A 57,048-nucleotide genomic window follows, 5' to 3' on the forward strand; every position below is an offset into this window, starting at 1 on the left:
GGAGATACCGCCCACGCCGGAGTACACCAGCTGAACCTTGATCTCGTCGGTGGACAGCTTGAGCAGCGAGGCTGCCAGAGCTTCCTGCGAGCCTTGCATGTCGGCCTTGATGATGATGGGCAGGGTCTGCACATCGCCAGCGGACATTTCGGCGAACATGTTTTCCAGCTTCGCAGCCTGCTGCTTGGCCAGCTTGGTGTTGCGGAACTTGCCGGCGCGGTAGGTCGCGATTTCACGGGCACGGCGTTCGTCGCTCAGCACCATGAAGTCGTCACCCGCCTGGGGCACTTCGTTCAGACCCTGAATCTCTACAGGGATGGAAGGACCGGCTTCCTTGGTCTGCTTACCGTCTTCGTCGAGCATGGCTCGCACGCGACCATAGGTCTGGCCCGCCAGCACCACGTCGCCGACCTTCAGCGTACCGGACTGCACCAGCACCGTAGCCACGGTACCGCGACCCTTGTCCAGCTGGGCTTCGATCACGATACCCTTGGCTGCGGCGTCCACGGGCGCCTTGAGTTCCAGCACTTCGGCCTGCAGCAGCACTTGCTCCAGCAGCTCGTCGATGCCCTGACCGGTCTTGGAGGACACGGCCACGAAGGGAGAGTCGCCGCCGTATTCTTCGGGCAGCACCTCTTCCACGACCAGCTCCTGCTTGACGCGATCGGGGTTGGCTTCGGGCTTGTCGGCCTTGGTGATGGCCACCACGATGGGAACACCAGCCGCCTTGGCGTGCTTGATGGCTTCCTTGGTCTGGGGCATGACGCCGTCGTCGGCAGCGGCCACCAGAATCACGATGTCGGTGGACTTGGCACCGCGAGCACGCATGGCCGTGAAGGCCTCGTGACCGGGAGTGTCCAGGAAGGTGATGATGCCGCGAGGCGTCTTCACATGGTAGGCACCGATGTGCTGAGTGATGCCGCCGGCTTCGCCCGACGCCACCTTGGTGCGACGGATGTAGTCCAGCAGCGAGGTCTTGCCGTGGTCCACGTGACCCATGACGGTCACCACGGGAGCGCGCGGCAGTTGCTCGGCTTCGGAGTTGGAGACTTCCTCGGCGGTGAAGGCCTCGGGATCGTCCAGTGCTGCCACCTTGGCGGTGTGACCCATTTCTTCCACCACGATCATGGCGGTGTCCTGGTCCAGCGGCTGGTTGATGGTGACCATCTGGCCCATCTTCATCAGAACCTTGATGACCTCGGATGCCTTGATGGCCATCTTGTGAGCCAGTTCGGCCACGGTGATGGTCTCGGGCACCGAAATCTCCAGCTGACGGAACTCGGGAGCCTGCTGCTGTTGCTGCTCGTGACGATCATTGCCACGACGGCCGCCCTTGGGACCACCGCGCCAGTTGGAACGGCCAGCCACGCCGCCGGAGCTGTCGCCACGGGTCTTGATTTCCTTCTTCTTGCCGGCGTCGTTGGACCAGCTCGAAGACAGCTTGGCGGACTTAACTTCCTTGCCTGGACGGGCGCCGCCGCCGGCATTGGCCGCGCCAGCGCTGCCTGCAGGCTTGTTGCCATCCTTGGCAGCAACAGGCTTCTTGGCATCGGCGGCAACCGGAGCAGCCTTCTTGGGCTCCTCGGGCTTCTTGGCGACCAGCACCTTCTTGGGTGCAGCCATCATGGCGCGGATGGCTTCCGCTTCGGCCAGGGCCTTGCGGCGGCGCTCATCCAGATCCTTGGCGCGGCTGGCTTCTTCAGCAGCCTTGGCCTGGGATTCGGCTTCCGCCTTGGCGCGTGCCTCGGCCTGGGCCGCAGCACGTGCGGCAGCGCCTGCGGCGTGCTCGCGCTTTTCTTCTTCCTTTGCCGCCTTGGCTTCAGCCACCTTGGCGACTTCGGCGGCTGCATAGGCTGCAGCACGTTCCTCGGCTTCGCGCTCGCGGCGCTCGCGCTCTTCGCGCTCTTGACGTTCCTTGGCCAATTGTTCTTCCTGATGGCTCAACAGCTCGGCCTCGCGGCGAGCATCTTCTTCACGGCGTACCAGCTCTTGACTAGCGGCACGCTCCTGCACAGCCTTAGCCATGCTTTCCGCATTGGCCTGAGCCTCGGCGGGAGTGTCTTCCCGCTTCACGAAAGTGCGCTTCTTGCGCACTTCCACCTGAATCGTACGGGCACGGCCCGATGAATCCGCCTGCTTGATTTCGCTGGTGGACTTCTTGGTCAGCGTGATCTTCTTGGCACCGCTGCCATGGCTTGCCTGCAGGTGAGACAGCAAGCGCTGCTTGTCACCTTCGGTCAGCGCGTCAGCCGCATTGGCCTTGTCAACCCCGGCGGCCTTGAGCTGCTGCAGCAAGGTATCAGGGGTCGTGTTGCGCTCTTTCGCAAATTCTGCAACCGTATTACTCGACATAAATGCTCTGTACCTCCCTGACCTTACTCTTGCCCATCGGTAAACCAGTGCTCACGCGCCTTCATGATCAAGGCCTTGGCTTCTTCGGCAGTCTGACCGGTGATTTCGGTCAGCTCGTCGATCGCCAGGTCGGCCAGATCGTCACGGGTGTGCACATCAGCTTGCGCCAGCTTGTCCAGCAGCTCGGCAGTCATGCCGTCCAGAGACACCAGATCCTCGGATGCCTTGCTCACATTTTCTTCGCGAGCAATTTCCTGACTCAGCAGTGCATCCTTGGCGCGGCTACGCAGCTCGTTCACCGTCTCTTCGTCGAAGGATTCGATCTCGAGCATTTCCTGCAGCGGCACATAGGCCACTTCTTCCAGGGTCTCGAAACCTTCTTCGATCAGGATGTTGGCGATTTCCTCGTCCACATCCAGCTTTTCCATGAACAGCTTGCGCGAGACAGCCGACTCGTCGGCCTGCTTCTGGGCAGACTCTGCAGCGTCCATGATGTTGATCTTCCAGCCTGTCAGCTCGGAGGCCAGACGCACGTTCTGACCGCCGCGACCGATGGCGATGGCCAGATTTTCCTCGTCCACCACCACGTCCATGGCGTGCTTTTCCTCATCCACAACGATGGAAGAGACATTGGCAGGAGCCAGGGCACCGATCACGAACTGGGCGGGGTCTTCGGACCACAGCACGATATCCACACGCTCGCCGGCCAGTTCGTTGGTCACGGCATTCACGCGGGTGCCGCGCACGCCGACACAGGTGCCGATGGGGTCCACGCGCTTGTCGTGGCTGAGCACGGCGATCTTGGCACGAGAGCCGGCGTCACGGGCGCAGCTCTTGATCTCCAGCAGGCCTTGCTCGATCTCGGGCACTTCATTGCGGAACAATTCCACCATGAATTCGGGAGCCGAGCGCGACAGCAGGATGGGAGCACCGCGCAGGGTGGCATCGACTTCCATGATCATGGCGCGCACACGGTCGCCATTGCGCAGATTTTCCTTGGGGATCATCTCGCCGCGCTTGAGTCGGCCTTCCACACGGCCGGATTCGACAATGATGTCGCCCTTGTCCATGCGCTTGACGGTACCGGTGAAAATCTTCTCGCCACGGGCCAGGAATTCGTTGAGCAGCATTTCGCGCTCGGCGTCGCGAATCTTCTGCAGGATGACCTGCTTGGCAGCCATGGCACCGATACGGCCGATGGGCAGCGACTCGATCTGCTCTTCAATGAACTCACCAATTTGAATGCCGGGCACGCGGTCTTCCGCATCCATCAGCATTTCTTCGGCGTCGGGGTTCTGCAGACCGGCATCGTCAGACACCACCACCCAGCGGCGAAAGGTGTCGTAGTCGCCGCTTTCGCGATCGATGGACACGCGGATGTCTACTTCACCTTGGTACAGCTTCTTGGTGGCCTGTGCCAGTGCGGATTCCACGGCACCAAAAACCACATCGCGTTCCACGTTCTTTTCACGCGAAATGGCTTCAACCAACATCAACAGTTCGCGATTCATGCGACGACTCTCCTATTTCAATCACACAAAGAGGATTTGCATGCGACCTCTTTGCCCCAAAAGATTCAAACGCTTCAGCTGCCTCATTCGGGCTTGGCTGCGCGTCCTTTGAAATTCACAATCGGTGCCAGACGAGCTTCGCGCAACTCGTCAAGCGTAAAGCCCATCGCGTTCAACGGCGCTGGCTCACGCTTCTTGCTGACGCGCACGCCCGGCTTGGGAGGCGGCTCATCGCTCCAGACGATCTGCCAGCCACCTTCTTCAGTCCGCTCCAGCGTGCCACGAAATTTTTTGCGGTTTGCATTGATCTTGTCGCCACCCGCAGCCCCGATGGGAGCCTTGAGCGTCAGATCCACCTCCGAGCCTTTAAAGCGGATGAAGTCCTGCTCATGGCGCAGCAAACGATCAATGCCTGGAGAAGAGACCTCCAGGCGGGCGTAGTCCGCACCATCGACTTCCAGCGCAAACTGAAGCTGGCGCGTGACCTTTTCGCAGTCTTCCACTGTCACGAACTGCTCGGGCAGCTCAGGCGCACCTTCCTCCGGCGCCTGCCAAGGCAAATCAATCGTGATGCGCAGCAGGCCGCCGGCCGAGCGCTCGATTTCAACCAGGTCATAGCCCAGACCTGTGACGGTTTGTTCAACGATTTGCTGTAGTGCCACGTGTATTCAGTTCAATCCCGAAAAATCTGTCAAATCATGGACTTAGCTCTGCCAAAAACAGGTTTCGCCATGAATTGCCCAAAAAAAACGGGCGGTATGTACCCGCCCGTTTGGTCGTGAAGCCGTGATTGTAGCCGCAAACCACTGTTTTCGCAAAAAGTGTCTCGCATAAAACAGCGATCAACGCAAGACTTCCTGCAGGTCATCAGCGCGCAACAATCGCTGCAGCAAATCCTGGGCCTCCTGCACATCGGCGGGCCTCGCCGCCGCATCTTCGGACAGGGATTGCAGCATCCGCGCCAGCACCCCCGTCTGCGGAAGCACAGGCCCCAGAAATCTGGCCTGCTCACCCTGCGCCACCAAAATGGACGGAAAGGTTTCTATGTCCAGATCGCCAGCGACATCCTCACGGTCTTCCACATCGAGCCAGACAAAACGCATCTGTGGAAACTGGGCAGCAAGAGCCTCGAAGGGCTGCCGGTACTGTTTACAGGTACCGCACCAGTCAGCACAGAGGCAGACAACCAGCCATGCGTCTGTTTTTGTAATTTCTTGTTTCATTTCACGAACTCTGGGCAGGCCTTCGCACACGCCCCTGCATTGATCCCGGCAATGGTAGCGCCAGATGCACCCAAGGACTCAAACCCCGGTCATCACCCCACCAGCGCGCATTGAGACCCTTGAAGCTGCCGCACTCTATCCCTATTATTTTCCTGAATGCGGGCGCAGCAATGGCAGCAGCCAAGGCAACAGTCTTGCGCCCATCTTTTGACAAGAAGATTGGTGACTCCATGGATTACAAGGACTATTACAAGATACTTGGCGTGGACAAAAAGGCCTCCACCGAGGACATCAAAAAGGCCTATCGCAAACTCGCCCGCAAATACCACCCCGACATCAGCAAGGAAAAAGACGCGGCTGCTCGCATGGCCGAGGTCAACGAAGCCAACACCGTGCTCTCCGACCCCGAAAAGCGCGCCGCCTACGACGCCATGGGCGACGAGATGCAGTTTGCTCAAAATGCCAGAGCTCAGGGCAAGGGAGGCTTTCGCCCGCCGCCCGACTGGGATCAGCAGGACTTTCACTTCAGCAGCCAGGGCGATGCCGGCAGCGACGCCGATTTCAGCGACTTCTTCTCGCAGATGTTCGGCCAGGCCGCTCGTGCACGGCGCCATCAGGGCCAGCAAGGCGCGCGCAGCACCCCAGACATGCGCGGCCAGGACCAGCATGCCAGCATAGAGCTGGATCTGCAGGACAGCTATAGCGGCGCCGTGCGCTCGCTGCATCTGCGCAGCACCGTGCTCGACGAGCAGGGCATCCCCACCCACAAGGACAAGGAGCTGCAGGTCACCATTCCCAAGGGCGTGCGCGAGGGCCAGATGATTCGCCTTGCCGGTCAGGGCAACCCGGGTCTGGGCAAGGGTGCTCCAGGCGATCTGCTGCTGGAGGTGCACTTCCGTAGCGATCCGCGCTGGTGGTCCGAAGGCAAGGATGTCTACCAGCGAGTGCCGCTCGCGCCCTGGGAAGCCGAGCTCGGTGGCCCCGTCCCCTTCAAGACGCTGGCCGGGGAACTGGAAGTCACCGTGCCCGCCGGCTATCGCTCGGGTCGCAAGCTGCGCCTCAAGGGCAAGGGCCTGCCCGCCGCCACGCCGGGTGATCTGTACCTGGTGCTGGATGTGGTCTTCCCACCCGCGGCGACACCCGCGCAAAAGCAGGCTTATGCCGACTTTGCCAGGGCCTTCCCGCAGTTCGATGCCCGCAGCCTGAGTTGAAAGGTTTTCCCATGAGCCCCTCCCACTACCCTTTCTACGAGCCTGCCGAGCTGCTGGAACAGGCCGTGCTCGATCTGCACGAGCTGGCGCGCCATTGCTGCACCAGCCCGCAATGGGTGATCGAGCATGTGCAGACAGGCGTCATCAGCTACGACAACGAAGGTCAGCTGCGCGAGATCAGCCACGAGCAATGGCGCTTCAGCAGCCAGACGCTGGTGCGTGCACGCCGCATTGCCCAGCTGGAACACAGCTTCGACGCCGACCCTCAGCTCGCCGCCCTGACCACCGATCTCATCGAGGAAGTGCAGCAGCTGCGCCGCAAGCTGAAAAATCTTCAGGGATGAGCAAACCAACGCTCTGAAGCCGTGAAAAGCAAAAAGCCCTCGCACCGAAGTGACGAGGGCTTTTTTGCGGGCCGCACACCAGGGCGCAGCCTGCCGCAGGAATTAGCCGTGGCGCTTGCCGGGCTGCTTCTTGCTGCGAGTGTGCGAACCACGCTCCAGGCTCACGCGCTGGCCACGGCCGGGAGTGGGCAGGGTCACGCCATTGGGTGCCTGGGGACGGGGAGTGGCCTTGCGGTCTGCTTCGGTAACGATCTTATTGCCCATGTCGAATTCTCAATTGGGAGGTTGAAAAGGATCAATTAGGCCACAGCCAGAGAATTCGCGCCAAATAAATACAAACTTTCGAGTGCGGATTCAGTGTTTTTCAGCGAATGCCTGCCTCGCGAATCAGTGAACCGACAGCAATTGCAGGCATTCAAAGCCTCAAACCTTTGAAGGGAAGGCACTGCTCGCCATCACATTCAGACCGCCGGAGGCTCGGCAACGACCCCGGCGGCCTCGACCAACTGGCGCGTGTATGCCTGCCTCGGCGCAGTCAGCACCGCCTGCACATCGCCCTGCTCCACGATCTGCCCGTCCTTCATGACCAGCACCTCATGGGCCATGGCGCGAATCACATCCACATCGTGGGTGATGAGCAGATAGGCCAGGCCACGCTCCTTCTGCAGCCGCTGCAACAGGGCCAGCACCTGCTGCTGAATGGTGACGTCGAGTGCACTCGTGGGCTCGTCAAGCACCAGGACCTCGGGCTCCATGATGAGCGCGCGTGAAATCGCCAGGCGCTGCCGCTGCCCGCCCGAGAATTCATGCGGATAGCGCTGCAGCAGGCCGGGGAACTGGGCCTCGGTCAAGCCCACCTCTTCGAGCATCTTGAGCACGCGCTCGCGCCGCGGCCCGGCAGCGAGCTCAGGGGCATGGATCTGCAGGCCTTCGCCGACGATCTCCTCCACCGTCATGCGCGGCGACAGCGAGGAAAACGGATCCTGGAACACCACCTGAATCTTGCGCCGCAGCGCCAGATTGGCGGCGCTGTTGCGGATTGCCGGCTGCTGCCATTGCCTGCCGGCCACCTGCAGCTCCCCGGCCGCAGGCAACAACCCCAGCACGGCCTGGGCCAGCGTGGATTTACCGGAGCCCGATTCACCGATCACGCCCAGGGTACGACCGGGCCGCAACAGCATATCCGCGCCCTTGACCGCGACGAACGCGCCCTTTTTGAACCAGCCGCGAATGCCGGGCAAGGGCGTGGCATAGCTCACCTGCAAGGCCTGGGTCTGCACCACGGCAGCCTCACCGGCCGGCACGGTCTCATCCGCCACATTGCGCACCGGCCGGCTGGCCAGCAACTTGCGGGTATAGGCATGCTGCGGGTTCCGCATCAGCTCGGCCACCGCGCCCTGCTCCACGAGACGGCCTTTTTCCATGACGGCCACGCGGTCGGCAAAGCGGCGCACCAGGTTCAGGTCATGCGTGATCATCAGCACGGCCATGCCGGTCTGCCGCTGCAGATCGGCCAGCAAATCCAGGATCTGGCCACGCAGCGTCACATCCAGCGCCGTTGTCGGCTCGTCGGCCAGCAGCAGCCGGGGACGGCTGGCCAGGGCCATGGCGATCATGGCGCGCTGACGCTGGCCACCGCTGAGCTGGTGCGGAAAGCTCTGCGCGCGACGCTCTGGCTCAGGGATGCCGGTAGTGGCCAGCAGCTCGACGGCCTGCTTCAAGGCCTGCGCCCGGCTCAAGGCCTGCTTGAGCTGCAGCACCTCCGCCACCTGCGCGCCGACGGTCATCAGCGGGTTCAGCGCCGTCATCGGCTCCTGAAAGATCATGGCGATATCGCCGCCGCGTATGCCCTGCATCTCGCGCTCCGAAAGCCCCAGCAGATCGCGCCCGTCCAGCAGGGCCCGGCCACCCAGCTGTGCATCGCCCACCAGACGCAGCAGCGACAGCGCCGTGACCGACTTGCCCGAGCCGGACTCCCCCACCAGCGCCAGCTTTTCACCGGCAGCCATCTCGAAGCTCACGCCCTGCACCACGGGCTTGCCCGCAAAAGACACACTCAGATCGTGCACGCTCAGCAACTGGCTGCGGCTCTCAATCCCATACTTTTCCTGGCTCATGGCTTGCCTCCTGCGCGCTTTGCAGCCTCGGTACGTGCCTGCTTGCGCGGGTCCAGCGCATCGCGCAGGGCGTCGCCCATAAAGGTCAGCAGCAGCAGCGTGATGACCAGCACGCCAAAGGTGGACAGGGAAATCCACCAGGCATCGATATTGTTCTTGCCCTGGCTCAGCAGCTCGCCCAGGCTTGGCGTGCCTGGCGGGACGCCCAGACCCAGAAAATCGAGCGAGGTCAGCGCCAGGATGGCCCCGCTCATGCGAAACGGCAAAAAGGTGATCACCGGCGTCATGCTGTTGGGCAGAATGTGGCGAAAGATGATGGAACGATTGCTGGCACCCAGGGCCTGGGCGGATTTCACATAGTCGAGCTGGCGATTGCGCAGAAACTCGGCTCTCACATAGTCGGCCAGACCCATCCAGCCGAACAGGCTCAGCAGGATCAGCAGCAGCGAGACACTGGGCGCAAACAGCGCGCTGAAGATGATGAGCAGGTAGAGCTCGGGCATGGAGCCCCAGATTTCCGTCAGGCGCTGGAAGGCCAGATCCGTCTTGCCGCCAAAAAAGCCCTGCACCGCCCCCGCCAGCACGCCCAGCAGCACGCCCACGGCCGTCAGCGCCAGGCCGAACAGCACGCTGACACGAAAACCGTAGATGAGCTGCGCCAGCAGATCGCGCCCCCGGTCGTCGGTGCCCAGCCAGTTGTCGGCCGACGGCGCAGAAGGATTGGGCGACTTGGCAAAGTAGTTGATGGTGGACTTGCCATAGCGGTTGATTGGGAAGATCGCCCAGTTGTCGCCCTCGCCGAGCCTTTGCCGGATGAAGGGATCGAGGTAATCGGTCGGCGTATGGAAATCGCCGCCAAACGTGGTTTCCGGGTAATCGTGCAGCAGCGGCAGATAGGTCTGCCCCTCGTAGCGCACGATGAGCGGTTTGTCGTTGGACAGCAGTTCGGCAAACAGGCTGAGCAACACCAGCACCGAGAAGATCAGCAGGCTGACAAAGCCCAGTCGATTGCCTTTGAAGCGCCGCCAGGCCCGGCGCCCCGGGGATTCGGACTTGGCAGCAGGCGTCGCTGGCACACGCTCCACTCCTGTATTCATAGCTTCTTGCGCTTGCAGGGCAATGGTTTGAGGCTTATCTTGCATAAATCAGTCAAACTTGACCCGGGGGTCCACCCAGACATAGCAAAGATCGCTGATGAGCTTGGTCACCAGGCCGATCAGCGTGAACAGATACAGCGTGCCCAGCACCACGGGAAAGTCGCGCCGGATCACGCTTTCATAGCTGAGCAGACCCAGGCCGTCGAGCGAGAACAGGGTCTCGATCAGCAGCGCGCCGGCAAAGAAGGCACCGATGAAAGCCGAGGGAAAGCCCGTGACGATGGGAATCAGCGCATTGCGAAACACATGCTTGTAGAGCACCTGGCGCTCGGACAGGCCCTTGGCGCGGGCCGTCAGCACATACTGCTTGCGGATCTCTTCGAGAAACGAGTTCTTGGTCAGCATGGCCGTCACGGCAAAGCTGCCGGCCACCATGGCGGTCACGGGCAGCGCGATATGCCAGAGATAGTCCGCCACCTTGCCCATGGTGCTGAGTTCGTCGAAATTGGCCGATGTCAGCCCGCGCAGCGGAAACCACTGCAGCTGCCCGCCAAAGACGACCAGCAGCGCCACGCCCAGCACAAAGCCCGGGATGGCATAGCCGATGAGAATCACGATTGTGGTCGCCAGATCGAAGCGCGAGCCGGCCCGCACGGCCTTGGCCACGCCAAGGGGCACAGCCACCAGATAGCTGATGAAAAACGTCCACAGCCCCAGGCTGATGGAGACCGGCAGTTTTTCCTTGACCAGCGCCCAGACGCTTTTGTTCTGAAAAAAGCTGGTGCCCAGATCGAAGCGCGCGAACTGACCCAGCATCTGCACAAAGCGTTCTACCGGCGGCTTGTCAAAGCCGTACAGCGCCTTGATCTCTTCAAGCCGCTTGGGGTCCACGCCCTGGCCGCCCCGGTAGCTCATGGCAGCACCTTCGGCGCCGTGTCCGGCACCGGCCTTGGCCTCGGCCAGATACTGCTCCACCGGGCCACCGGGCACGAACTGGATGACCACAAAGGTCAGCAGCAGCACGCCCAGCAGCGTGGGGATCATCAGCAAAATGCGTTTGAGAATATAGGCAAACATCTTCGATCAACCCTTGTTTTCAGCCGCGGCGGCGATGGCCACAGCGCCGGGCCGCCCCAAGCAGGGCCAGCCCCCTCGGGGGCAGCAACCCGTGCAACGGTGGAGCGTGGGGGCCACTTTACCTGGGCCTCCGCGCCGGGCCGCCCCAAGCAAGGCCAGCCCCCTCGGGGGGCAGCGACCCGTGCAACGGTGGAGCGTGGGGGCCACCTTACTTGGCCCACCAGGCATAGACGGCCCATAGCTCGCCTGGAGAATAGGCCGGAATCTGCCCCGGCAGCGCCAACTTCCAGGCGTCATAGACCATGCGATGCGTGCCCGAGTAATACTGGGGGATCAGGTAATGGCCGTGGACGATGATGCGCTCCAGCGCGTGGCAGGCGGGCAGCATCTGCTGCTCGGACTTGGCCGCAGCCATCTGGGCGATGATGGCATCCACGGCCTTGCTCTTGAGACCGACATAGTTCGAGGCCCCCTCCACATCGGCGGCAGCGCTGCCGAACAGCTCGGCATATTCCTGGCCCGGATTGTGCGTGCCGGGCACGTTGAGCGTCACGATGTCGAAATCGTATTTGTCCATGCGCTGCTGATAGAGCGCGTAGTCCACATTGCGCACCTTGAGCGTGATGCCCAGCTTTTCCAGATTGCGCATCCAGCTGCTGACGATCTTGACACCGCTCTCGCTGCTGTCCAGATATTCCAGCACCATGGGCTCGCCCCCGGCATTGCGCAAGGCTCCATCCCTGACCGTCCAGCCGGCATCGGCCAGCAGCTTCTGCGCACGCCGCAGATTGCCGCGCAGGCCGTCAGGCCCATCGGTGCGTGGCGGCTGGGCCATCTGCCCCAGCGTGCCTGGCGGCAGACTGCTCTCATAGGGCTTGAGCAGGGCCAACTCGGCATCGCTGGGATCGCCCGTGGTTTCGCAAGCGGTGTTGCCAAACAATCCATGCACGCGCTGATATGCGCCATAGAACATCTGACGGCTCATCCACTCAAAGTCATAAGCCAGGCCCAAGGCCTCGCGCACACGCACATCCTTGAGCAGCTCACGCCGCGTATTCAGGAAAAAACTCTGAAAGCCCGAGGGCAGCTTGTTCTCGAACGCGCCCTTGACCAGTTCGCCCGAGGCGAAGCGACGCCCCGTCAGACGCCTGGCCCAGTCGCCCGCGCTGTTGATGCGCATGAGATCGAACTCACCGGCCTTGAGTGCCTCCAGCCGCGCCGTGTTGTCCTTGTAGATCTTGATGGTGATTCGGTCAAAATTGGCCAAACCGACACGCACCGGCAAGGCTGCCCCCCAATACTTAGGGTCGCGAACATAGCTGATGTCCTTGCCAAACTTGACCGGCCCTATCTTGTAGGGCCCGCTGCCGATGGGCGTGTCCATCACCACCTGATCGAAGGCCTTGGGCTTGCCATCCGCGCCCAGCCCCCAGTCACGGCTGAACACCGGCAACAGAGCGCCCACGGTCAGCGGCAGGTCGCGGTTGGGCTTTTTGAAGCGAAAGCGCACCGTGCGCTCGTCGAGCACATCACAGGCAGCCACCTCGGCAAACAGCGTCTTGTAGCCGGGCGAGACATATTTGCTCAGCAGTGTCTCGTAGCTGTGCTTCACATCCTGGGCCAGCACGGGCTTTCCGTTGTGAAAGCGCGCCTGCTTGCGCAATTTGAATGTCGCGGACAGGCCGTCGGCCGCCACCTCCACATCCTCGGCCAGCAGGCCGTAGCCCGTGGCCGTCTCGTCGAGACTGGGGGTCAACAGGGTCTCGAACAGCATGTCCGCCAGGTAGGCAGGCGGCGAGCCCTTGATGGTGAAGGGGTTGTACTTGTCGAAGGTCGAATAGCGCAGATTGCTGACCATGCGCAACTCGCCGCCCTTGGGCGCTTGAGGATTCACATAGTCAAAGTGCCTGAAGTCGGCCGCGTACCTGGGCTGACCCCAGAGCGCATAGCCATGTGCTGCCAGGGCAGGTGTGGCAACTTGGCTGCTGACAATCAGGGCTGAGCAAATCATCCAATGGCGCATGCGACAATTCTGCCCTACCCCGACTGATTCGCACCCAGTTCGAACAGATACGTTTTCAAAGATGGCGCGTCTGCCACAGATGCAGCCATCGTCTCTTTCAATTTTCTTTGGAGAACAACAATGGGTTTTCTCGCCGGTAAAAAGCTGCTGATCACGGGCGTTCTGTCCAACCGTTCCATTGCCTACGGCATTGCCAAGGCCTGCCATGAGCAAGGCGCAGAACTGGCTTTCAGCTATGTGGGCGAACGCTTCAAGGACCGCATCACCGAATTTGCTGCCGACTTCGACTCCAAGCTGGTGTTCGACTGCGACGTGGGCGACGACGCCCAGATCGAAAAGCTGTTCGCCGACCTGGGTGCCACCTGGGGCAAGTTCGACGGCTTTGTGCACTCCATCGGTTTTGCCCCCCGTGAAGCCATTGCCGGCAACTTCCTCGACGGCCTGAGCCGCGAGAACTTCAAGATCGCCCACGATATCAGCGCCTACAGCTTCCCTGCCATGGCCAAGGCAGCCCTGCCTTACCTGAACGACAAGTCCTCGCTGCTGACCCTGTCCTACCTGGGTGCTCTGCGCTCCATCCCCAACTACAACACCATGGGCCTGGCCAAGGCATCGCTGGAAGCATCCGTGCGTTACCTGGCAGAAGCCGTGGGCCGCACTGCCGACGGCCGCGCCATTCGTGCCAACGGCATCTCCGCCGGCCCCATCAAGACTCTGGCAGCCTCCGGCATCAAGGACTTCGGCAAGCTGCTGGGCCGCGTGGCCGACGCCGCTCCTCTGCGCCGCAACGTGACCATTGAAGACGTGGGCAATGTCGCGGCTTTCCTGCTGTCCGACCTGGCCTCCGGCGTGACCGCCGAGATCACCTATGTGGACGGCGGCTTCAGCCAGACTGCAGGCCTGTCTGCCGATCAGGTCTGAGCCCCAGGCTTTTGACGACACCAGCCCCGCAGGCCTCAGCAGCCTGCGGGGCTTTGTTTTTTGGGGCCGTGCCCGACATCTTGGCCCTTGCCCTACAAGCGCGGCAAAGCACTGACGCTATGGTTCACAGTGTTTTCTCTATGGTTCTGACGAATATTCAAGAGGAGCTTACATGCCATATCGTTTTCTCGTCCTGGCCGCATCCGCTGCTGCCCTGACGGCCTGCAGCACTCCCGAGCCCCAGCCCGCCCAGGCCATCGCCAGGCTGCAGGCCACTTCGGGCAGCAAGGTCGGCGGCGATGTGAAATTCACCCAGAAGACCGGCCAGCATGTGGTGGTCAATGCCGTGATTCACGGCCTCAAGCCCAATTCCGAGCATGGCTTTCACATCCACGACAAGGGCGACTGCGGCGACAACGGCAATGCCGCTGCCGGCCACTTCAACCCGCTGGGCAATCCGCATGGCAAATATGACTCGACCCAGCACCATATGGGCGACCTGCCCAGCCTGAAGGCCGACTCCAACGGCGTGGCCACCGTCAACGTACAGTCGGCGGACATCACCTTGCTGGCCGGCCCTGGCAATGTCATAGGCCGGGCGGTCATCGTCCATGCACAGCCCGACGACTACACCACCCAGCCCACGGGCAATGCCGGCGCGCGCATCGCCTGCGCCGTTATCAGCCGCGACTGAAGGTCTTGCCCCTTTGACAAAAGCCGCTGCCTGGCTGCAGCGGCTTTTTCATTGAAATCGCCGTAATTACTGATGGATAAGCCGCTGATAGCCATGTTTTTTGATATGGGTTCGTACCCGCATCGACAGCATAGGCTCCGCGCTCTAGCATGAGCTGCCTCTTTACCGGGAGATAGCCATGCCTGAGCCACGGCATCGCCCCCTGCGGGAATGCATTCTCTGGCTGGTCTGTGCCTGTCTCTGCATGGGCTTTGTTGCCGTGCGAGCCCAGACCACGACACAGCCGCCTTCACTGATGCTGGCCCAGGTCTGGCGCAGCGGCCTGCCGCTGCAGGACTATTGGGTCAGCGAGAAACTGGATGGCGTACGCGGCTACTGGAACGGCCACCAGCTCGTCAGCCGTGGCGGGCAGCGGATCGCGACGCCAGAGTGGTTTGTCCGGGACTGGCCGGCCACCCCCATGGATGGCGAGCTCTGGGCCGGACGCGGCCGGTTTGCCCATGCCCAGTCCACCACGGCACAGGCCATCCCGGACGACAAGGCCTGGCACCAGATGAAATTCATGGTGTTTGATCTGCCCGCAGCTCCGGGCAGCTTTGACCAGCGCCTGCCGCTGCTGCAGCGCACCGTCGGGGCCATTGCCCAGGACTGGGTGCAGATGGTGGAGCAGCGCAAGCTGGGCTCGGAAGCCGAATTGCGGCAATGGCTGCACACAGTCGTCAAAGGCGGCGGCGAGGGCTTGATGCTGCACAAAGGCAGCGCCCCCTATCGCCCGGGCCGCAGCGACGATCTGCTCAAGCTCAAGCCTTTCGATGATGCCGAAGCCCGGGTCATAGGCTACAAAAGCGGACGCGGACAATGGCAGGGCATGACGGGTGCGCTGCTGGTGCAGACCCCGGACGGCAAGCAGTTTTCACTGGGCTCCGGACTGACGGCGCAGATGCGCAAAAGCCCGCCCGCGCTCGGCAGCTGGGTCACCTACCGCTACCAGGGCCTGCACGAAAAAAGCGGGCTGCCGCGCTTTGCCCGCTTTTTGCGCGTGCGCAGCGAGCCGGGCTTTCAGCCCGAGCCGGCAGGCCCCTGACTCGGGCTTCATCGCTGCCTGCGACTGCCGGTCCTGCGTCTCAAGCCCACGGCGCCCAAACCTACGGCAGTTGCGCCCCCAGGTCGCGTGCAGCCTGCAACACGTTTTTGACATAGCGTTCGTCATAGCGATGCGCGGGCATGGTCAGCGTCAGGGCAGCGGCCAGCTCCCCGCTGCGGCGAAAAACCGGGGCCGAGATGCCGGCGATCTCGCTATGCCTGTCGCCCACCAGGGCTTCGTAGCCATCGGCCCGCACACGCGCATAGTGGCTGCGATTCCTCTTCACCCAGTCGCTCAGCTCCGGATCGAAAGCGACCAGCACACGCCCGCCAGCTCCCTTATCCAGGGGGAGCAGATCGCCGGCACGCGCATGATCGCGTACCGGGTGCGGCGAATCCACGCGGTACAGACACAGGCGTTCACGCCCCTGGCGCACATGGTAGGCAGCGCTCTCGCCTGTGGCCTGAACCAGTGCGCGCAGCACCGGCATGACCAGCTTGTCCAGCGAGAAGCTCTGCTCGTAAACCGCATGCAGCCTAGCCACGGCCGAGCCCACCGCATAGCGCCCGTCATCCTGGCGCTGAACCCAGCCGCCATGCTCCAAAGAGGCCAGCAATCGCAGCACCGTGCTCTTGTAAAGGCGCGTGCGCTCGGCCAGCTCGGCCAGGCTCAGCGCGGCATCTCCATCCTGGAATGCACTCAGCACGCTGAGGGCGCGGTCCACTGCGGCCACACCGCCAGGCGCGGCATTCTCGTCGGCTACGGATTCATTCAGGGATTTACGCGGCATAAAAACTCCTGCCCCTCAGCTTGACAGGGCATCAGTACGCAAGGCAATATTTCAATAGAAAGAATTAAGTTCTATTAGATAGAACAACATTAAAGCATTGTGCCAGCTGCAATGCAAGTATGAAATCCAAGTGAGGCAACCATGTCATTCCCCCAGCGTTTCGATCTCCTGATCAGCGAAGTCGGCCCCCGCGACGGCCTGCAGTCGGTCTCGGCCACCATGAGCACGGCCCATAAATACGCCTGGATCGATGCTCTGGTGGCAGCGGGCGTGCAGGAGATCGAGGTCGGCTCCTTTGTCTCGCCCAAACTGCTGCCGCAGATGGCCGATGCCGCCGAGGTCGTGCGCCACGCCGTCACCCATCCCGGCGTCACCATCATGGCCCTGGTGCCCAATCTCAAGGGCGCCGAAGCCGCCATGCGCGCCGGCGCGCACAAGATCACGCTGCCCGTATCGGCCAGCCCCGCGCACTCCATGGCCAATGTGCGCAAGACTCCGGCGCAGATGGTGGAAGAAGTGCGTGCCATCGCCAGGCTGCGCGACGAAATGGTCCCAGCCGTACATATAGAAGCCGGCATCTCCACCGCCTTCGGCTGTACCTTGCAGGGCCTGGTGCCCGAGGACGAGGTGATTGCTCTGGCTGCAGCCTGTGTGGCCGCCGGCGCCGACGAATCGGGGCTGTCGGACACCACGGGCATGGCCAACCCGGCCCAGGTCAAGCGCCTGTTCACGCGCCTGCGCAGCGAACTCGGCGACAAGGCTGGCGCCGCACATATGCACAACACCCGAGGCCTGGGCCTGGCCAACTGCCTGGCCGCCTATGAGGCGGGCGTGCGCACTTTCGACGCCTCCCAGGCCGGACTGGGCGGCTGCCCCTATGCCCCCGGCGCCTCGGGCAATGTGGTGACCGAAGATCTGGTCTTCATGTTCGAAGCCATGGGGCTGCGCACCGGCATTGACATTGAACGATTGCTTGCAGCGCGAGAAACGCTGGCCGCCGGCCTGCCGGGCGAGGCACTCTACGGCATGCTGCCACCCGCAGGCCTGCCCAAGGGCTTTGTGCCTCAGCGCTACTGATCACACAGCGGCTCGCCCATGAGCCGAAGACAAGAAGAGATGAATATGCACGCCTCAACCGAAACCGCCGAGACTTCCTCCCCCCTGCCCTATAGCGGCATCCGCGTGGTGGAGTTCACCCATATGGTCATGGGCCCCAGCTGCGGCCTGATGCTGGCCGACCTGGGCGCCGAAGTCATCAAGGTCGAGCCCGTGGGCCACGGCCGCAATGGCGATGCCACGCGCAAGCTGCTGGGCTCGGGCTCGGGCTTTTTCCCGTTGTTCAACCGCAACAAGAAAAGCCTGACGCTGGATCTGCAGACCCCCGAAGGCAAGGAGGCCGCGCTCAAGCTGATCGCCACGGCCGATGTGGTGACCGAGAACTTCAAGCCCGGCACCATGAAGAAGCTGGGCCTGGACTATGAAAGTCTCAAGCAACAATTCCCACGCCTCATCTATGTGAGTCACAAGGGCTTTCTGCCCGGCCCCTACGAACACCGCACGGCCCTCGACGAGGTGGTGCAGATGATGGGCGGCCTGGCCTATATGACGGGCCGGCCCGGCGACCCGCTGCGCGCGGGCACCAGTGTCAACGACATCATGGGCGGCATGTTCGGTGCCATGGGAGCCATGGCCGCCCTGGCCCAGCGCGAGAAGACCGGCAAGGGCCAGGAAGTGCAGAGCGCTCTGTTCGAGAACAATGTGTTTCTGATCGCCCAGCACATGATGCAGTACGCGGTGACCGGCAAGCCTGCAGCACCCATGCCCGCACGCATTTCGGCCTGGGCGATCTACGACGTGTTCGAGGTCCAGGGCGGCGAGCAGATCTTTCTGGCCGTGGTCAGCGACGGAGCATGGCGCGAGTTCTGCAACGCCTTTGGCCTGGAGCAGCTGCGTGACGATCCGCACCTTGGCAGCAACAACGACCGCGTGCAGGCCCGCAGCTGGCTGATGCCGCTGCTGCGCGAAACCATGGCCGGCTACAGCGCCGCACATATCGCCAACGTCTTCGAGGACAAGGGCCTGCCGTTCGCGCCCATCGCCCGCCCGCACGATCTGCTCGAGGACCCGCACCTGAACGCCACCGGTGCGCTGGCACCCATCACCTTGCCCGACGGCCGCGACAGCAAGACCGTGCTGCTGCCGCTGACCCTGGACGGCAAGCATCTGCAGGTGCGCCTCTCGCCGCCCAAGCTCGGCGAGCACAGCCTGGAGATTCTGACAGCGCTGGGCTATAGCCAGGCCCAGGCCCAGGCGCTGGCACAGGGCCAGCCCGACTGAGCGGCCCTGCGGGGCCATCGCCCCGCACGACTCACCCACCCCAGAACAGGGCGCCCACGCGCGCCCTGCGGGGATTCTTTCGCCCCATTTCCATCATTCAGGAGACAAAACCATGCCGTACAGCCCCTCTTCCCGACACCCGAACCGCCGCCTGGCGATGGCAGCATGCGCGCTGACGGCCATGACGCTGGCCGCCGGCAGTGCTGCGGCCCAGCCCGGCGAATGGCCTGCCAAGTCGATCCGCATGGTCGTGCCCTTCACGCCTGGCGGCGGCACCGACACGGTGACGCGCCAGATCAGCGAACGCATGGCGACCGCGAATCGCTGGGTCATCGTGGTGGACAACAAGCCCGGCGCAGGCGGCAATATCGGCCTCGATGCCGTCGCCAAGGCGCCGGCCGACGGCTATACCTTCGGCATGGGGCAGACCGCCAATCTGGCCATCAATCCCTCGCTGCTGCCCAGCATGCCGTTCAACGCCAAGACCGATCTGCTTCCCGTGGCGCTGGTGGCCTCGCAGCCCGTGGTGCTGGTCGTGCCCACCGATTCGCCCTGGAAATCACTGCAGGATCTGATCGCCGCGGCCAAGGCCCAGCCTGGAGCCATCAAGCAAGGCCTGGCGTCCACGGGCACCGTCGGCCATCTGGCGGGGGAAATGCTTTCCTACAAGGCCAAGATCGATGTGCTCAACGTACCCTACAAAGGCGCCGCGCCGGCCGTGACCGACCTGCTGGGCAGGCAGACCCACTATATGTTCGGCACGCCTCAGGCGGTCTACCCCATGATCAAGGGCCAGCGCCTGCGCGCACTGGCCGTGACCTCGGCCAAGCGTCTTGCCATCCTGCCCCAGGTCCCCACCGTGGCCGAGTCCGGCTTTCCGGGCTTTGAAGCCGTGGACTGGAAGCTGATCGTGGCCCCCAGAAACACGCCCGCCGCGCTGGCGCAGAAGATCAACGCCGCAGTGAACACCGGCCTGCAGGACCCTGCCGTGCTCAAGCAGCTGCAATCCGAAGGCAGCACAGCCATGGGCGGCAGCCTTCAGGATGCCCAGGCCTATCTGCAAAAGGAGCAGGCCAGTTGGGCCGCGCTGATCCGCGATGCGAAGATCACGCTGGAATAGTCATCAAAAGCAGGAGCAGCTTGCGCAATAACCACCTATGTCTCAAATAGGTTCATGCCTATACACAATTCAGGTCAAGCGCAAGCAGCTACTATTTTTGCTTCATGCAGCGCAGCCCCTTAATGAACAGCACGGCCAGGCTCGCGCCCGCGGCATTGGCCAGCGCATCCAGCCACTCGGCTGACCGCGTGGTGGAGAAGCCGGCCTGCAGCAGCTCGATCACGCCGCCATAGCCGATACAGACCAGCACCACGGCCAGTGCTTGCCCGGCGGTCCAGCGCAAGCCCGTAGCATGCGCACGGGCCAGCCCCGCGCAGCAGAGCAAACCCGCCAGCACCGTATGCAGGCCGGCATGCACCAGCTTGTCCGTGTGCGCGAAGCCACTCAGAAACGGGAACAGCCTGAGAATCAGCCCACCGCTGCTGCCTGTCTCATTGAGGCAGCCCCAGAGCATGAACAAGGCCCAGCCCAGGCTGGCTGCCGCCAACAGCTTCCACAGAGGCACGGCGCCAGCCGGTTGCAGGAATGAATGCATGGCAGGGATATGAAAAAGCCCGAAGTGCAGGCACTCCGGGCTGATGTGCAAAAAGGCCGGGATCGCCCCGACCTTGCACAAGCCAAGGCTTATGCAGCCTTCCTTGCCGTTTTGGCCGCAGCCTTCACCGCAGGCTTTGCGACGGACTTGGCTGCCGCCTTTTTTGCCGGCTTTTTGGCGGGTGTCTTGGCAACTGTCGTGGCTCCGGGCGCCGCAGCCGTCTTCTTGGCAGCGGGCTTCTTCACCGCAGCAGTCTTCTTCGCTGCCACAGGCTTGGCGCTTTCCTCGGCCACGCAGTCCGCGTAGTAGCGGATTTCGCCGTTTTCGTCTTCCAGCTCGACCAGACCGTGGATATCGGTCTCGAAGCCCGGGCACTCCTTGGCGAATTCGCGCGCGAACACCAGGTAGTCCACGATCTTCTTGTTGAAGACTTCACCGGGGATCAGCAGCGGAATTCCGGGTGGGTAAGGCGTGACCAGACCCACGGTGGTGCGGCCGACCAGATGGTCGATTTCCACGCGCTCGGTCTTGCGCTGCGCGATATGCGCGTAGGCATCCGAGGGCTTCATCGTGGGCTTGAGATCCGACAGATACATCTCGGTCGTCAGGCGTGCGATGTCGTACTTGGCATACAGCTCGTGCACATGCTGGCACAGATCACGCAGGCCCATGCGCTCGTAGCGGCGGTGCTGCTGGCAGAACTCGGGCAGGATGCGCGCCAGCGGCTGATTGCGGTCGTAGTCGTCCTTGAACTGCTGCAGCGCAGTCAGCATGGTGTTCCAGCGGCCCTTGGTAATGCCGATGGTGAACATGATGAAGAAGGAATACAGGCCGGTCTTCTCGACCACCACGCCATGCTCGGCCAGGTACTTGGTGACGATGGACGCGGGAATGCCGGTGTCGGCAAAGTCGCCGTCCAGGTCCAGGCCGGGCGTGACGATCGTGGACTTGATCGGGTCCAGCATGTTGAAGCCGTCGGCCAGATCGCCAAAGCCGTGCCAGTTGTCGAACTCCTTGCCGTTCTTCTTGGAGCGGGTCTTGGTCGATGCGTCCGTGCCGCGGATGATCCAGTCCTGGGCCGTGCCCACGCCTTCCTCGGCCAGAGCTTCAGGCCCCCAGACCTCGAACCACCAGTCGTCGTCGCCGAACTCGTCCTCCACCTTGCGCATGGCACGGCGGAAGTCCAGCGCCTCGACAATCGACTCTTCCACCAGCGCCGTGCCGCCGGGCGGCTCCATCATGGCGGCAGCCACGTCGCAGCTGGCGATGATGCTGTACTGGGGGCTGGTCGAGGTGTGCATCAGATACGCCTCGTTGAACAGAGGGTGATCCAGCTTCTCGGTCTGGCTGTCCTGCACCAGCACATGCGAGGCCTGGCTGATGCCAGCGAGCAGCTTGTGGATGGACTGGGTGGCATAGACCACCGAGTGCATCGGGCGCTTGCGCTTCTTGCCCATGGCGTGATAGCTGCCATAGAAGGGATGGAAGGCAGCGTGGGGCAGCCAAGCTTCATCGAAGTGCAGATTGGCCACATAGCCGTCCAGCATGCCCTTGATGGTCTCGGTGTTGTAGAGCACGCCGTCGTAGGTGGACTGCGTCAGCGTCAGCACGCGGGGCTTGACGGCCTTGGCATCCACGCCCTTGAGCAGCGGGTTGGCGGCAATCTTGGCCTGAATCGACTCCACGCTGAATTCGCTTTGCGGAATCGGGCCGATGATGCCGAAGTGGTTGCGCGTGGGCTTGAGGAACACCGGAATCGCACCCGTCATGATGATGGAGTGCAGGATGGACTTGTGGCAGTTGCGATCCACCACCACCACATCGCCAGGTGCCACGGTGTGGTGCCAGACGATCTTGTTGGAGGTCGATGTGCCATTGGTCACAAAGTAGCAGTGATCGGCATTGAAGATGCGTGCCGCATTGCGCTCGGACTCGCCGATGGCGCCGTTGTGGTCCAGCAGCTGGCCCAGTTCCTCCACGGCATTGCAGACGTCTGCGCGCAGCATGTTCTCACCGTAGAACTGGTGATACATCTGGCCCACGGGGCTCTTCAGAAAGGCCACGCCACCCGAGTGACCGGGGCAGTGCCAGCTGTAGGAGCCGTCTTCGGCATAGTCCAGCAGCGCCTTGAAGAACGGGGGCTGCACGCTCTCCAGATAGCTCTTGGCTTCGCGGATGATGTGCTTGGCCACGAACTCGGGCGTGTCCTCGAACATGTGAATGAAGCCATGCAGCTCACGCAGGATGTCGTTGGGCAGGTGGCGGCTGGTCTTGGTCTCGCCGTAGATATAGATGGGCACCTCCTCATTCTTGCGGCGCACTTCACCAATGAAGTCGCGCAGGCTGTGAATGATGGGGTCCTTGTCGCCGCCGAGCTGGAATTCCTCGTCGTCGATCGACAAGATAAAGGCACTGGCCCGGCTTTGCTGCTGGGCGAACTGCGACAGATCGCCATAGCTGGTCACGCCCAGGACTTCAAAGCCCTCTTCTTCAATGGCTTGAGCCAGGGCGCGGATGCCCAGTCCCGAGGTGTTCTCGGAACGATAGTCCTCGTCGATGATGACGATGGGAAAGCGAAACTTCATGAACAGCCTCCGTACCAATCAGGCCTAAAAAACGAAACAGCCGCGAAGTGTAAGGAATATCCTTATTGCGGCTTTGAAACAGGCTGTTTTTAACCCAGAATGTGGTGCACTAAATACAGGCCTTAACAGGAGCTCAGGTATGGATCACTCCACCGCGTGGTGGTTGCTTGTCGGTTTGCTGGTCATTGCGGAGCTGTTGACCGGCACTTTCTATCTCCTCATGCTGGCTCTGGGTGCCATTGCCGGAGCGCTTTGCGCTCATTTCGGCCTGGGCACCAGCAGCCAGATCGTCGCTGCCGCCCTGCTGGGCTCCGGTGCCGTCCTCGTCTGCTATCTGCTGCGCAAGCGCAGCCCGCGCAGACAGCCCGCGTCCAGCAATCGCGATGTCAACCTGGATGTGGGCGAAACCGTGGTCATCGAACAGTGGAACACCGACGGCACGGCCCAGGTCCGCTATCGCGGCGCCACCTGGACTGTCATGGGACGCCAGGGCGCGCTGCCCATCCCGGGCCCGCATCGCGTGGCCGAAGTCATTGGCAACCGCCTGCTGGTTGACAAGATCTGATCATCGACCGTCCCCGGCATGGTTATGCTGGACGCCGGAGCGCTTCGCTCTCTTTCTTCACACCAACGCCCCACAAGGGCTGGAGACAATATGGATTACGCAGTCCCTCTCGCCATCGCCATCATTGCCGTCATCTTCATCGTCCGCTCGATCAAGGTGGTTCCCCAGCAGCATGCATGGGTCAAGGAGCGTCTGGGCAAATACGCAGGCACGCTCACACCCGGCCTGAACTTTCTGATCCCGTTCGTGGACCGCATCGCCTACAAGCACAGTCTCAAGGAAATTCCCCTGGACGTGCCCAGCCAGGTCTGCATCACGCGCGACAACACGCAACTGACCGTGGACGGCATTCTCTACTTCCAGGTTACCGACCCCATGCGCGCCAGCTATGGCTCATCCAACTACATCATGGCCGTGACCCAGCTCGCCCAGACCTCGCTGCGCAGCGTGATCGGCAAGCTGGAGCTGGACAAGACCTTTGAAGAGCGCGACATGATCAACGCCCAGGTCGTCAATGCCATCGACGAGGCCGCGCTGAACTGGGGCGTTAAGGTGCTGCGCTACGAAATCAAGGACCTGACACCGCCCGCTGAAATCCTGCGTGCCATGCAGGCCCAGATCACGGCAGAACGCGAAAAGCGTGCCTTGATCGCAGCTTCCGAAGGTCGACGCCAGGAACAGATCAACATCGCCACCGGCGAGCGCGAAGCTTTCATCGCCCGCTCCGAAGGCGAGAAGCAAGCCGCCATCAACAAGGCGCAAGGTGAAGCTGCCGCCATCACCACCGTGGCCGAAGCCACCGGACAGGCGCTGGAGCGCGTGGCCACGGCCATTCGCCAGCCCGGTGGCGAGCAGGCCGTTCAGCTCAAAGTGGCTGAGAGCGCCGTGGAGGCTTACAGCAAGGTGGCAGCGGACTCCAACACCACCCTGGTCATTCCTGCGAACATGACGGAAGTCTCCGGCCTGATTGCCTCTGCCATGAAGATGGTTCAGGTGGGCAAGAGCGCCTGAGCCTGCTCGCTTCAGGCTGCGTGCAGAAAAGAACTTTCTGCACTTTCATTTTGAGGTCGAAATTTCTGGTTAGAATAGCGGCTTCATCACACGGAGCGGTGGATGAGTGGTTTAAGTCGCACGCCTGGAAAGCGTGTGTGGGTTAATAGCCCACCGCGGGTTCGAATCCCGCCTGCTCCGCCAGATTTTAAAATCAAGTCGACCACACTTGGTTTTTTACTTCAGCAATGAAGTATTTTTGGAATCGCTGTGGAGCGGTGGATGAGTGGTTTAAGTCGCACGCCTGGAAAGCGTGTGTGGGTTAATAGCCCACCGCGGGTTCGAATCCCGCCTGCTCCGCCAAATGACAAAAGGCCTTGAAGAAATTCAAGGCCTTTTTTCTTTTTGGCGTATTCGACCGTGAATGCGATTTGAATTCACTGTACGGCAATAGCCTCTTGCATATCCTGCCCGGCACCGGCCGATGCCAGGGGCCCGAATCGTAAAAGTCGAGCCCGGCCATTTTCGGGCCGGCCTGAAAAAACGCAGCGCACGATCTGCCTGCCAGCAATGCCCCGAGCACCGGACTGCGTCCCGGGCTCTCGCGCCCGCATTGGCGGGCTTTCACGGGCCAGGGCATCTGCAGGCCGGATCCAGGGTTCGCCTTGAACCAGGCGCTCAGAACCTGCCGCGCAGCGTCAGCATCACATTGCGCGGCTCGCCATAGTAGTTGGAGCCATAAGCCGCCCAGACACGCTGGTAATACACCTTGTCAAAGACATTGTTGACGGTCAGCGTTGTATCCAGATTTTTGTTGAAGCGATAGCCGATCTGCAATGCAGCCGTAGTCACCGGACCCTGAGAGAACTTCACGTCACCATTGAGGCGGTACATCCGGCTGACGCTGCGCAGACCACCACCCACACTGAAGCCTTCCAGAGGCCCCGAACCGAACTGGTATCGTGTCCACAGGTTGAAGCTGTGGCGCGGAGCGATGAAGGTATAGAGCTGAGCCTTCTCGTCCGGTGTTCCTTCCAGCGTTTTGGTCTGTGTGTACGCGTATCCGACAGCAAGATTCCAGCCCGGAGCAATGCGTCCGTTGATTTCTGCCTCCACACCCTGACTGCGCATCTTGCCTGCGGCGAGGGAGAACAGCGGATTGGCCGGATCGGTCATTGCACGATTGCTGTCTTCCATGCGGAAAACAGCCGCACGGGCATTGAGCTGTTTGTTCAGCCACTCGCCCTTCAGGCCTGCCTCGTACTGCTGACCCACTCGTGGGCGCAATGTCATGCCCTCAGCGTCGCTGGCAGTCTGTGGCGCGAAAATGCGGGTGTAGCTTGCATAGGCAGACAACTGCTCGCTCAGGTCGAACACGACTCCCGCATACGGAGTGAACTTGCCGCTGATGCGCGTATCGGTTTCGGAGAACTGGTTGAAGTAGGCGTTGCGGTTCAGGGCATGGTTGTCCCACCAGGTCATGCGCCCTCCCATGCTGAGCAACACGCCGCTGGCCGGGCGCAGATTGATTCGTCCATAGAGCCCGTACTGCTCGGTTCGGTTGTCGTTGCCGTTGGAGAAGCTGTAATTCGCAGGCTTGGGAACGTTGTTGTCGGGATCGAAGATATTGATGGGAGCACCGTCTCCGCCACCGTATTTGAAGCTCTTGTGCACCTTGCGATAGTCTGCTCCCAGCGTCAGCTCATTATTGGAGGAGCCCAGCGCGGCAAACGGCGTGGTGATGAAGCCGTCCAGACCATGCGTCTTCCAGTGGCTGCGGTAAGCCCAGCTGATGAGGCAGCTGTCGCCGGTAGCAGGGTCGGCCGCGCAGTCCGACCAGCCGAACAGGCGAGAGGGTTCATCCTGCTCCCGGTAGGTCGCATTGAGCTTGATCTGCCCGCCATTGTCCAGGCGATGCTGAAATTCTGCGAAGTACTCGGTGCTGCGTTCAGTGATGTGATTCCAGATGGGATCCAGATAGCTGGAGCGCGGAATATCCAGCAAGCGGCCATCCGGATAGGCAGGCAGGCCGAAGGCGGGACGCCCCTTGTATTGCTGATGGCTGGCTCCGGCGGTAAGCGTGCTCGAGGGAGTAAGGTCGGCTTCCAGCACGCCGTAGATCAACGGCTTCCTGGAGTACACATGATCCACAAAAGAGCCGTGATCCTGATAGGCGGTGACAAGACGCCCGCGTATGCGTCCATCACTGCTCAGAGGCCCGCTCATGTCCGCCTCGGCGTAATAGCGATTCCAAGAGCCGGCCGATAGTTGCGTGCTGAACTCCCGCTGCGCCTTGGGGCGCTTGCGCACAAGATTGATGGAGCCGCCAGGGTCGCCGGCCCCCTGGAACAGTCCTGCAGGGCCGCGCAGAACCTCAATACGGTCATACATGGCCATGCCGAATCCGCTGGAAAGATCATTGCCGGTGCTCGCAGGAGTGTTGACACCGTCGATCTGCACGGTATCTACCGCGTAGCCGCGCAGGTAGAAATTTCCATGATTGCCCCCTGTGCTGCCTGGCTCCACAGTGACGCCAGGCACTGTGCGCATGGCGTCATCGAGACTCTGGATATTCTGGTCCTCGAGCATCTGGCGCGTCACCACCGACACCGACTGCGGAATTTCTCGCAGACTCTGTGCACTCTTGCCGATCGTGACGAGCTGTGCAGCATAGGAACCCGTGCCTTCCGAGAAGGTCGATGCTTCGGCCGCAGCAGTCACCAGCACTTCCGCCAGACTGGGGGCTGCACCCGCCGCCACAGGGGCCTGAGTGCTTTTGCGCAGAATGAAAATACCGGGCTGGGTTTGCGCGACCTCAAGCCCGGTACCACGCAGCAGCTGCGCAAAGCCCTCAGCGACTGCAAATCTGCCATTCAAACCAGCCGTCTGGAGCTCCCCGGTCAGCGCAGAGTCCGCGGATAGCGTCACTCCCGACTCCCCTGCAAAGCGCGCCAGCGCCTGGCTCAATAGTCCCCTGGGGAGGCTGTACTCTCTCGCTTGCGGGCTGCTGGCGGAGCCCTGACTCGACTGGGCTTGGACGCTGCCGGCACCTGCCATCCCGAGCAGCAGGATCAGCGCAGCTTGAACTGCGTTCTGTTTGAGGCTCAGGCTCCCGACGGACACAGAGGAGGATGGGGGCACTGAAATTTGCCCGGAAATATGCTGCGCCAAGACCATGGAGTAACCCTTTTTGAAAAAGCCGATAAATGTGTTGCCTTTCTTGTATGACCGGCGTCCTGGCAAAAAGGGGACATGGAAGGTGAAGAAATCGAGCGTTTCAGCGCGACACGATAGTCACCCAGTAACGCGAGCGCTGCAAGATTCTGATGGGCAGGGAAGCAGCCAGCGCCGCCAGCGCCTGATCCGTATCGCGCAGTTGAAAGGCTCCGCTCACAGGCAGCGCAGCAACAGCCGGATCGCATCGCACGATGCCCGGGCGATAGCGCGAAAGCTCGGCAGCAAAAATCCCCAGCGGTGTCTTTTCCGCATAGAGCACCCCGTGAGTCCAGCCATCGGAGGCCAGGCCGGCTGCTTCGGGTACGCCAACATTCCCCGCGCTCATCTGTGCCTGCTTTCCCGCATCGATGCGCACGCTTGTGTCGTCGTTGACGGGACTCAACTCCACCGCTCCTTGTTGAACCGCAATGAGACAGCTGTGTTCCGTTCGCGCAAAGGGCGGAGCGATGCGCACGGTAAAACGCGTCCCCAATGCCCGGACCGTTCCTTGCGCTGTCTGAACCAGAAAAGGCCGCAGCGCGGCATCGGCAGCGGTCTGCACCCAGATGGCGCCCGCGCGCAGGATCAGGCGACGCTCCGATGATGTGAACGCCATGTCGACGGCGCTGCCGGTATCCAGCTGGATTCTGCTGCCGTCGGCCAGCGTCGATTCACGGCTCTCGCCCGTGTCGGTACGCATGTCCGCCGACCATTCATGCCAGGGCGCAAGACGCCAGACCCCATAGCCGAGCGGCCCCGCCACAATCGCTGTCGCCAGCAGCCGCACGACGGCACGCCGCTGCGAGCGATTCGCCTCGCGCAGCGCCGCAGCGCTCAGGCCACCCAGCGTATTGCCTGCTTCGGCACTGTTGCCGGCCCGGGTTGCATTCAGTTTGCCAAGAACCAGTTCAGCGCGTTGCCAGGCCATTTCATGACTCGGATCCGAGTTGCGCCAGCGCATGAGTTCGGCATGCACTGTCATGTCGGCATCGCCGGCATGCAGCCGCACAAGCCACTGTGCAGCCTGCCGTGCTGCGCTCGGATCGATATCCAGAGCCGAAGGAGGTACAACGACCATGACTCAAATCACCAGCAAAATGCACTGCTCGAATGCCTGGGCCATATAGCGCTTGACGGTACGAGACGTGACTCCCAAGCGCTCTGCCACCTGTGCATAGCTCAGACCATCGAGTTGGGATAGTAGAAACGCCTCGCGCACCTTGGGTGGCAAGCCGTTGAGCATGGCATCGACCTGATGCAATGACTCCAGCACCAGCAACTGCTGCTCGGGCGAAGGCGCCAGAGGCTCCGGCAACTGGGCCATCGCGTCCAGCCATGCCTTCTCCAGCGACAGCCGCTGCACATGATTGATGAGCAGATTGCGCGCCACCGTGGTCAGATAGGCACGCGGTTCGCGCAACACCAGCGCGCGCTGCTCCGCCTGGGCAGCCAGCACTCTCACAAAGGTATCTTGCGCAAGATCCGCGGCATGATCAGCCCCGCCGAGCTTGCGCCTCAGCCAGCCCAAAAGCCAGGGGTGATGCTCTCCATAAATCTTGGCCACGTCGGTCAAGGAGCGGAATGGGTATGACAAGATACGATGCGTTACTCATTTTTGATAATGAGAATTATTATCGATCAAAGTCAAAAATGAAATAGATGTGGTTTTTGGGGCATTGTGGCTCGGCCTGTGCTTCGCCCGCCGACTATCCCCTCATCGCCAACAAATTCACCAGCACCCTGCAAACCGCACGGCTTTCGACGACCGGCTCGGTTCCTTGATTTCAGAGGCCAAGCAAGACTCGGCCCATCCGTCCAATCTGGCTGAGTCTCATGAGCGTTGGAGCGGCTTCATAGGCCACACCAATGCTCCTCTCATGCAGCGAACGGGTTGGGCGCACTCAACCTTGGGCTCCAGGACTGGCCTGCCAGCCACCACCCAAGGCCTTGAACAGCGTGGCCAGGGCCATCTGCCGCTGCGCGCTGACCTCGATCAGTGCCATCTGCTGCGCATAGTCCGTGCGCTGAGCATCCAGATAGCGCAGATGACTGTCCACCCCCGCGCGATAGCGCAGCTCGGCAAGCTTGAGCGTATTCGCGCTGGTCTGCACCAGGCGCTGGCGCGCAAGCTCCTCGCGCCTCAGCGTCTCCACGGAGGCCAGTGCATCACTGACTTCACGAAACGCCGTCTGAATGCTGCGCTCGTAGCTGGCAACCGCCATGTCCTTGCGTAGCTGCGCGATTTCCAGATTGGCGCGGTTGCGCCCGCCATCAAAAATCGGCAGGCTGAGCTGCGGCATGAAGGACCAGGAGCGCTGGCCGCCGGCAAACAGATCGCCAAGCTCGGCACTGGCCGAGCCGTAGGAGCCCGTGAGCGAAATGCGTGGAAAGAATGCAGCCCGCGCAGCGCCAATGCTTGCATTGCGCGCGCGCAGCTGATATTCGGCGGCGCGGATATCGGGGCGCAGCACCAGCAGATCTGAGGGCAGACCCGGGCCTATCTCCTGCACCAGGGGCGTGGCGCTCAGATCTGCTGCCGGCTGGACCCTGCCATCACCCACCAGCCAGTCCAGAGCATTGCCGGCCTGGCGCAGCTCGCGCTCGAAGCGCTCGACTTCGGCGCGCGCCTGCTCGAGCTGGCCTTGAGCCTCCTGCTCGTCAAGGCGGCTGGCCATGCCGGTCTTGCGACGCTCGCTCATCAGCTGCAATTCCTTCTCGCGCGCCTGCAGGGTGCGCAGCGCCAGGGCCTGGCGCTGCCGCGCGCTGTCCTGCGCCAGCGAAGCCTGGATCACTTCGGCAACCAGACTGATCTGCACGCTGCGCGCGGCCTCTTCGGTGGCCAGGTATTCCATCAGCGCAGCCTCGGACAGCGAGCTCACGCGGCCGAAGAGATCAAGCTCGAAAGCCATCAGCCCGGCGCCTGCCTGATAGTTGCTCTGCACCCTGGCCGCTCCTGTGCCGCTCAGGTCGGCAGGCAGGCGCTGGCGGTTACCACTGGCTTGCGCTTCCAGACCGGGCAGTTGGTCCGCACGCTGCACGCGATAGGCCGCTCGTGCTGTCTGCACATTGAGCAGCGTCTGGCGCAGATCGCGGTTGTTGGCCAGCGCCGTTTCGATACGCGAGCGCAGGCGCTCATCGATCACGAAATCCTTCCAGTGCAAGCTCTGCATCGATGCAGCCGAGGCCGATGATGCCGCGCTCCAGTTGCCGGGAATGGGCGCAGCAGGTCTTTCATAGGTCGGTGCAAAAGAGCAGCCGGCAAGCATCGCGGCAATCAGCGTCAGCGTCGCGGTACGCATGGTGTTTCGCCCGTTCATACGGGTTCTCCTTCGGAGTCTGTGTTTTTTTCCTCCGGCACTGCGGGGCGCTTGCGCCGCAGCGAGAGCACGAAGACAAAGAAGATGGGCACGAACAGCACGCCCAGCAATGTGGCGCTGAGCATGCCGCCGATCACGCCTACACCGATGGCGGCCTGGCTGGAGGCCCCCGCCCCGGTGGCCAGCGCCAGCGGCACCACCCCGAGGATGAAGGCCAGCGAAGTCATCACGATGGGGCGGAAGCGCAAACGGGCTGCCTGCAATGCCGCCTCCGCCAGCGAATGGCCGCGCTCGTGCAGGTCCTTGGCGAACTCCACGATCAGGATGGCGTTCTTGGCCGCCAGGCCGATGATGGTGATCAGGCCGACCTTGAAGTACACGTCGTTCGAGAGACCCAGCGCCGAGGTGGCCAGCACCGAGCCCAGCGCCCCTATGGGCACGATCAGCATCACGGCTGCGGGAATGCTCCAGCTTTCGTACAGGGCCACGAGCAGCAGGAACACCACCACGATGGCCAGTGCGAACAGCTTGGGAGCCTGTGCGCCAGCAGCCTTTTCCTGATAGGACAGTGCCGTCCACTCGTAACCTATGCCGCGCGGCATCTCGCCCAGAATGCGTTCGAGCTCGGCCATGGCCTCACCCGTGGTGTGGCCGGGCTTGGCATCGCCCGCGATACGGAAGGCCGGATAGCCGTTGTAGCGCGAGATCTGCACCGGCCCCTGCTCCCACTCCACGCTGGCAAACGAGGCCAGCGGCACCTGCTCGCCCTGGGCATTGGGCACATACAGCCGCAGCAGGGCCTCGGGCGTCATGCGTGCTGTCGTGTCGGCCTGCACCACCACGCGCTGCAGGCGCCCCGCATTCGGAAACTCGTTGATCACGGCCGAGCCATAGGCCGTGGACAGCACGGCACTGATGCTCGCGAAGCTCACGCCCTGGGCCTGGGCCTTGCGCCGGTCTATGTCCAGGCGCAGCTGCGGCGCGTCTTCGAGGTTCTCCATCATTGCGTAGGCGATCACCGGCGAGGCATTGGCCTTCTTCAGCAGCTCGTCGCGCGCGGCAACCAGGGCCTCACGGCCCAGATTGGCGCGGTCCTGCAGACGCAGCGCAAAGCCACCGGAATTGCCCAGGCCGTCGATGGGTGGCGGGTCCACCGCCATGGCCGCACCGTCGGACAAGCTGCCGAAGCGCTGATTGAAGGCCTGGACCTCGTCCCACGACGCCTGGCCCTTGCCGCGCAAGGACCAGTCCTTGAGCGTGACGAAGGCCATGGCCGCGTTCTGCCCCATGCCCGAGAAGCTGTAGCCCATCAGGAACTCGGCCTGGGCCGTCGCGGGGCGGCTTTGCACATAGGCTTCCATGTCGCGCACCACGGCCTCGGTACGTGCTTCGGTTGCACCAGGAGGCAGTTGCACGCTGACGATGTAGTAGCCCATGTCTTCATAAGGCACAAAGGACTCGGGCATGCGCGTATAGGCAAAGCCCAGCCCGCCCACGATGGCCGCATAGATCAGCATATAGCGGCCTGTGCGCCTGACCAGACGCTGGTTGAGCAGCGAAAAGCGCTCGGTCAGCTTGGCAAAGTGGCGGTTGAACCAGCCGAAGAGGCCTTTTTTCTCCTTGTGGTGATCCTCGGCAACAGGCTTGAGCAGCGTGGCGCACAGTGCCGGCGTGAATGTCAGCGCCAGCAGGCCCGAAAACAGGATGGAGACCGCCAGCGACAGCGAGAACTGGCGGTAGATCACGCCCACCGAGCCGCTCATGAAGGCCAGAGGCAGGAACACGGCCACCAGCACCAGCGTGATGCCGACGATGGCCCCCGAGACCTGCTGCATGGCGCGTACGGTGGCGGCCAGCGGCGAAAGCCCCTCCTCGGCCATGAGACGCTCCACGTTCTCCACCACCACGATGGCATCGTCGACCAGAATGCCGATGGCCAGCACCATGCCGAACATGGTCATCATATTGACCGAGAAGCCCAGCGCATACATCACCGCCAGGGTACCGGCCAGACACACCGGGACCACGATGGTGGGAATCAGCGTATAGCGCAGGTTCTGCAGAAACAGCCACATCACCAGGAACACCAGCACCACGGCCTCGACCAGGGTCTGGATCACCTTGCCGATGGCGACTTCGACAAAGCGCGAGGTGTCGTAGGGCACTGCGTACTGAATATCGTCGGGGAAGTTCTGCGACAGCTCGGCTAGCCTCGCCTTGACCGCCTTGGCGGTCTGCATAGCATTGGCACCAGGTGCCAGTTGCACGGCGGCCGCCACTCCTTTGTGGCCGTCCTCGCGCGAGGCAAAGCTGTAGTCGAGCTGGCCGACTTCGAGACGCGCCACATCGGCCAGGTGCACGGCCGAGCCATCGGCCCTGGCCTGCAACACGATCTGACCGAACTCCTCGGGCGAACTCAGCGTTCCCTTGACGGCAATCGTGGCGCTGAGTTCCTGCTCTGACGATCCGGGCTGGCTGCCGAAGCTGCCCGCCGGCACCTGGGCATTCTGCGCGGCAATGGCCGCATTCACGTCGGCCACCGACAGGCCGTAGCCCAGCAGCTTCTGCGGATCGACCCAGACCCGCATGGCGACATCGGCGCCGAAGTACTGCACCTTGCCCACACCGGGCACGCGGCGGATCTCGTTGTTGATGTTGCGCACCGCATAGTCGGAGAGGCGGACCTCGTTCTTGCCGCTGTCGTCACCCTTGTAGGTCAGCGAATAGATCAGCAGGAAGTTGGCGCTGGCCTGCTCTACCTGCAGACCCATCTGCATCACCGATGCGGGCAGTCTGGCCTCGGCCTTCTTGATGCGGTTCTGCACCTCGACCTGGGCCAGTGCGGGATCGGTGCCCGGCGCGAAGGTGGCCGTGATCTCGGCCAGGCCCGTGGCACCGCTGGAAGAGTCGAAGTACAACAGCCCCTTGGTGCCGTTGAGCTCCTCCTCGATGACGCTGGTCACCGACTCCATCACCGTGGTGGCTGACGCCCCCGGATAGGTTGCAGAGATGGAGATCTGCGGCGGCGCCACGTTGGGAAACTGCGCCACGGGCAAAGCCGGGATCGCCAGCAGGCCGGCCAGCAGGATGAAGATCGCAACCACCCAGGCCAGCTTGGGGCGATCAATAAAAAACCGGGACATTGTCTATCCTTGAATAAGGCTTGTCTTCTTGGCATTCAGCGCTTGCAGGACCAGCGCATAGTGCTCATTTCTTTTCCGTGACTTCCGCATCTTTGACAGCGTCAGCGAGATTTGCAGCGGCAGCTCTGATCTGCACCTTGGTGCCGGGCATGGCTGCCGCAAGGCCTCCGACCAACACCCTGGCGTTTTCCTTGAGGCCCTCGGTGATATGCCAGTCGGAGCCGTACATGGCACCGGTGCTCACCTTCTGGGATTGCACAATGTCGTTCTCGTCGAGCACCAGCACATGGGCCAGTCCGTCGGCGCCGCGCTGCACCGCACGCTGAGGCACGAGAATGGCCGCAGGATCCTCGCCCAGGCCCATGGTCACGCGCACATACATGCCGGGCAGCAGCAAGCCATCCTTGTTGGGGAATTCACCGCGCAGTGCAAGCTGGCCGGTGCCGCGATCCACCGTCACATCCGAAAACAGCATGCGTCCCTGGCGCTTATCGTCCAGGCCGTCCGCCACCAGCGTCACTGGAGCACTCTTCTGCGACTGCTCTCCCTGCTGCTGTGAACGCAAGCGCGTGGCCAGCGCTGCGGTCTGGCGGAAATCGGCATAAATGGGGTCAAGCTGCTGTATCACTGCCATCGGTGTGGCCTCCCCCTGGCCGACCAGGGCACCTTCCGTCACCAAGGCACGGCCGATGCGGCCCGCAATCGGGGCCCTCACCGTCGCATAGTCCAGGTTCAGGCGTGCCGCCTCGACTTCGGCCTGGGCCGATTGACGCATGGCCAAGGCGCTGTGCAGCGCGGCCTTGGCGCTGTCGAAATCCTGGCGACTCACAGCCTCCTGTTCCACCAGCGGCTCGTAACGACGCACCACGGACTGAGCATCAGAGAGCGCGGCCTCGGCTCGCGCCAATTCGCCCCGGGCCCGCGACAGCGCCGCGCGCAGCGGTGCCGGGTCGATGTTGAACAGCACCTCTCCGGCCTTCACATCGGCACCCTCTTTGAAGTTGCGGCTCAGCACGATACCTGGCACCCGCGCGCGCACCTCCGCCACACGTACGGGCTCGATGCGCCCGGGCAGCTCAGCGCTGAGGCTCAGCGCCCTGGGCTTGACGGTCACCACATCCACCAGCGGCAATTCCTGAGGCGGTCCGCCCGCTTCCGACTTGATGCAGCCGGCCAACATCATTGCGGCTGCCAATGCGGCCAGGGCCGACCAGGCACGCACATTCTGGCTTTTCTTCTTCATGGCTTTTGAGTCTTGTCAAATCTTGAAAGAAGCGCATGATGCATGAAAATATTTTTTGAATCAAATTTGATTCACTAAGACCTATATTGATTCATGGCATTTTGATACCAAGTAAAGTTGCTATCCCAAGCTTTTAGGCCCGCCACTTGAATCAAAATAGGTTCATCCGTATCCGCCCCAACCGGAGCCACGAATGACGACCGCCCCCCACGACAACACAGCAATCCTCCCCCCACTGGCCCTGGCCCTGGTCAACCACCCGCGCGCCACGCTGCAAGAACTGGCCAAGGCCATAGGCATCAGCAAGGCCACGCTCTATCGCTTCTGCCCCACGCGCGATCTGCTGATCAAGCGCCTGCTGGAGCAAAGCCTGCGCACGCTGGACGATGCGCTGGACGAAGCCCGCATCGAGGAAGGCCCGGTGCTCGATGCCCTCAAGCGCCTCAATGCCAAGCATCTTGAACACCGCGAATTCACGCTGTTCCTGACCTATTACTGGAATGAAGTCGAAAAACCCATGGAAGAAAATGCGATCTGGGAACCCAAGGTCGACGCTTTTTTCCTGCGCGGCCAACAGGAAGGCGTGTTCCGCATCGATTTCAGCGCCGCAACGCTGACCGAGCTGTGGCTGGGAACCGTGATCGCGCTCATCGATGGAGAGCGCCGCGGTCGCATCCCGCGCGCCCCGCTGGCACAGCTTGCCGAGCAGGCGTTTTTGCAGGGAGTCATGCGCCAGGATGGGACGGCGACAGCCTGACAGAATCGACCCCGACTGCAGCCTTACCGGCCATGCCGGCCTCCAGCTGCACCATGGTCATGCCGTTCCCCTGCAACGCGAGTTCGCGTACCTTCACACTCGTTTTCACAACCAGAGAGTAGCCTTGTCATGATCAGTCACCTCGACCACCTGGTTCTCACCACGGCCAACGAAGCCCAATGCATACGCTTTTACACCGAAGTCCTGGGCATGCGGCTGGAATCCTTCATCGGCGGCACCCCGGCCGTGGAGCGCAAGGCCTTTGTGTTCGGCCGGCAGAAGATCAATCTGCATGTGAAAGGGCACGAGTTCGAGCCCAAGGCCCACACGCCTGTGCCCGGTGCCCTTGATCTGTGCTTTCTGGCCTCGGTGCCGCTGGACGAGATTATCGCGCGTCTGCAGCAGTTGTCGGTTCCCGTCGCCGAAGGCCCTGTGATGCGCACCGGTGCCACATCGAAGATCCGCTCCATCTATGTGCGTGACCCCGACCTGAACCTGATCGAGATCTCGGAGCCGGCCTAGTCGTGCTCGCGCTGGCAAGCCGGGGCCTCTGAAAACGGCCCCCGCTTGTCAGCTCAGAGCTGTGCCAAAGCCTTTTTTGCCGGTGCATGGCCTTGCTCTGCGGCGCGCAGCAACCACTCACGAGCCTGCTTGGCATTCTTCTTCACACCCAGACCGTCCCGGTACAAAGTTCCCAGCGCGTACTGGGCCGGGGCATCCTGCTGCTCGGCGGCAAGCCGATACCACTTGAGCGCCTGAGCCAGGCTCTTGCCCACACCCTCGCCGTTTTCGTACAAGGTGCCCAGGTTGTACTGGGCCTTGGCATAGCCTTGATTGGCTGCCATGGTGAACCACTTGGCGGCCTCCGTGTAGTTGGGTTGCGCAAAGCCCTTGCCCAGATATTGAAAGACACCGACGTTGTACTGGGCCAGAACATTGCCCTTGAGAGCCGAGTTCAGGTTCTCCATGTATTCCATGGACTGCGCAAACTCTGCGGACTTTGGCGACGAAGCGGAGAGCTGCTCCAGCCGCTGCGCCGCCGCTGCATGCTGGTACTTCAGCGCCTGGGTGTAATAGGCAATCGCTTCTTTTTCGTTGCGATACTCGCCCTCTCCCTGCTCGAACAGACGGCCCAGTTCATAGTAAGCCTCGCCCGAGCCGCGGATGGCGACAGCGTGCAGCAGCAGCACGGCCCGCTTGTAGTCGGGGGCCACACCCTGGCCTTCGAAGCAAATCTTTCCCAGCAGCAATTGGGCTTTCTGCACGCCTTTGTCTGCCAGCGGGGTCAGCCATTTCGCAGCTTCCGCATGGTTCTTCTCTACGCCTTCGCCAAGGTAGTACATCTCGGCCACCGTGAACTGCGCGAGCACATCGGCTTGCTGGGCCGCCATCAGATACCAGCGAAACGAGGCCTGCAAATCCTGGGCAAGCAACTCGCCTTTGCGGTAGACAAAGCCCAGGCTATTTTGTGCCGTTGCAGAGCCTTGTTGCGCGGCGCGCTCCAGCCATGCGACACCTGTTGCGGCATCCTTCTGAACCGCTTCGCCTTTTAGATAAATAGTTCCCAGCAGGTTCTGCGCATCGAGATTTCCGGCGTTTGCAGCCTGATGAATGTGTGTCAGCCCTGCCTCAGGATCTTTTTTCACACCCTCGGCACCCAGCACATAGACCAGACCCAGCAGATACTGGGACGGCGCATGATTGTGCTCTGCGGCCAGACGCAGCCAGCGCAAGGCATCGTCGGCATTCTTTTCCACGCCCTTGCCGTAAAGATAGGCTTTTCCCAACTCGTACTGTGCCGCGACATCTCCTGTCTTCGCGGCATTGACCATTTCGCTGGGCTGAGCCTGCGCACAACCCCAAACTGACAGCCAAGCCGACAGAACCAAAGCACCAGACCATCGCGCAAGCATTGCTTCCCCTGTTCACAGAAAAAAATGGGAGTATATAGAAGCAATACCTTGTCCATAAAGCGTTGGCAGCTATCAAAACCATACTGACCCGCCTCAGCACGGAAATGACTGCCGACGAGGCTCTCCCTAGACTGTAGTCACAGAGCCGCTATACGCCCGCGAAGTCTCTCTTGTCTCGGGACAGCATTGCTGCTCGAGGCTCTCCCAGGCCAGGCAACACAGAGATCTGCCCGGTCAAACTCCGCCGGGGTGCAATTTGCGTCGCATGTTCGCGATATTGCAAACAGTGCGAAAAGCCAGGCCCGGACCTTGCGCCTTTGCGGGCAGGCATCTCTGCGGATCAGCCAGCCATGGGCGTACAAAGCTCCACCACGCAGCCGTCGGGGCAACGCAGATAAGACACCATCTGACCCCAGGGCTTGGCCGTCGGAGCGGCCATCTCGATGGCGCCGGCGCTCAGCGCGCTCCGATGAGCCTGCTCGACATCCTCCGTGACCAGCGCGATTTCAAATCCCAATGGCTTCGCAGAGCTGTGCGCTTCGACATGGCCTCCAGGAAAATTCAACGCGCCCAGCTCATGGGCGGCAAATGCCAGCGTGGTCTGCCCTGTCTCGAGCTCGCCATAGGTTCCGGACTCATGCAGAAAACGCTGTTGTATGCCGAATGCCCGGCTAAAGAATTCCAGCGATGCCGAGACATCCGGGACGTAGATGATTGTGTAACCCAATTTCATGAAGGCATCCTCTCAAAACCCAACCGAACTTGAACGGCCGCATCTTTACCGCTCAAGACCATTGACTGCATCATCCTACTCAGCAAAAACGGCAAAGGCCTTGAAACGCTTCAAGGCCTTCCGGGGAACGGTCAGATTCAAGCTTTCATCTATAGCCCCATGCCCAGAATCGAGTTATCGGCATGCAGCTCGCTACCACTCATGACGCTGGACTCGTCGCTGGCCAGGAACAGCACCAGTTGCGCGATGCGCTCGGGCATATAGGCGCGGCCGGCGCGGTTGAGTTTGGGGTCATGCAAGATCATTTCCTTGCTCACGCCCTTTGGCAGCGAAGCCTGCATCATGGGCGTATAAATGCCATCGGGATGAATGGAATTGACGCGAATCGCATAGCCTTGCTTGCGACAGTTCAGCGCAGCGGCGCGCGTCAGCGCGGACACTGCAGCCTTGCTGGCGCTGTAGCCGGCATATTGCTCCACGGGCAGCCAGCTGGATACCGAAGCCATATTGATGATGGAGCCACCGGCCTGCTTCATCGCCGCAATGCCCTGCTGGCAACCGATGAAGACCGACTCGGTGTTGATCTTGAGCAGGCGGCTGAAATCCTCCAGACGCCCTGTTTCCATATCACCAGGCAGCAGGATGCCGGCATTGTTGACCAGCACATCGAGCCGGCCAAGACGTTGCTGCACCGCCGCCATCACAAGCGTCCAGTCCGTCTCGCTGCTCACGTCATGGCGGACGAACATGGAGCCTTCGCCCAATTCAGCCGCCAGTTGCTGCCCCGCCGTTTCATTGATATCGCTGAATGCGACCTTGGCGCCTTCACCAAGAAGCAACTTGACCACCTCCAGACCCACACCACTGGCACCACCAGTGACCAGCGCCACCTTGCCCTGCAAACGATTTGTCATCGACGTCTCCTCTTGTTTTTCCAAGCCCTGAGCAGGGCATTGCTACTGCCACATAAAAAAGGAGGCGTAAGCGCCTCCTGACTTGAATGGCAAAAGCCCGCAGCCACAAAAACTACGCCACAAGCTGTTTGCCGGATTCATTTTTTAGTTGCCTGCGTTACGTGCTGCTTCGGGCGTAAACATGGCTGCAGTCATATTGCCCTTGTTCAAGACGGGACCCTGGGGGCGCTCCTGGAACAGGTTGTAGGCCACATAGCCGCCAGAGTTCAGGTCGTGATAGAAGCTGGTGCCAGCATGCCAGATCCGGGCGTCGAAGGCGTAGTAATGATTGACCACCGCCTGCAGCCACAGCTGGCCGCGTGCATCGTAGTAATCGCTCATCAGTGCCTGGCCGGTATCTTCGTCGAGGAACAGCACGCGCTTGCCGAACATGTGGCGGTAACCATCCTTGAGCGAAGCCTCCAGCACCCAGACCCGGCGCAGCTCGTAGCGCATGTAGTCGGGGTTTTCATGACCGGGTTTGAGCAGATCGGCATACTTCACGTTGCTGCCGTGAATCTTGTAGGCATTGGCCGGCACATAGACTTCCTTCTTGCCCAGCGACTTCCAGTTGTAGCGCTCGGGCGAGCCGTTGAACAGGCGATCGGAGTCAATCGTCAGCTTGCCACCGGTGCCCGACAATGGCTGGTCAAAACCGTACTCGGGAATCTGGCGCACACGACGTGTGCCGGGGTCATAGCTCCAGCCCAGGCGCTTTTCCTTGCCAAATTCAACCGGCTCGGACACCACGCTGACGCCGCCTTTCTCGCGCTCGGGCAACTTGACGGCATTCATGCCCTGGGACATGGGACTGCCCAGTGGCTGCCCTGCGTTGGCCGGGTCGTTGATCTGACTGAAAGCGCGATTGTCGGCACGACCCCAGACGATGCTGCCATCGGCCAACACATTGGCGTTGTCACGCAGCGTGTGTTCGGTGAAAGCCCGCGAAGGCAGCAGATTGTTGAAGGCCAGTTCAAGTCCATTTCTAGGGAACGGGAAGGGCAGCGCCCCCTTGACCGCACCCGTTGTGCCCTGACCGTCTGCGTTCATCACCGCATCCTGGGCATTCTTTCTGGCCGCCGCGCAGACGGCATCCGAGAAGCGAAAGTCACGGTGGCCCTGATAGACCGGAATACGATAGGTCTTGGGGTATTTGGCAAACATGGCCTTCTGCCCCTCGCTCAGACGCTCGCCATACTGCGCCAGGCTCTCAGCCGTGATGGTGAGCAACGGCTTTTCACCGACATAGGGGTCCACCGGGTGCTGGCCTGCATGCGGGTTGTATTGAATGCCGGGCGGCGTACCCAGCCATTTGCCCGTGAACTCGGGCACACCACTGGCTGTACCCGCTTTTTCTCCTCCCGTGCAGGTCAGGGACTTGCCCAGCCTGGTCAGCTCATCGGGCGTCGCCTTGGCCCAAGCCCCCCCCACAAACAATACACCTGCAGCCAAGACCGCCAGCAAACGGGGGCCCTCTCCTAACTTCATGCCTAGTCTCCTTGGATGCATCCGCCATGCATCTACCTGTCATTGAACTTCTCTTATCGTTCTTCTTCCTTGCCCACTCGCGATTCCGAAGCAACGGAATCATTGTTCGACCGTTGGCAAGCGCAAGCATCGTCAATTAGGACTAGCGCAGGCAGAAGCCAGCAACAGACACAAAAAAGCGGGCCATTGGCCCGCTATGGAAAAGCAGTTTTCGTTCAGCGCTTGATGCCGAACACACCCAGCATCTGCTCCGTCTGCTTTTGCATCTGCTCCTGCATCTGCGTGAACATGCTCTGGGACTGCTCCATATAGCTGCCCATCAAACCCTGCATGGCTTGAGGCTGCATGCTCATGAACTGCTTCCAGGCCTCGGGGTTCATGCCCTGGGACTGGCCCGCAAGCTTGCTTTGGAAGTCCGTGAACATCTGCACGTTCTTTTCGATGTAGCTCCCCATGAAGCCCTGCATGGCATGACCATAGAAGCGAATGATGTTGGCCAGCATTGCCTCGGAGAACATGGGAGCCCCGCCCGCTTCTTCTTCCAGAATGATCTGCAGCAGGATGGAGCGCGTCAGGTCTTCATTGGTCTTGGCATCCCTGATGACCACCGGCTCGCTGTCCATGACCAGTTGCTTGACCTCGGCCAACGTGATGTATGAAGAGGTATTGGTGTCGTAGAGGCGGCGATTGGGATACTTCTTGATGATTCGCTGGCTCCCCACCTGGACATCACCCTCTTTGCCCTCTTTGTTTTCTTGCATCGCAAGTCCTTTATGTTCTGGGGGTCGGCCCCGTCGTCAATTGAGCTATTGCAGTGCAACAGATTTTAGGCAGTGCACAAGCCTCATCGGCAAGCAGTAACCCTGACAACCCTGCTTATCCGTGTTGCAACAAAGTCGCACCACCGTCACAGCCAGCATCAGGTCTTTGCCATTTATTCACAAAAAACAGTTTGCCGTCTATCGAAATCAAGCTTGCAGAAGGTTTACAGTGCCTCTCGTTGTTTGACGAAAGGCTCAACGGATGATTACCACCAAAACACGCAATGCTGTTTGTCTGACCGCCCTGCTGGCTGCCGCCGGCTTCATGACTGCAGCACAGGCCCAGCCCGATGCTGCTGCGACCGATGCCGCCAAGGCCGCTGCGCCGCAGGCAGCACCCGCAGCTCAGGCAGTCCCTGCCAATGTGGATGCCGCTGCCGCAGACGCCGCATTGCGCAAGCGCCTGCAGGCAGTTGTCGCAGCCATGGACGGCAAGTCCAAGCTGGCTGCCAACAATTTCAACGAGGAGTTCCTCAAGAACTCCCCCATCGACACCGTGCAGAAAGCCCTGGACTCCGTGCGCACTGGCGTCGGCAGCTGCCAGACGGTTGGCCGCATGGAAAGCTCCACACCTCTGGCAACCAGCGTGCTGCTGAGCTGCACCAAGGGCTTTGTGCCCATGGAACTGGCGGTCGAGCCCAAGGCTCCTTACCGTATTTCGGGCATTTTGCTGCGCCCAGCCTTCTGGAAATAAGCGCTTTTCACCATCAAAAATGGAGCCTCCTGGCTCCATTTTTTGTTGGTACCGACAAAGTCAGATCACCACCGGCTCGGGCTCCAGGCGAATGCCAAAGCGCTCGTAAACACTGGTCTGAATTGCCCCTGCAAGTGTCATCACCTCGCCGCCGGTCACGCTGGCATCGAGGCTGTGGCGATCTCCTCGATTGACCAGTACCAGCGCCTGCTTGTCGTAGACGCCCGCGCGGCCCATGGTCTTGCCTTTCCAGCCACAGGCATCGATCAGCCAGCCGGCCGCCAGCTTGATGGAGCCGTCATCCATGGGATAGTGAACAATCTTGGGCTCGCGCGCGATGATGTCCGCGCATTGCTCGGTCGTCACCGTGGGATTCTTGAAGAAGCTACCCGCATTGCCGATGACGTCGGGGTCCGGCAGCTTGGCACGACGAATCTCGCAGACCCATTCAAAGATCTGCTGTGCAGTCGGCTGCTCTATGCCTTTTTCCGCCTGCTTGCGCTGCAGATCCAGGTAGCCCAGATCCGGTTGCCAACTCTTGGGCAGCGCCAGACGCACCCGGGTGATCACCGCCCGCCCTTTGAGACCCAGGCCGCGCGGGACAGCCGTCGAGCCCGTCACGGGCCAGTACTTGGGCTGAGCCGGTGCATGTTTGAACACCGAGTCACGGTAGCCGAAGGCGCATTGCGCGGCATTGAGGCTGAACTGCTCGCCGGTGACCAGATCGATCGCGTCCAAGGAGTCGAAGCGATCCTGCAGCTCCATCCCGTAAGCGCCGATGTTCTGCACCGGGGCCGCGCCTACCGTGCCTGGAATCAGGGCCATGTTTTCAAGGCCTGTATAGCCCTGGGCCAGCGTCCATGCCACCATGTCATGCCAGCGCTCGCCCGCCCCGATCTCGACAATCCAGTGCTTGTCGGTTTCGCGCAGCAGCCGCATGCCCATGATTTCCATCTTGAGCACCACGGGGGCCACGTCGCCCGTCAGCACCACATTGCTGCCACCGCCAAGGACGAACACAGGCTGCCGCCCCCATAGCGGGTCGGCGAGAAACTGACGGATATCGTCCTGGCTACGAATGCGCACCAGCGTTTCGGCGCGCGCGGCAATGCCAAAGGTGTTGCAATGCTGCAGGGGAACATTTTTCTCGACTAACATCCATCCAATTGTCGCACTGCGTCTGCACTGCTGCTGGCAAGCAGCACATCACGGCCCGGCGCACTGTGGCTGTTTACCGCTCTGATACTGATAGGAATTACACATGCCTTCTTTTGACACTGTTTGCGAAGCCGATTTCGTCGAAGTGAAGAACGCCGTTGACAACGCCACCAAGGAAATTGGCACCCGTTTCGACTTCAAGGGCACATCGGCCGCCGTCGAACTCAAGGACAAGGAAATCACCATTTACGGCGATGCCGAGTTCCAGCTGCAGCAAGTCGAGGACCTGCTGCGCAACAAGCTGACCAAGCGCAATGTCGATGTGCGCTTCCTGGACATCCAGAAGGCACAGAAGATTGGCGGCGACAAGGTCAAGCAGCTCATCAAGGTCAAGAACGGCATCGAGTCCGAGCTGGCCAAGAAGATCCAGAAGCTGATGAAGGAAAGCAAGCTCAAGGTGCAGGCTGCCATTCAGGAAGAGAAGGTCCGCATCACCGGAGCCAAGCGTGACGATCTGCAGGCGGCCATGGCATTGATCCGCAAGGATCTGGCCGACCACCCTCTGTCGTTCAACAACTTCCGCGATTGAATGAAGCCCCCCCTGCGCAGCTCCGCTGCTTCCCCTTCCCTCGCCTTGCGAGAGGGGGGCGAGGCCCTTGCCACAGGGCGACGCGGCCAGCTCAGCTCCTTGCCCCGCGCCTCTCGCCTGCGTCGCATGGGGCTCATGCTTTCAGTCGCTGTGGCCTCCAGCAGTGCCTTGGGACAGTCCGTAGCCCTGACCGGCGTGCTGGGCAGCAAGGCCTTGCTGGTCATTGATGGCAGTGCCCCCAAGGCGCTGGCCGTCAACGAAAGCCACAAGGAGGTGCGCCTGCTGCAGATCAGCGGCGACTCCGCCGTGGTGGATATCAAGGGCCAGCGCCAGACCGTGCACCTGGGAGCAGCTCCGGTCAGCGTGGGCAGCCGGGGCGGCATTGGCGGCGCTGCGCGCTCGGGCCGGCTGGTCCTGATCGCCGACTCGCGCGGCCATTTTGTGGATCGCGGCTATATCAATGGAAAAACCATGCAGTACATGGTGGACACCGGCGCCAGCACCATTGCCATAGGCCGTGCCGATGCCGATCGCATGGGACTGCCCTACGAGCAGGGTGCCCCCGTCCTGATGCGCACGGCCAACGGCACTGCCCAAGGCTGGCGCATCAAGCTCGACAGCGTCAGACTGGGCGAGATGGAGGTCTACGGCATAGAGGCCGTCGTTGCCCCCCAGTCCATGCCCTATGTGCTGCTGGGCAACAGTCTGCTGACCCGGTTTCAGATGACCCGCAAGGGCAATGAGATGGTTCTGGAAAAGAACTGAACCCGCCTCTCGCCCATGCACGCACGCTACGACGACCCCTATGAAGACCTGCTGGGCCTATGGTCGGATCTGGAGGCCGCACTCGCGGTTTTGCTGACCGCGCCGCTGCGCATCCCCGGCTTTGCCATCAAGCTGCACCAGCTTGATCTATGGCTGCAAGACCTCATCACGCAGGACAGCGATGCCGCGTTGTATCTGATGTTTCAGCGTGCCAGCTCGACAACCGTGGGCTATAGCCCGTCTCACGCCGTGGTCTGCGCGGGCCTGTGCCATATCCTTGCCAAGGAGCTTGACCTGCCTCAATCCGAACGCGACACGCTGATCCAGGCCGCTCTGACCATGAACATCGGCATGACCGTGCTACAGAACCAGCTGGCCGAGCAACGTACACCGCTGAGCAGCCAGCAGGCCGAAGCCGTCAAGCAGCACCCCACAGAGGGCCGGCTGATGCTGGAGCGGCTCATGGTGCGTGACCGACTCTGGCTGGACACCGTGCAATACCACCATGTGGTGCTGCAGCCCGCGCCGCTGGCGCAGTTGCAGCCGCTGGAGCGTCTGGTACGCATTCTGGGCACGGTAGACCGTTATGCTGCCCTGATCAGCCCGCGCAAGACCCGTAGCGGCCGCTCGGCTACCGAGTCGCTGCAAGTGCTGCAGCAGGGCGGCCAATACGCCGATGAGGTCAAGCAGGCCTTGATCGATGTCGTGGGCCTGTACCCGCCCGGCACCTATGTGCAGCTGGACAATGGCGAAGTGGCCGTGGTGCTGCGCCGCGGAAAAAGTCTGGAAGAACCCGAGATTGCCAGCGTGATCGACCGGGATGGCCACAGCATGTACCCGCCCATCTGGCATCTGGAGGGGCGCAGGCCGGCCATCACCTCCGCGCTGGCGCGTTCCTCGCTGACGCTGGATCTGGACCTGCGCTCCATGGCACAGCTTGGCATTCACAGTGCACGCGGCAACGCCGAGCTGTACCGCATGGTCAAGCTGCCGGGCAGCAAACGCTGACCCTTTCTAAACGCCTTGTGCAGCGATCAGGCCGGCATGGTGACCACGCGTGAACGCCTCTTCCAGCACCGAATAGCCAGCCCAGTCCGAATGCGCAAAGCTCAGCCGCGCCGTCGCAGGCGTGGGCAGGCCCTGCACTCGCTCCCCATTCAATAGCAGATTGCGCTTGCTGGCACTGAACTTGACGGCTATTGCGCTCAATATCTGCTGATCGCCAGGACGCGGAATCGCCATGGCATGGCCATAGCGGGTGATTTCCATGCGTGTGGCATGCTGCAGCAGGTCTGGGTGCGGCTCGCTCAGCGTGTTCACGATGCGCTCGCGCCAGAAGGCAAACGGCTGCTGCATCAATTGCCTGCGCCCATCGGCCCAGTCGCCCAGCGCCTGGTAGTAACTCAGCACCGTTGGCTGGCGGCGGATGCGGTCCAGCCGCTGATTGCCCGCATCCACATAGCCCAGCCCGCCCGCATTGCCGTCGCGGTACAGCACATTGTCCCAGGCGGGCTCGGCGCCGGGGTAGTCGGCCAGCGGTCGGTCGATATGGATGTTCGCCACCAGCCAGGGAGCCCAGTCCAGGCGGGCCGTCACGGCACACAGAAAATCGGGCGCATTGCGCAGCACTCTTGCAGCCACAAAGCTGGGCAGCGCCACCACGCAATGGCGCGCCAGCCAGCGTTCATGCTGCTGGCGGCCATGGTGATAAACCTCGATCTGCACACCGCCCGCGTCCTCGGTGACGGCAAGCACGCTGCAATCGGTCTGCAGCTGCGTGGCTTTCAGTCCCGCCGCCAGTTGCTGCGCCAGCCAGCCATTGCCCTGGGGCCAGGTCAGCACCTGCTCGCCATCCGCTTCGCTCTCATGCCCGGACTGCAGGCGCGGCGCGTGGAAACCATGGCGGCTGGCGAAATAATGAATCCCCGCCCAGGCCGAGACGCGGCTCAGACCGGCACCGAAATCATCGCGGCAGCTGTAGTCCAGATACCAGAGCAGACGCTCGTCATCGAGGCCCTGCGCCGCCAGCCATTGGTCGAAACGCTGTGCATCGAGCACGGCATGAGAGGCAGGCAAACCCGCTTCGCGCTGCCAGACACGGATGGAAGGCATGGCAAAGGCCGCCGCCTGAGCCGCTGCCTCGACCTGCTTTTCAAACAGCGCATATTGCTCCAGCGTGCGCTGGCTCACGCCCTGCACGGGCAGCAGCCCCTCATGCCAGCCGCCCTGCCAGTACAGGCGCTCCTGCGGGCTATGGCAGAGATAGCGCTCGTCATAGCGCCAGCGGCCAGCGAAGCGCTGGCGCACGCCCAGCTCTTCCAGCCAATCCTGCACCTCATGAGCATCGTCGCCGGGAACGGGCAGATAGTGCGCGCCCAAGGGGCAGGCAATGCCCTTGACTTGCCCGCCCTGGCTGTTGCCTCCCATGGCGGCCTGGGTATCGAGCAAGGCTGCGCCCTGCACGCCAGCCAGTTCCAGCGCGCGTGCCGCCGCCAGCCCGGCCATGCCCCCGCCCGCAATCACTACCGGCGCCCGGTGTACCACCGCAGGTGCAGGTAGCTCCAGCCCCTGTGCCAGGCGCTGCCAGAAAGGGCGCAGGCCATGACCACGCTCCAGCGCCACGCCGCTGAAGCCGCCAGGCAAGTCCTCCAGTCTGGGCGCTGGCTGCTTGCAGCCGGCCAGGCCCGCTGCGCCCAAAGCGCTGGCGGCCGCCAGCCCGAGCCAGTCGCGCCGCTTCAGATCGGCCCGCATCAATGCTCCACCTTGCCCCACTCGCGCTCATAGGTGTTGACCAGCACCTGATTCGAGAGGCGATTCACCTCGGTCGGCACGCGCGCCATATCGAGAGGGAAGTCAAACATCAGGCGCAGCGTGGGCAGAGTCAGAAAACGCATGCCGGCGGGCAAAGCCTCGGGCTCGCGCCAGGGACGGTGGCTGGCCAGCACAAAACCCCATTCGCCAAAACTGGGCACATGCACGTGATAGGGCTTTGCCCCCAGACCCACGGACTCCACGGTCTGCACCACGGTCCAAAAACTCTGGCGCGCAATCAGCGGCGAGGTGGTCTGAATCACGGCATAGCCGCTGGCCGCCAGACGCTTGTCCAGCAGCGAATAAAAACTATTGGTGAACAGCTTGCCTATGGCGAAATTGGTGGGATCGGGAAAGTCCACCACGATCACATCGAAGGTGTCCGCAGTCTCCTGCAACCAGTGAAAGGCGTCGGTGTTGACGATGCTCACGCGGGCATCGTTGAGTGCATTGCCATTGAGCGCCGTCATCATGGCGTTGCTCTTGAACAGGCCGGTCATGGCCGGGTCCAGCTCCACCAGCACCACGGACTCGACGCCGGGGTACTTGAGCACCTCGCGCACGGCCATGCCGTCGCCGCCGCCCAGCACCGCCACCTTCCTCGGTGCACCATGTGCGGCCATGGCGGGGTGGACCAGCGCTTCGTGATAGCGGTACTCGTCGCTCTGGGCAAACTGCAGATTGCCGTTCAGGTACAGCCGCGCGCCCTGGCGTCCCTGTGTCACCACGATGCGCTGGTAGGGCGAGCTGCTGCTCAGCACGATGCGGTCCTGGTAGAAATGGTCGTCGGCCAGCCGGGTCAGCTGATCCGCGCCCGCGATGCCGCCGCCCAGGGCCAGCAGCACCAGTGCACAGGCCCAGGCATGGGCACGCAGATTGCGCAGCTCATGCTTGAACAGCACCAGGGCCCACACGGCAATGGCCGCGTTCATGAAGCCGAACAGCAGACCTGTGCGCACCAGGCCCAGCTTGGGCACCAGCACGATGGGAAACGCCAGCGACACGGCCAAGGCCCCCAGATAGTCGAAGGTCAGCACCTTAGAGACCAGATCCTTGAGCGATGCATTGCGCTTGAGAATGCGCATGACAAGCGGAATCTCCAGCCCCACCAGCGTTCCCACCACCATCACCATGCTGTAGAGCAGAAAGCGGAACGCGCCCGGCGCATAGGCATTGGCGAGAAACAGCACGGCCGGCAAGGCACCACCGACCAGCGCCACCATCAGCTCCACACGCAGAAAATGCGCGGGCAGCTGATCTTCGAAATAGCGCGACAGCCACGAGCCTATGCCCATGGCAAACAGATAGGTGCCGATGATGGTGGAGAACTGCAGCACCGAATCACCGAGCAGATAGGATGCCAGCGCGCCTGCCGCCAGCTCGTAGAGCAGGCCGCAGGCCGCAATCACGAAGACGCTGGCCAGCAGCGCAACATCAATGGGCCGAGGCCCCTGGCCAGCGCTATGCTCCTCGGCCACCATCGAAGTCATCTAATTCCTTTAACCGTAAAACAGGCGCGCCGTCCTCTGCCTGCCAGGGACAGCGAGCAAGGGCCGCCCCGCAGCAAAGCTGTCGTCCCCCTCCCCTAGCGCCCAGCGCGTAGAGAGAGGGGGAAGGCGCGCAGCGCCTCAGGGGGAGCCTCAATGTATCGCCGCAGCGACGATGATGCTGATCCCCAGGCACATGGCCGCCACCACCATGGCCAGTGCCTTGTTGTGCTTCTCCACGATCTCGGCCCACATGTCCACGGGCGTGATCTTGTCGATGATGATGAAGCACAGCCAGAACACCACCACGCCCACCAGGGCGTAGATGATGGAGCCGAAGAAGTTCTGGGCGCTGAACCAGTCGAAATTCATGATGTCTCTCCTGTAATGAGATGGGGGGCCTGCCTGTGAGAGCAGCGACGCTTATTTATGACTGCCACCCGAGGTGTAACCACCGTAGGAACCGCTGCTGGAGCGGCTGTACGTGCAGTTGGGATCTGTGCGCGGGTCGCAGTTGGGACTGGACATGCAGGCACGCAGGAACGGCAGGATGAACAGCAGCAGGAACAACCAGAACAGAATCGTGCCCCAGCTGAAGCCGCTGCCCGACAGAGGACTGACCTGGGAGCGATCCTTGAGCTTGGCCGTGCCGAACGCCTTGGCCACCGTCTCAGCCGAAACGCGCTGGCCATGGGTCCAGGTCGTTTCCTGATTGGCGGTCTCCAGCGCCAGCGTGGACTGCTTGCCGCCATTGGCAAAGTCCACATTGCTGGACTTGGCGCCCTTGAAGACGGGCCAGTAGAACTCGCCCTCTGCATATTCCGTCTCCGCCAGGTAGGCGTAGTCGCGCTGGTATTTGCGCTGCAGATAGGTCGCAGTGGCGCCGTTCTTGCTGAGCTTGGGAGCACCCGTGATGACGCGGGCCGTGCTCCAGCCGTCTTCCGAATCGACGATGAACGAAAAGCCCGCCTTCTTGTTGTAGAGCAGGTACTCGTCCCAGGTGAAGCTGTCGTCCTCATCTTCGCCCAGACCACGCCCGCTGCGCCTCTGAAAACCCACGACCTGCCATTTCAGGCCGTCGAGTGTGCCTTCGCTGCCCAGCGGGATCAGAGGCTTGACCTTTCGGCGCTGCTCGGCATAGCTCAGCTCCTCCCCCATGCCCTTGGACATGTCGATCAGGCTGCCACAGCTGGGGCAGCTCAGGGCCTTGGTGGTGTCGAAGCGCACGGGCACCACGGCACCGCACTTGGGACAGTTGAAGTGGCGCCCCTGGGTTTTCTTCTGGGCGCTGCTGCGCAGGCCCTGCATCTGCAAAGCCTCCAGCGCCACGGCTGCCCCCAGGCTGAAGGCCGGTGTCTTGTCGCTGAAGTCGATGGAGAGAATCTGGTTCTTGTCGCTGCGCAACTCCACCAGCTTGAAGCTCTTGCCGAGCTGAGGCAGCTGGGGCAGCTCGCCCTGAGCCGCCATCAGTTGCGCATCCTGAATGCTGGTGACGGTGAAGGATTCGGTGCCTGCCTTGAGCTCGCGGCCCATGCGCCATTCGCGCTGCTGGAACTCTTTCACGTTCCAGCCCGGCGGCTGCCAGTTCACGGCAAAGACAAAGCTGCCGTTGTCCTCGCTCAGCCAGGCCAGCTCGCCGTTGCTGAGCGCAGCCACCCACTCCGACCAGTTGCCGGCCGCGCTTTTGTACTGGGCGCGGCCCACGATGGTGAAGGGCTCGGGCTTGCCGTTGCGCTTGACCATGCCCGAGGCGCCCAGCTGCAGCGGGCTGTAGTCCTCGAACACCTCGGCCATGGAGCCAATGCGCTTGAGCGTCTCGCCATCGCGCAGCACGGTGCTGCGGCAAAACTCGCAGACGGCAAAACTCGATTGCGCACTGGCGAAGTGGACCGGCGCGCCACAACCAGGACAGGGAGCGCTGTAGTCGCGCTGCGATGGGCTGGAAGCCATATTTTTTGCTATTTAATCAGGAGCTTCTTGCGCTTGAATGGAAAAGGCCTGAAGGCGGCCTCGGAGAAATGCAGCAGCCGCGCCCTAGCGATGCTTGCTTTTACCGCTCTTGCGGGCAGCGCCCTCTGCAAGCTTGGAGCCATCGGTCTTTTTCTGTCCCAGCCTGGATTCCTTGCCGGCGATCAAGCGCTGAATGTTTTCGCGATGACGCCAGACCAGCAGGATCGCCATCACGACAATCGCGGCAGTGATGGGGGTTTCCGCATCCCAGACAATGCCGCTGCACAGCACGTAATACACGGGCGCGAACACCGATGCCACCAGCGCGGCCAGGGAGGAATAGCGGAAGAACACGGCCACAATGACCCAGGTCAGCGCCGTCGCCAGACCCAGCCAGCCGCTGATGCCCAGCAGCACGCCCAAGGCCGTGGCCACGCCCTTGCCCCCCTTGAAGCCAAAGAACACCGGGTACAGATGGCCCAGGAAAGCAGCTAGGCCGACCAGCGCGACCGTGCTGTCGCCCAGCCCGAACTGCGCGCCGAAGGCTTTGACCAGCACCACGGGCACCAGGCCCTTGAGCGCATCCAGCAGCAGCGTGACAGCCGCTGCCGCCTTGCTGCCCGAGCGCAGCACATTGGTGGCCCCGGGGTTGCCGCTGCCATAGGTGCGCGGGTCGTTCAGGCCCATGACGCGGCTGACGATGACGGCAAAGGACAGCGAACCAATCAGATAGGCCGCGATGACGGCGATAACGGGATAGAGGGCGTTCAAAGGAATTCCTCGGCCAGAGACTGGCCCTAAGGCTCGCCAACCAAGGTCGACGGCACCGATTGTTGTCACGACTTGCGCAACCCGGATCAGGCACGGCGGTTTGTAGACCGTCATGCCCGTTGTACATCCTGGTTGGCGTAAGTCCTTGTTGTTTGCGTTTTTTGCCAGCCGGCGTCTGCCCCGGCTGGCTAGCCCCCTATTCTGCCAGCGCACAGTGCACCGGCCGGGCATCGAGCAGACGGGTACAAACCTCAGGGGCCAGTTGCACCAGATAGCCGCGCCGCCCGCCGTTGATGGCAATGCGTGGCAGCGCGAGTATGGTTTCCTCGATATAGACCGGCATCTCGCGCCTAGTGCCGAAGGGTGAGGTACCGCCCACCAGATAGCCGCTGTGGCGGTTGGCCACGTCGGGTTTGCAAGGCTCCACGCTCTTGGCCCCGATCTGGCGCGCCAGGTTCTTGGTCGATACCTTGCAATCGCCATGCATGAGCACGATGAGCGGCTTGGCATCCTGATCCTGCATCACCAGGGTCTTGACCACTGCGTGCTCGTCCAGCCCCAGCTGGCGCGCTGACTCTTCAGTGCCGCCATGCTCCACATAGTCATAGGGGTGCTCGCTGAACTCCACCTTGTGGGCCCTGAGCATCTGCGTGGCTGGAGTCTCGCTCACATGGGCGTTTTTGTCTTTTTTTGCCATGATTCAATTTTGATAGCTAGTGGCGCATGCCCGATATGGGCCATCCGCCATTTTCCCTCAATAAAGCGATCAGACAGCGGGGTCGCGCATCTCCCAGCGGATGCGGTCGATCTCGGCCAGCAGCTCGGCAGACAGCTTGGTTCCCCAGGCATCGAGATCCTCGTCGAGCTGGGCTACCGAAGTCACACCGATGATGGTGCTGGCCACCTGCCACTTGGTGTAGCAGAAGGCCAATGCCAGCTGCGTGGGAGTGAGGCCGTGCTCGCGCGCCAGCGCGTTGTAGCGGCGCGCTGCGGCCAGCGCATCGGGGCGACCCCAGCGCTGTTTCTGCACGGATTCATACCTGGCAATGCGTGCCTCCTTGGGCGCACCGGCCTCGGTCGGTGCAAACTGATCGAACTTGCCCGTCAGCAGGCCGAAAGCCAGCGGCGAATAGGCTAGCAGCGACACCTCGAGGCGGTGACAGCTTTCGTCCAGCCCGTTCTCATAGCTGCGGTTGATCAGGCAGTAAGGGTTCTGGATCGCAGCCACACGCGGCAGTCCATGCTGCTCTGCCAGGCGCACGAACTCGTGCACGCCATAAGGCGTCTCGTTGGACAGGCCGATGTGGCGGATCTTGCCCTGCCTGACCAGACCGGCCAGCGCCTGCAGCTGTTCGTGGATGGGCGTGAGCGAGCTTTCCTTTTTCGGGTCGTAATACATGCCGCCGAAGGCCGGCACATGGCGCTCGGGCCAGTGGATCTGGTAGAGGTCGATCACCTCGGTCTGCAGGCGCTCTAGACTGGCGTCGCAGGAACGAATAATGTCATCCGCCGACAGGCCCGAGCCTTCGCGGATCCAGGGCATGCCGCGCGAGGGGCCGGCCACCTTGCTGGCCAGCGTGATCTGCTCGCGCATGCCGGGGCGGGCCTTGAGCCAGCGGCCGATAATGGATTCCGTCGCGCCAAAGGTGGCCTCACGGGCGGGCACGGCATACATCTCGGCCGTGTCGAAGAAATCCACGCCGCGCTCGACGGCTCGATCCATGATGCGCCAGGCTTGAGCCTCATCGACCTGCTCGCCGAATGTCATGGTGCCCAGACAGATGGGGCTGACACGCAGATCGCTCTGCCCCAGAGCGACGGGATTCATGGAAAGACGGGAAGTGGATGCAGCAGAAGTCATGCTGCCAAGTTTAGAGCCTGACAGTACAAGATCAGGGCAGACTCCTTGTTTTTGCTGACACAGCTGTCCCGTGCACGACGGGCCATGCTGCAAGCGCAGCAATAATCAAAACAACGGAGACAATATGACAACGCACAACCCCACGCTGACCGGCCAGCTCACCGATATCCCGCCCTATCAGCCGCGCCGCCAGTGGCGCTCGCAGATGCTGCCCGTGCGCAATATGCACTACCACCAGCGCAGCTGGGAGCCCGAACCAGTTTCGGGAATCGATCCCGAGTTGCCCGTGCTGGTGCTGGCCCATGGCTGGATGGATGTGGCCGCCTCCTACCAGTTTGTGGTCGACGCCTTCAGCGACGCCTTTGTGCAGGGCCGCCGTATCCTTGCTCACGACTGGCGCGGCTTCGGCCTGAGCCGCAGCGCCAAGCCCTGCGACAGCTACTACTTCACCGACTACCTGGCCGACCTGGACATGCTGCTGGAGCAGATTTCGCCCGATCGGCCCATCGACCTGGTCGGCCACAGCATGGGCGGCAATATCTCCTGCATGTATGCGGGCGCGCGGCCCGAGCGCATACGCCGCTTTGTCAATCTCGAAGGCTTCGGCATGGCGCCCACAAGGCCCGACCAGGCCCCCGGACGTCTGGCCCAATGGATGGATCAGCTGCGCGAGCAGCGGGCGGGCGGCATGGGTCTCGCCCCCTACGACAGCGTGGAGGCCGTGGCCAATCGCCTGCAGAAAACCAATCGCCGCCTGCCCCGCGACAAAGCCCTATGGCTGGCTCATCACTGGTCGGCCCCCGATGCCCAGGGCCGCTGGCATATTCTGGGCGACGCCGCACACAAGCTCTCCAACCCCTATCTGTATCGCGTGGATGAAGCACTTGCCTGCCTGGCCGCCATCAGCGCACCTACTTTGTCGGTCGAAGCTTCGGACGACAGCCTGGGCCATTGGCACCAGGGCCGTTACACGCTGGAGCAATACCACGAACGCATTCGCCACATCCCGCAATGCGAGATCGCCCGCGTGCAGGACGCTGGCCATATGCTGCACCACGACCAGCCCGAGGCCGTGGCCAGGCTGATCGAGGACTTTCTGCGCTGAAAGACTGCTACTGCTGAGACTGCGACTGCTGCTTGCTATCTCTACAGGAGCTTGTAGCGCATGTAATCATTGATTTTCAGCATTATCTATATCTGAAATCAATTTACAACATGCGCTATAAGCTCACTTATTTATAGCCGCCCACGCCCTGTCCGGTCTGCAGCTCCAGCACATGGCGCCAGCGCCTCGGCTGCATTTGCAGCTTTCGGTAGCGGCCGTCGGCCCACTCCGCACTCATGTCCGCATAGCGGGCCGACAGCGCCAGCCCGCTCTGCCCGGTCTGGTAGATGAACTGCGAGGACTCCGGATCGCCCAGGTCGTAGATGGCACGCAGCGAGGGCGCGTGGCGGCTGACAAAACGTCCGGCCAGCGGTCCCTTGGCATCGGAGGGCGGCGGGTTGGCGTTGTACTGCCCCACATTGACGCTATAGGTGTCACCGCCCGAGGCCACGCTCACATTGAATACCCCCGCCAGTGCCGCCACCGAGCCCAGAGGCTTGTGCGCGCTGAGCGCCGGGTGCGCAGCGCCCCAGCGCCATTGGCGCGGATCATTGCCGTAGGCCGACTGCAGCTTGTCCAGCGTGCGGGTCAGCGCCTGTCCGGCCTGTTGCTCGCAGCTCAGCGGCGCGCACCACCAGGCGTCATTGCGCGCCAGCATTCCCTCCAGCCCGGCACGGAAGTCCCGCTTGCCGTAGCTCATGACAAAGCGCTGCTCGCCAATACGCGGAATCACCAGGCCGCGCGTCAGCTCGTCGACCCAGACCGAGAAGATCAGCGGCTCGGGCCTGTCCCGCTCCATCAGCCCATCAAAGCCCGCCAGCAGTTGCTGTGCCTGCGCTGCCAGGGCGTGGCTCGATTGAGCCTTGCGCAGCACGGGCAGCAAGGCCCGGGTGGCCAGGGACTGCACATCGTTCTGAATCGCCGCCATGCTGGCCACGTCATGCTCGCTGCCTGCCGCCAGCAACTGCTCTATGCGCTGGTGGCGGTAGGGCAGGCTCCAGTCCTGGGTCAGAAAATGCGCATAGCCGGCTTCCGTCACGCGCTGGTTGGCCGTGGCCACAAAGCCTCGCGTGCCGCCATCGTCCTGCGGCGTCTGGTCGTACCCCAGCCAGCCCTGCCAGTCATAGCGCGCATCCCAGCCGGGCGCCGGCGCCACGCCGCGCAAGTCATTGCCGGGCGCACGCACAGGCACCCTGCCTGCGGCCTTGAAGCCGATATGTCCCTGCACATCGGCCGCCACAATGCTTTGCATGGGCGAGTGGTAGATGGAGAATGCCTCGAACAATTCGGACACAGTCTGCGCCCCGTTGGCCCTGAGGCCGGCCTCCACCGTGCGGTTGTCCGTATCCAGCGCCGCCCAGCGCAGGGCCAGCGCATAGCGATCGGTGTTGATGACCTTGCCATATTGCTGCTGCGCGTCGCTGATCACCGGGCCGTGGCGCGTGCTGCGCAGCGTCACCCTGACATCGCTCTGTCCCTTGACCTTGAAGATTTCCTCGCGCACGACAAACTTTTCCCAGCCCGTGGGCGTGCGGTACTGGCTGGCATCGGCCGGGTTGATCTGCTCCAGATACAGATCCTGCACATCGGGGTTGGTGTTGGTAAAGCCCCAGGCCACCTGCGCTGTGCGGCCCAGCACCACAAAGGGCATGCCGGGCAAGGTGGCCCCTGTCACATCCAGCTCGCTCAGGGCACTG

General features: G+C 62.1%; 49 protein-coding genes and 2 tRNA genes (2 of these 51 cut by a window edge). 19 read left to right on the plus strand and 32 right to left on the minus strand.

Annotation, left to right across the window (positions count from 1 at the left end):
• From infB to FSY45_RS02290, 4 genes are all read right to left on the minus strand, one after another.
• Positions 1 to 2,352 carry the 5' portion of a translation initiation factor IF-2 gene (infB, locus tag FSY45_RS02275; protein ID WP_012837914.1) on the minus strand. The gene continues 483 nt to the left of window position 1, outside the view, so only the first 2,352 of its 2,835 coding nucleotides appear in the window; it begins with the start codon at positions 2,350 to 2,352; the stop codon falls past the left edge of the window.
• Positions 2,353 to 2,375: 23 nt separating this feature from the next.
• A complete protein-coding gene (nusA, locus tag FSY45_RS02280) occupies positions 2,376 to 3,863 on the minus strand; it encodes a transcription termination factor NusA (RefSeq protein WP_003063156.1) in 1,488 nt (495 codons plus the stop codon).
• 83 nt (positions 3,864 to 3,946) lie between these two features.
• On the minus strand, positions 3,947 to 4,525 hold the full coding sequence (gene rimP, locus FSY45_RS02285; RefSeq protein ID WP_148747898.1) for a ribosome maturation factor RimP: 579 nt from the start codon (positions 4,523 to 4,525) through the stop codon (positions 3,947 to 3,949).
• Positions 4,526 to 4,705: 180 nt separating this feature from the next.
• The gene (locus tag FSY45_RS02290; RefSeq protein ID WP_148747918.1) at positions 4,706 to 5,086 is read right to left on the minus strand and encodes a thioredoxin family protein; all 381 of its coding nucleotides are present in this window, start codon (positions 5,084 to 5,086) and stop codon (positions 4,706 to 4,708) included.
• A 230-nt stretch (positions 5,087 to 5,316) separates the two neighbouring features.
• On the opposite strand from FSY45_RS02290, the gene FSY45_RS02295 reads away from it, so the two are divergent.
• Together FSY45_RS02295 and FSY45_RS02300 are read left to right on the plus strand one after the other, a co-directional pair.
• Positions 5,317 to 6,297 carry a DnaJ C-terminal domain-containing protein gene (locus FSY45_RS02295; protein ID WP_148747919.1) on the plus strand — a complete coding sequence of 327 codons (981 nt, stop codon included), beginning with the start codon at positions 5,317 to 5,319 and terminating at the stop codon, positions 6,295 to 6,297.
• A gap of 11 nt (positions 6,298 to 6,308) precedes the next feature.
• On the plus strand, positions 6,309 to 6,641 hold the full coding sequence (locus tag FSY45_RS02300) for a chaperone modulator CbpM (protein ID WP_003063164.1): 333 nt from the start codon (positions 6,309 to 6,311) through the stop codon (positions 6,639 to 6,641).
• Positions 6,642 to 6,743: 102 nt separating this feature from the next.
• On the opposite strand, the gene FSY45_RS27740 is transcribed toward FSY45_RS02300, so the two are convergent.
• From FSY45_RS27740 to FSY45_RS02320, 5 genes are all read right to left on the minus strand, one after another.
• Complete coding sequence (locus FSY45_RS27740) at positions 6,744 to 6,905, minus strand: hypothetical protein (RefSeq protein ID WP_003056362.1); 162 nt, start codon at positions 6,903 to 6,905, stop codon at positions 6,744 to 6,746.
• Between the two features lie 197 nt (positions 6,906 to 7,102).
• Positions 7,103 to 8,758, minus strand: coding sequence for an ABC transporter ATP-binding protein (locus FSY45_RS02305; RefSeq protein ID WP_148747899.1), 1,656 nt, complete (start codon positions 8,756 to 8,758; stop codon positions 7,103 to 7,105).
• Positions 8,755 to 9,855, minus strand: coding sequence for an ABC transporter permease (locus FSY45_RS02310; RefSeq protein WP_148747900.1), 1,101 nt, complete (start codon positions 9,853 to 9,855; stop codon positions 8,755 to 8,757). Before FSY45_RS02310 ends, FSY45_RS02305 begins: the two co-directional genes overlap by 4 nt.
• Before the next feature lie 48 nt (positions 9,856 to 9,903).
• Positions 9,904 to 10,932: a microcin C ABC transporter permease YejB gene (locus FSY45_RS02315; protein ID WP_012837909.1), complete on the minus strand. Its 1,029-nt coding sequence runs from the start codon at positions 10,930 to 10,932 to the stop codon at positions 9,904 to 9,906.
• A 208-nt stretch (positions 10,933 to 11,140) separates the two neighbouring features.
• Entirely contained in the window at positions 11,141 to 12,955 is a 1,815-nt protein-coding gene (locus FSY45_RS02320) for an extracellular solute-binding protein (RefSeq protein ID WP_080771257.1), read from the minus strand.
• A 120-nt stretch (positions 12,956 to 13,075) separates the two neighbouring features.
• On the opposite strand from FSY45_RS02320, the gene fabI reads away from it, so the two are divergent.
• From fabI to FSY45_RS02335, 3 genes are all read left to right on the plus strand, one after another.
• On the plus strand, positions 13,076 to 13,876 hold the full coding sequence (gene fabI, locus FSY45_RS02325) for an enoyl-ACP reductase FabI (protein WP_003063172.1): 801 nt from the start codon (positions 13,076 to 13,078) through the stop codon (positions 13,874 to 13,876).
• Between the two features lie 172 nt (positions 13,877 to 14,048).
• Entirely contained in the window at positions 14,049 to 14,570 is a 522-nt protein-coding gene (locus FSY45_RS02330; protein WP_148747901.1) for a superoxide dismutase family protein, read from the plus strand.
• 178 nt (positions 14,571 to 14,748) lie between these two features.
• Positions 14,749 to 15,654 carry a DNA ligase gene (locus tag FSY45_RS02335; protein WP_003063176.1) on the plus strand — a complete coding sequence of 302 codons (906 nt, stop codon included), beginning with the start codon at positions 14,749 to 14,751 and terminating at the stop codon, positions 15,652 to 15,654.
• 61 nt (positions 15,655 to 15,715) lie between these two features.
• Here the strand turns inward: FSY45_RS02335 and FSY45_RS02340 are convergent, their stop codons facing one another.
• Entirely contained in the window at positions 15,716 to 16,444 is a 729-nt protein-coding gene (locus FSY45_RS02340) for an IclR family transcriptional regulator (RefSeq protein WP_148747902.1), read from the minus strand.
• Positions 16,445 to 16,585: 141 nt separating this feature from the next.
• Here FSY45_RS02340 and FSY45_RS02345 point away from each other — a divergent pair, with 141 nt between their 5' ends.
• The 3 genes from FSY45_RS02345 (at position 16,586) to FSY45_RS02355 (ending at position 19,901) form a co-directional block, all read left to right on the plus strand.
• On the plus strand, positions 16,586 to 17,521 hold the full coding sequence (locus FSY45_RS02345; RefSeq protein ID WP_057092069.1) for a hydroxymethylglutaryl-CoA lyase: 936 nt from the start codon (positions 16,586 to 16,588) through the stop codon (positions 17,519 to 17,521).
• Positions 17,522 to 17,566: 45 nt separating this feature from the next.
• Positions 17,567 to 18,781, plus strand: coding sequence for a CaiB/BaiF CoA-transferase family protein (locus FSY45_RS02350; protein ID WP_179626029.1), 1,215 nt, complete (start codon positions 17,567 to 17,569; stop codon positions 18,779 to 18,781).
• Between the two features lie 157 nt (positions 18,782 to 18,938).
• Complete coding sequence (locus FSY45_RS02355; protein ID WP_223305641.1) at positions 18,939 to 19,901, plus strand: tripartite tricarboxylate transporter substrate binding protein; 963 nt, start codon at positions 18,939 to 18,941, stop codon at positions 19,899 to 19,901.
• 91 nt (positions 19,902 to 19,992) lie between these two features.
• Here the strand turns inward: FSY45_RS02355 and FSY45_RS02360 are convergent, their stop codons facing one another.
• A complete protein-coding gene (locus FSY45_RS02360) occupies positions 19,993 to 20,436 on the minus strand; it encodes a VanZ family protein (RefSeq protein WP_046460761.1) in 444 nt (147 codons plus the stop codon).
• 89 nt (positions 20,437 to 20,525) lie between these two features.
• The gene (locus tag FSY45_RS02365; protein ID WP_046460760.1) at positions 20,526 to 23,021 is read right to left on the minus strand and encodes an arginine/lysine/ornithine decarboxylase; all 2,496 of its coding nucleotides are present in this window, start codon (positions 23,019 to 23,021) and stop codon (positions 20,526 to 20,528) included.
• A 139-nt stretch (positions 23,022 to 23,160) separates the two neighbouring features.
• Here FSY45_RS02365 and FSY45_RS02370 point away from each other — a divergent pair, with 139 nt between their 5' ends.
• The 4 genes from FSY45_RS02370 (at position 23,161) to FSY45_RS02385 (ending at position 24,939) form a co-directional block, all read left to right on the plus strand.
• Entirely contained in the window at positions 23,161 to 23,586 is a 426-nt protein-coding gene (locus FSY45_RS02370; RefSeq protein ID WP_003063189.1) for an NfeD family protein, read from the plus strand.
• 90 nt (positions 23,587 to 23,676) lie between these two features.
• Positions 23,677 to 24,597, plus strand: coding sequence for an SPFH domain-containing protein (locus FSY45_RS02375; protein WP_003063190.1), 921 nt, complete (start codon positions 23,677 to 23,679; stop codon positions 24,595 to 24,597).
• A 92-nt stretch (positions 24,598 to 24,689) separates the two neighbouring features.
• Positions 24,690 to 24,780: transfer RNA gene (locus tag FSY45_RS02380), tRNA-Ser, on the plus strand.
• 68 nt (positions 24,781 to 24,848) lie between these two features.
• A tRNA-Ser gene (locus FSY45_RS02385) sits at positions 24,849 to 24,939 on the plus strand.
• A 315-nt stretch (positions 24,940 to 25,254) separates the two neighbouring features.
• Here FSY45_RS02385 and FSY45_RS02390 read toward each other — a convergent pair.
• The 6 genes from FSY45_RS02390 to FSY45_RS02415 all read right to left on the minus strand — a co-directional run bounded on the left by FSY45_RS02390 (position 25,255) and on the right by FSY45_RS02415 (position 35,495).
• Positions 25,255 to 27,504 carry a TonB-dependent siderophore receptor gene (locus tag FSY45_RS02390; RefSeq protein WP_223305637.1) on the minus strand — a complete coding sequence of 750 codons (2,250 nt, stop codon included), beginning with the start codon at positions 27,502 to 27,504 and terminating at the stop codon, positions 25,255 to 25,257.
• A 349-nt stretch (positions 27,505 to 27,853) separates the two neighbouring features.
• Complete coding sequence (locus tag FSY45_RS02395) at positions 27,854 to 28,870, minus strand: FecR domain-containing protein (RefSeq protein ID WP_046460758.1); 1,017 nt, start codon at positions 28,868 to 28,870, stop codon at positions 27,854 to 27,856.
• A 3-nt stretch (positions 28,871 to 28,873) separates the two neighbouring features.
• On the minus strand, positions 28,874 to 29,365 hold the full coding sequence (locus FSY45_RS02400) for a sigma-70 family RNA polymerase sigma factor (RefSeq protein ID WP_012837896.1): 492 nt from the start codon (positions 29,363 to 29,365) through the stop codon (positions 28,874 to 28,876).
• Positions 29,366 to 29,693: 328 nt separating this feature from the next.
• Positions 29,694 to 31,109 (minus strand): efflux transporter outer membrane subunit, encoded by a 1,416-nt coding sequence (locus FSY45_RS02405; protein ID WP_046460756.1) that lies wholly within the window; start codon positions 31,107 to 31,109, stop codon positions 29,694 to 29,696.
• Complete coding sequence (locus FSY45_RS02410; RefSeq protein ID WP_046460755.1) at positions 31,106 to 34,252, minus strand: efflux RND transporter permease subunit; 3,147 nt, start codon at positions 34,250 to 34,252, stop codon at positions 31,106 to 31,108. The genes FSY45_RS02405 and FSY45_RS02410 overlap by 4 nt, the downstream gene beginning before the upstream one ends.
• A 64-nt stretch (positions 34,253 to 34,316) precedes the next feature.
• Complete coding sequence (locus FSY45_RS02415; RefSeq protein ID WP_046460754.1) at positions 34,317 to 35,495, minus strand: efflux RND transporter periplasmic adaptor subunit; 1,179 nt, start codon at positions 35,493 to 35,495, stop codon at positions 34,317 to 34,319.
• Positions 35,496 to 35,688: 193 nt separating this feature from the next.
• On the opposite strand from FSY45_RS02415, the gene FSY45_RS02420 reads away from it, so the two are divergent.
• Together FSY45_RS02420 and FSY45_RS02425 are read left to right on the plus strand one after the other, a co-directional pair.
• A complete protein-coding gene (locus tag FSY45_RS02420; protein ID WP_046460753.1) occupies positions 35,689 to 36,252 on the plus strand; it encodes a TetR/AcrR family transcriptional regulator in 564 nt (187 codons plus the stop codon).
• A gap of 129 nt (positions 36,253 to 36,381) precedes the next feature.
• Positions 36,382 to 36,774: a VOC family protein gene (locus tag FSY45_RS02425; protein ID WP_046460752.1), complete on the plus strand. Its 393-nt coding sequence runs from the start codon at positions 36,382 to 36,384 to the stop codon at positions 36,772 to 36,774.
• Between the two features lie 53 nt (positions 36,775 to 36,827).
• On the opposite strand, the gene FSY45_RS02430 is transcribed toward FSY45_RS02425, so the two are convergent.
• The 5 genes from FSY45_RS02430 to phaR all read right to left on the minus strand — a co-directional run bounded on the left by FSY45_RS02430 (position 36,828) and on the right by phaR (position 42,100).
• The gene (locus FSY45_RS02430) at positions 36,828 to 38,084 is read right to left on the minus strand and encodes a tetratricopeptide repeat protein (RefSeq protein WP_223305636.1); all 1,257 of its coding nucleotides are present in this window, start codon (positions 38,082 to 38,084) and stop codon (positions 36,828 to 36,830) included.
• Between the two features lie 421 nt (positions 38,085 to 38,505).
• Positions 38,506 to 38,898: a VOC family protein gene (locus tag FSY45_RS02435; RefSeq protein ID WP_003063209.1), complete on the minus strand. Its 393-nt coding sequence runs from the start codon at positions 38,896 to 38,898 to the stop codon at positions 38,506 to 38,508.
• Between the two features lie 149 nt (positions 38,899 to 39,047).
• Complete coding sequence (locus FSY45_RS02440; protein ID WP_003063214.1) at positions 39,048 to 39,812, minus strand: SDR family oxidoreductase; 765 nt, start codon at positions 39,810 to 39,812, stop codon at positions 39,048 to 39,050.
• Between the two features lie 144 nt (positions 39,813 to 39,956).
• Positions 39,957 to 41,339 carry a DUF1329 domain-containing protein gene (locus tag FSY45_RS02445; RefSeq protein WP_046460750.1) on the minus strand — a complete coding sequence of 461 codons (1,383 nt, stop codon included), beginning with the start codon at positions 41,337 to 41,339 and terminating at the stop codon, positions 39,957 to 39,959.
• 215 nt (positions 41,340 to 41,554) lie between these two features.
• The gene (phaR, locus tag FSY45_RS02450) at positions 41,555 to 42,100 is read right to left on the minus strand and encodes a polyhydroxyalkanoate synthesis repressor PhaR (protein ID WP_003063218.1); all 546 of its coding nucleotides are present in this window, start codon (positions 42,098 to 42,100) and stop codon (positions 41,555 to 41,557) included.
• Positions 42,101 to 42,362: 262 nt separating this feature from the next.
• Between phaR and FSY45_RS02455 the strand changes: the two genes are divergently transcribed.
• Complete coding sequence (locus tag FSY45_RS02455) at positions 42,363 to 42,854, plus strand: hypothetical protein (RefSeq protein WP_003063220.1); 492 nt, start codon at positions 42,363 to 42,365, stop codon at positions 42,852 to 42,854.
• 60 nt (positions 42,855 to 42,914) lie between these two features.
• On the opposite strand, the gene murB is transcribed toward FSY45_RS02455, so the two are convergent.
• Positions 42,915 to 44,012, minus strand: a complete 1,098-nt coding sequence (murB, locus tag FSY45_RS02460; protein WP_039048477.1) for a UDP-N-acetylmuramate dehydrogenase — start codon at positions 44,010 to 44,012, stop codon at positions 42,915 to 42,917.
• A 103-nt stretch (positions 44,013 to 44,115) separates the two neighbouring features.
• Between murB and FSY45_RS02465 the strand changes: the two genes are divergently transcribed.
• From FSY45_RS02465 to FSY45_RS02475, 3 genes are all read left to right on the plus strand, one after another.
• On the plus strand, positions 44,116 to 44,601 hold the full coding sequence (locus FSY45_RS02465; RefSeq protein WP_003063225.1) for a YajQ family cyclic di-GMP-binding protein: 486 nt from the start codon (positions 44,116 to 44,118) through the stop codon (positions 44,599 to 44,601).
• A gap of 135 nt (positions 44,602 to 44,736) precedes the next feature.
• Entirely contained in the window at positions 44,737 to 45,366 is a 630-nt protein-coding gene (locus FSY45_RS02470) for a TIGR02281 family clan AA aspartic protease (protein WP_171832495.1), read from the plus strand.
• A 15-nt stretch (positions 45,367 to 45,381) separates the two neighbouring features.
• Positions 45,382 to 46,374 (plus strand): HD-GYP domain-containing protein, encoded by a 993-nt coding sequence (locus tag FSY45_RS02475; RefSeq protein WP_046460749.1) that lies wholly within the window; start codon positions 45,382 to 45,384, stop codon positions 46,372 to 46,374.
• A 6-nt stretch (positions 46,375 to 46,380) separates the two neighbouring features.
• On the opposite strand, the gene FSY45_RS02480 is transcribed toward FSY45_RS02475, so the two are convergent.
• From FSY45_RS02480 to FSY45_RS02510, 7 genes are all read right to left on the minus strand, one after another.
• A complete protein-coding gene (locus FSY45_RS02480; RefSeq protein WP_046460748.1) occupies positions 46,381 to 48,117 on the minus strand; it encodes an FAD-dependent oxidoreductase in 1,737 nt (578 codons plus the stop codon).
• On the minus strand, positions 48,117 to 49,667 hold the full coding sequence (locus FSY45_RS02485; RefSeq protein ID WP_046460747.1) for a polyamine aminopropyltransferase: 1,551 nt from the start codon (positions 49,665 to 49,667) through the stop codon (positions 48,117 to 48,119). The genes FSY45_RS02480 and FSY45_RS02485 overlap by 1 nt, the downstream gene beginning before the upstream one ends.
• A gap of 150 nt (positions 49,668 to 49,817) precedes the next feature.
• A complete protein-coding gene (locus tag FSY45_RS02490) occupies positions 49,818 to 50,036 on the minus strand; it encodes a DUF350 domain-containing protein (RefSeq protein ID WP_003063240.1) in 219 nt (72 codons plus the stop codon).
• A gap of 51 nt (positions 50,037 to 50,087) precedes the next feature.
• On the minus strand, positions 50,088 to 51,614 hold the full coding sequence (locus FSY45_RS02495) for a DUF4178 domain-containing protein (RefSeq protein WP_046460746.1): 1,527 nt from the start codon (positions 51,612 to 51,614) through the stop codon (positions 50,088 to 50,090).
• A gap of 84 nt (positions 51,615 to 51,698) precedes the next feature.
• On the minus strand, positions 51,699 to 52,385 hold the full coding sequence (gene plsY / locus FSY45_RS02500; protein WP_046460745.1) for a glycerol-3-phosphate 1-O-acyltransferase PlsY: 687 nt from the start codon (positions 52,383 to 52,385) through the stop codon (positions 51,699 to 51,701).
• Between the two features lie 196 nt (positions 52,386 to 52,581).
• Positions 52,582 to 53,082, minus strand: a complete 501-nt coding sequence (gene ybaK, locus FSY45_RS02505; RefSeq protein ID WP_046460744.1) for a Cys-tRNA(Pro) deacylase — start codon at positions 53,080 to 53,082, stop codon at positions 52,582 to 52,584.
• Between the two features lie 69 nt (positions 53,083 to 53,151).
• Positions 53,152 to 54,213 (minus strand): aldo/keto reductase, encoded by a 1,062-nt coding sequence (locus FSY45_RS02510; RefSeq protein ID WP_046460743.1) that lies wholly within the window; start codon positions 54,211 to 54,213, stop codon positions 53,152 to 53,154.
• Between the two features lie 157 nt (positions 54,214 to 54,370).
• Between FSY45_RS02510 and FSY45_RS02515 the strand changes: the two genes are divergently transcribed.
• The gene (locus tag FSY45_RS02515) at positions 54,371 to 55,351 is read left to right on the plus strand and encodes an alpha/beta fold hydrolase (RefSeq protein WP_046460742.1); all 981 of its coding nucleotides are present in this window, start codon (positions 54,371 to 54,373) and stop codon (positions 55,349 to 55,351) included.
• 127 nt (positions 55,352 to 55,478) lie between these two features.
• On the opposite strand, the gene FSY45_RS02520 is transcribed toward FSY45_RS02515, so the two are convergent.
• Positions 55,479 to 57,048 carry the 3' portion of a penicillin acylase family protein gene (locus tag FSY45_RS02520; protein WP_046460741.1) on the minus strand. Its footprint extends 1,004 nt past the window's final position, so the window shows 1,570 of its 2,574 coding nt (coding positions 1,005–2,574); its start codon lies off the right edge, out of view — the gene reads right to left on this strand; the stop codon is at positions 55,479 to 55,481.

Source organism: Comamonas sp. Z1 (genome assembly GCF_008121555.1).
GTDB lineage: Bacteria > Pseudomonadota > Gammaproteobacteria > Burkholderiales > Burkholderiaceae_C > Comamonas > Comamonas thiooxydans.

Excerpts from the sequence above, each read along its gene's own strand:
- nusA (WP_003063156.1), bottom strand. The coding sequence starts at position 3,863 with ATGAATCGCGAACTGTTGATGTTGGTTGAAGCCATTTCGCGTGAAAAG.
- FSY45_RS02290 (WP_148747918.1), bottom strand. The coding sequence starts at position 5,086 with ATGAAACAAGAAATTACAAAAACAGACGCATGGCTGGTTGTCTGCCTC.
- FSY45_RS02295 (WP_148747919.1), top strand. The coding sequence starts at position 5,317 with ATGGATTACAAGGACTATTACAAGATACTTGGCGTGGACAAAAAGGCC.
- FSY45_RS02300 (WP_003063164.1), top strand. The coding sequence starts at position 6,309 with ATGAGCCCCTCCCACTACCCTTTCTACGAGCCTGCCGAGCTGCTGGAA.
- FSY45_RS27740 (WP_003056362.1), bottom strand. The coding sequence starts at position 6,905 with ATGGGCAATAAGATCGTTACCGAAGCAGACCGCAAGGCCACTCCCCGT.
- FSY45_RS02305 (WP_148747899.1), bottom strand. The coding sequence starts at position 8,758 with ATGAGCCAGGAAAAGTATGGGATTGAGAGCCGCAGCCAGTTGCTGAGC.
- FSY45_RS02310 (WP_148747900.1), bottom strand. The coding sequence starts at position 9,855 with ATGAATACAGGAGTGGAGCGTGTGCCAGCGACGCCTGCTGCCAAGTCC.
- FSY45_RS02315 (WP_012837909.1), bottom strand. The coding sequence starts at position 10,932 with ATGTTTGCCTATATTCTCAAACGCATTTTGCTGATGATCCCCACGCTG.
- FSY45_RS02320 (WP_080771257.1), bottom strand. The coding sequence starts at position 12,955 with ATGCGCCATTGGATGATTTGCTCAGCCCTGATTGTCAGCAGCCAAGTT.
- fabI (WP_003063172.1), top strand. The coding sequence starts at position 13,076 with ATGGGTTTTCTCGCCGGTAAAAAGCTGCTGATCACGGGCGTTCTGTCC.
- FSY45_RS02330 (WP_148747901.1), top strand. The coding sequence starts at position 14,049 with ATGCCATATCGTTTTCTCGTCCTGGCCGCATCCGCTGCTGCCCTGACG.
- FSY45_RS02335 (WP_003063176.1), top strand. The coding sequence starts at position 14,749 with ATGCCTGAGCCACGGCATCGCCCCCTGCGGGAATGCATTCTCTGGCTG.
- FSY45_RS02340 (WP_148747902.1), bottom strand. The coding sequence starts at position 16,444 with ATGCCGCGTAAATCCCTGAATGAATCCGTAGCCGACGAGAATGCCGCG.
- FSY45_RS02345 (WP_057092069.1), top strand. The coding sequence starts at position 16,586 with ATGTCATTCCCCCAGCGTTTCGATCTCCTGATCAGCGAAGTCGGCCCC.
- FSY45_RS02350 (WP_179626029.1), top strand. The coding sequence starts at position 17,567 with ATGCACGCCTCAACCGAAACCGCCGAGACTTCCTCCCCCCTGCCCTAT.
- FSY45_RS02355 (WP_223305641.1), top strand. The coding sequence starts at position 18,939 with ATGGCAGCATGCGCGCTGACGGCCATGACGCTGGCCGCCGGCAGTGCT.
- FSY45_RS02360 (WP_046460761.1), bottom strand. The coding sequence starts at position 20,436 with ATGCATTCATTCCTGCAACCGGCTGGCGCCGTGCCTCTGTGGAAGCTG.
- FSY45_RS02365 (WP_046460760.1), bottom strand. The coding sequence starts at position 23,021 with ATGAAGTTTCGCTTTCCCATCGTCATCATCGACGAGGACTATCGTTCC.
- FSY45_RS02370 (WP_003063189.1), top strand. The coding sequence starts at position 23,161 with ATGGATCACTCCACCGCGTGGTGGTTGCTTGTCGGTTTGCTGGTCATT.
- FSY45_RS02375 (WP_003063190.1), top strand. The coding sequence starts at position 23,677 with ATGGATTACGCAGTCCCTCTCGCCATCGCCATCATTGCCGTCATCTTC.
- FSY45_RS02395 (WP_046460758.1), bottom strand. The coding sequence starts at position 28,870 with ATGGTCGTTGTACCTCCTTCGGCTCTGGATATCGATCCGAGCGCAGCA.
- FSY45_RS02405 (WP_046460756.1), bottom strand. The coding sequence starts at position 31,109 with ATGAACGGGCGAAACACCATGCGTACCGCGACGCTGACGCTGATTGCC.
- FSY45_RS02410 (WP_046460755.1), bottom strand. The coding sequence starts at position 34,252 with ATGTCCCGGTTTTTTATTGATCGCCCCAAGCTGGCCTGGGTGGTTGCG.
- FSY45_RS02415 (WP_046460754.1), bottom strand. The coding sequence starts at position 35,495 with ATGAAGAAGAAAAGCCAGAATGTGCGTGCCTGGTCGGCCCTGGCCGCA.
- FSY45_RS02420 (WP_046460753.1), top strand. The coding sequence starts at position 35,689 with ATGACGACCGCCCCCCACGACAACACAGCAATCCTCCCCCCACTGGCC.
- FSY45_RS02425 (WP_046460752.1), top strand. The coding sequence starts at position 36,382 with ATGATCAGTCACCTCGACCACCTGGTTCTCACCACGGCCAACGAAGCC.
- FSY45_RS02430 (WP_223305636.1), bottom strand. The coding sequence starts at position 38,084 with ATGGTCAATGCCGCGAAGACAGGAGATGTCGCGGCACAGTACGAGTTG.
- FSY45_RS02435 (WP_003063209.1), bottom strand. The coding sequence starts at position 38,898 with ATGAAATTGGGTTACACAATCATCTACGTCCCGGATGTCTCGGCATCG.
- FSY45_RS02440 (WP_003063214.1), bottom strand. The coding sequence starts at position 39,812 with ATGACAAATCGTTTGCAGGGCAAGGTGGCGCTGGTCACTGGTGGTGCC.
- FSY45_RS02445 (WP_046460750.1), bottom strand. The coding sequence starts at position 41,339 with ATGAAGTTAGGAGAGGGCCCCCGTTTGCTGGCGGTCTTGGCTGCAGGT.
- phaR (WP_003063218.1), bottom strand. The coding sequence starts at position 42,100 with ATGCAAGAAAACAAAGAGGGCAAAGAGGGTGATGTCCAGGTGGGGAGC.
- FSY45_RS02455 (WP_003063220.1), top strand. The coding sequence starts at position 42,363 with ATGATTACCACCAAAACACGCAATGCTGTTTGTCTGACCGCCCTGCTG.
- murB (WP_039048477.1), bottom strand. The coding sequence starts at position 44,012 with ATGTTAGTCGAGAAAAATGTTCCCCTGCAGCATTGCAACACCTTTGGC.
- FSY45_RS02465 (WP_003063225.1), top strand. The coding sequence starts at position 44,116 with ATGCCTTCTTTTGACACTGTTTGCGAAGCCGATTTCGTCGAAGTGAAG.
- FSY45_RS02470 (WP_171832495.1), top strand. The coding sequence starts at position 44,737 with ATGCTTTCAGTCGCTGTGGCCTCCAGCAGTGCCTTGGGACAGTCCGTA.
- FSY45_RS02475 (WP_046460749.1), top strand. The coding sequence starts at position 45,382 with ATGCACGCACGCTACGACGACCCCTATGAAGACCTGCTGGGCCTATGG.
- FSY45_RS02480 (WP_046460748.1), bottom strand. The coding sequence starts at position 48,117 with ATGCGGGCCGATCTGAAGCGGCGCGACTGGCTCGGGCTGGCGGCCGCC.
- FSY45_RS02485 (WP_046460747.1), bottom strand. The coding sequence starts at position 49,667 with ATGACTTCGATGGTGGCCGAGGAGCATAGCGCTGGCCAGGGGCCTCGG.
- FSY45_RS02490 (WP_003063240.1), bottom strand. The coding sequence starts at position 50,036 with ATGAATTTCGACTGGTTCAGCGCCCAGAACTTCTTCGGCTCCATCATC.
- FSY45_RS02495 (WP_046460746.1), bottom strand. The coding sequence starts at position 51,614 with ATGGCTTCCAGCCCATCGCAGCGCGACTACAGCGCTCCCTGTCCTGGT.
- ybaK (WP_046460744.1), bottom strand. The coding sequence starts at position 53,082 with ATGGCAAAAAAAGACAAAAACGCCCATGTGAGCGAGACTCCAGCCACG.
- FSY45_RS02510 (WP_046460743.1), bottom strand. The coding sequence starts at position 54,213 with ATGAATCCCGTCGCTCTGGGGCAGAGCGATCTGCGTGTCAGCCCCATC.
- FSY45_RS02515 (WP_046460742.1), top strand. The coding sequence starts at position 54,371 with ATGACAACGCACAACCCCACGCTGACCGGCCAGCTCACCGATATCCCG.